The following is a 47,756-nucleotide window of genomic DNA, read 5'->3' on the forward strand; positions in this document are numbered from 1 at the left end:
ACCTTCGAAGCCTTTTTGCAGATTCTTGATTTTCAGGTTGGCCATGGGATGGGCCTCCACTTTGAAATTTTTATTGAAAGGCCGTTATTTCACGGCGCCGAAGGACAAACCGCGCACCAGCTGTTTCTGGCTGATCCAGCCAAAGATCAGGATCGGCGCGCAGGCCAGGGTCGAGACGGCAGACAATTTGGCCCAGAACAAGCCTTCGGGGCTGGAGTAAGAGGCGATCAGCGCGGTCAAGGGCGCGGCGTTGGATGAGGTCAGGTTCAACGACCAGAAGGCCTCGTTCCAGCACAGGATCAGCGACAGCAGCACCGTGGAGGCGAGGCCGCCCTTGGCGATCGGCAGCAGCACCCGGACCATTTCCTGCCACAGCGTGGCACCGTCCAGGCGCGCGGCCTCGAGGATGTCCTTGGGGATGTCCTTGAAGTAGGTGTAAACCATCCAGACCACGATCGGCAGGTTGATCAGGGTGTAGATGATGATCAGCGCGATGCGCGTGTCCAGCAGGCCAAAGCTCTTGGCCAGCAGGTAGATCGGCATCAGCACGCCCACCGGCGGCAGCATCTTGGTGGAGAGCATCCACAGCAACGTGCCCTTGGTGCGTTTGGTTTCATAGAACGCCATGGAGTAGGCCGCCGGCACCGAGATCAGCAGGCACAGGGCGGTGGCGCTGAATGAAATCAGCACCGAGTTCCACGCATAGCTGAAGTAGTTGCTGCGCTCGTTGATGTGCAGGTAGTTCTCCAGCGTCGGCGTGAAGATGAACTGCGGCGGCGTGGCGAACGCGTCGATTTCGGTCTTGAAGCTGGTCAGCACCATCCAGAAGATCGGGAAGAAGATCAGGATCGCAATGGCCCAGGCCAGGGTGCCGAGCAACAGGCTTTGCAGGCGGCGGGATTGTTGAAGCGTCATGGCGCGGCCCTCAAGGCTTGTCAGTCAGGTTTTTGCCGATCATCCGCACCAGGATGATCGCCGCGATATTGGCGATGACCACGGCAATCAAGCCGCCGGCCGAGGCCATGCCCACGTCGAACTGCACCAGCGCCTGGTTGTAGATCAGGTAGGCGAGGTTGGTCGACGCGTAGCCGGGGCCACCGTTGGTGGTGGTGAAGATTTCGGCGAACACCGAGAGCAGGAAGATCGTTTCGATCATCACCACCACGGCAATCGGGCGGGCCAGGTGGGGCAGGGTCAGGTGCCAGAAAATCGCGATGGCACCGGCACCGTCCAGGCGCGCGGCTTCCTTTTGTTCCTGGTCGAGGGACTGCATGGCGGTCATCAGCAGCAGGATCGCGAACGGCAGCCATTGCCACGACACAATGATGATGATCGACAGCAACGGATAGTGCGCCAGCCAGTCCACGGGCTCGGCGCCGAAGAACTTCCACACGGCCGCGAGAATCCCCGACACCGGGTGGAAAATCAGGTTCTTCCAGATCAGCGCACCGACGGTGGGCATGATGAAGAACGGCGAAATCAACAGTACCCGGACGATGCCACGCCCCAGGAACTCACTGGCCTCCAGCAGGGCACTGATCAACACGCCGAACACCACGCTGATCAGCAGCACACTGCCCACCAGCAACAAGGTATTGGTGGCGCCGGGCAGGAAGCCCGAGTCGGTGATGAAGTAGGTGAAGTTCTCCAGCCCCACGAATTGGTTCTCGCCGGGGTAGAGCAGGTTGTAGCGGATCAGCGAAAAGTACAGGGTCATGCCCAGCGGCACGATCATCCACAGCAGCAGCATGGCGACCGAAGGCGTGACGAGGAACCAGCCGGGGTTGGCCAGGCGGTTTTTGCGTGGTGTATTCATGATAATCAAGGCCATTGCGCAGCGAGGATCGGAGTGCGGTCAGTGTGGGAGGGGGCAAGCCCCTCCCACATTTGACTGTGGTGAGACCCGGGTTACTTGGGGTAACCCGCCCGCTTCATTTCACGCTCGGTGGTGGTCTGCGCGGCGGTCAGTGCAGCATCGACCGTTTGCTGGCCGGTCAGCGCCCCGGAGAAGAACTTGCCGACCTGGGTGCCAATTGCCTGGAACTCAGGAATGGTCACCAGCTGGATACCGATATACGGCACCGGCTTGAGGGTCGGTTTGGTCGGGTCGGCGACTTTCAGCGATTCCAGGGTCACCTTGGCGAACGGTGCAGCCTTCATGTACTCGTCGCTGTAGGTCGACTTGCGCGTACCTGGCGGGACGTTGGCTACGCCGTCGGTCTTGGCGACCAATGCGCCATATTCCTTGGAGGTGGCCCAACTGGTGAACACCTTGGCGGCGTCCTTGGCCTTGGAGCTGGTCGGGATCGCCAGGCTCCAGGAGTACAGCCACGACGTGCCTTTGTCGGTTTTTTCGTGCGGGGCAAAGGTGAAACCGACATGGTCAGCCACTTTGCTTTGGGTCTTGTCGGTGACGAACGAGCCAGCGACGCTGGCATCCACCCAGATCGCGCACTTGCCACTGTTGAACAGCGCCAGGTTCTCGTTGAAACCGTTGCTGGAAGCACCCGGCGGGCCGGATTTCTTCATGTTGTCGACGTAGAAGTTCAGCGCGTCCTTCCACTCGGGGCCGTTGAATTCAGGCTGCCATTTTTCATCGAACCAGCGTGCGCCGTAGCCGTTGGCCAGGGTGGTGATCAGCGCCATGTTCTCGCCCCAGCCGGCTTTGCCACGCAGGCACAGGCCGTATTGCTCTTTGCTCTTGTCGGTGAGTTTGGCCGCGAATTCGCCGATCTGGCTCCAGGTCGGGTGCTCGGGCATGCTCAGCCCGGCGTTCTTGAACAGGTCGGTGCGGTAATAGGTGATCGAGCTTTCAGCGTAGAACGGCAGGGCGTACAGCGAGCCTTTGACGGACAGACCGTCACGCACGGAAGGGAATACATCGTCGAGGTCGTAGGACGCCGGCAGGTCCTTCATCGGTTCCAGCCAACCCTTGGCGCCCCAGAGTGCAGCTTCGTACATGCCGATGGTCAACACATCGAACTGCCCGCCTTGGGTGGCGATGTCGGTGGTCAGGCGTTGGCGCAGCACGTTTTCTTCGAGCACCACCCAGTTCAGCTTGATCTCCGGATGCTCGGCCTCGAAGGTTTTCGAGAGCTTCTGCATGCGGATCATGTCGCTGTTGTTGACGGTGGCAATGGTCAGGGTTTGCGCGCCAAAGCTGACGGCGCTGAGGGTCATGCATGCAGTCATGCAAGAACAGGCAAGCAGGGTTTTTGCTGTGAACTTCATCGCGCACTCCATTTCCGCGCCCATGGGGCTACAGAAGGACAGTTATTGTTGTTGTGTCTTCCTACGAGCAGCCAGGAAGAGTGTGCGTTGATTACAGCCTTCAAACGGGGCCGTGACAAATCCTTGGGAACACTTGGACTGATACTTTTTTGCACTCGATGATTTTTCCCACGCTCTGCGTGGGAAAGATCACCAAAAGCGCATGCCGTGACGGTGTGAGCACCGTCGTCATGGCGTCAATCTGTATTCAGGAGACCACTTCGCCCAGTATTTCCATCCCTAGTGACTCGGGCGTGTCCGTCGCGGTGACGGGGCCCATGACTTCAATCTGATGGATTCGCAGAGACTGGCCATTATCTGTTTCGAAGTCTATCCAGAACTTTCCAGCGGCATCAGCTTTCGCATTTCTTACCCAATACGTACTCATTTGCGTGGTGACCATCTCGCTGGTGGAGTAATACGTGCCTCCAGAATGCGTGGCTTTTAGCGTGCTGCCAGGTAATCGGACACGACAATAGAGGATTACGGTCAGATTGCTGTGAGGGGGCAACGTCTCCGTGAACGCTCTGCTTGCCTTCTGGACAAACCAGGCTGTCCTTCCACTCACGTCGTCATCAATGATGGAACCTCCCCCTGTCCAGCCATATCTATCTCCGTCATGACCAAATGCGACGCGATGGTTGATGATGAATCTGTGTTCACGTGCTTGTTCTGTGGTTTGGCTCATTTTTCGATCCTCGATTTAAATGAACACCACTCTCCAGGAATGATGTGCTCGCTCATTTAAGGAGGGGAAAATCCATGGCGATACTGTCAGAAATACCAGTTCCGACCGCCGGGCTTCACACCAGTGCTCGGTTGCACCGTCAGGTTCAAGCCAGGTTCTGTTCGGTCAGCCGCTGTACCGCCAGGCGCCGGTAGTGGGAAGGGGTCATGCCTTTAAGCTGCTGAAAGCGCCGGTTGAAGTTGGAGATATTGTTGAAACCCGACTCGAAGCACACATCCGTCACGGCCTTGTCGCCATCGGCCAGCAGTTCACAGGATTTGCTGATCCGCAGCCGATTGACGAACTCGATAAACGTGCGGCCGGTGGCCTGCTTGAATACCCGGGAAAAATACGTTGGCTTCATGCCCAGGTGTTCCGCCACTTCTTCCAACGGCAACTCCCGCGCGTAGTGGGCGAAGATGTAATCCACCGCGCGGTTGGTGCGGTCGATGCTGTGTTCATCGGCCAGTTGTGGCGTGGTCACGCCGGACAGCAGTTGGTAGTCCTCACAGGTACTCAATACTTCCAGCAAGATAAAGAAGTGACCCAGGCGCGCCATGCCCTGGGCGTCTTCGATGCGTTGCATCAGGGTCATGGCCTGGGCGATGGTCTTTTTGCAGCGGAACTCGATGCCGTACTGCGCCCGTTCCAGCAGCGGTGCCAGGCTCTTGAGTTCAGCGAAAATATGGCTGCCGCCGTCAAACAGCTCATCGGTGAAATTCACCAGCATGTCGCGCTTGGGCACCACTTCGTCTTCCTCCACCTGGCTGATCCAGTTGTGGGGGAGGTTGGGGCCGGTGAGGAACAGGCTTTCCGGGTAGAAATTACCGATGTAGTCGCCGATAAACACCTTGCCCGAGCTGGCGACGATCAGGTGCAGCTCGTATTCCTTGTGGAAATGCCAGCGCACCAGCGGGCAGGGGAAGCCATGCTGGCGATAGATGATGGACAGACCGTTGTGATCGTCCATCAGCTCGTAGGAAGGGTCGGTGATGCGCGTTGCTCGGGTCATGCTGCCGTCGCTTTATTATTGGTTGCCCGCCGAATAATGCCCCCTTGTGCGCGGCGCTGCCAGCCTCGGTGTTTATACGCTGCGGTTTTTCGCCTCGATCCACTGGGACATGTACTGCGTACTTTTATGCGCATGGTGGCGCAGCATGCTGCCGGTGAAGTTGCTGCGGCGATGGGCGGCGAGGTGGCTGCGGCAGTGTTGCAGGCACTCCAGCAACGCGGGCCCGTGAATATTGCGGTCATAGCGACGCGCAATCAGTTGGCGCCCATCTTCCTGCGCCTGGGTCCAGCGTTCGCGATCCTGATAGAGCGCCACGGCCGCCGCGGCCAGGGTTTCGGCGCATTGCTCGATGGCGCCGGGCCATGGCCGCTCATCGCCCATGGCCTCCGCGCCGATGGGGGTGGTGATATTGGGGGTGCCGCACAGCATCCCATCCGCCAGCTTACCCTTGATGCCCGCACCGAAGCGCAGCGGCGCCAGGCAGATACGCGCCGCCGTCATCACTTGCAGCGCGTCTTCGGCCCAGTTCATCACATGGAAACCCTGGGCAGGGTTGTGCAGGGCGGTGGCCTTGGGCGGGGTATAGGCGCCATAGATATGCAGCTGGGCGCCCGGTAATTGCCGGCGAATCAACGGCCAGAGGCTGTTCTTCATCCACAGCACGGCGTCCCAGTTCGGCGCGTGGCGGAAGTTGCCGATGCTGAGGAAGTGCGCACGCTCCTCGAACGGTACGAAGGCGTCGGTTGGCGGCGTCATCATCAACGGGCACCAGTGGAGCAGGGCGGCCGGCACCTTGAACTGTTCGGTGAGCAGACGGATTTCCACGTCGGAGATCATCAAGCTGATGTCGCAGCGGTAAATCGCGGCGATTTCACGCTTGGCCAGGTCGGTGTCGGCCATCAGTTGGAATTCTTCCTCCAGGGCCGGGGCGAACAGCGCAGTGAAGTTGTCGCTGCCCGGATGGGCCTTGAGGTGCTCCTTGAGGCGCTGATGGCGGGCGTCGCGCAGGCTTTGCAGGTCGGAGGTTTCCAGGACGCGCAGGGCGTCGGGGCAGCACTTCTCCACGCGCCAGCCAAACTGTTCTTCCATCATGAAACGGTCGAAAAGCACGATGTCCGGGGCCAGGTCGCGAATAAAATCGTCGAAACTGCTGTTATTGAGCTCAATCGCGCATTCGGCGATGCCCAGCGCAAGCAGGTCGGCCTTGTGCTCGCCCAGCGCTGCGGGGCTGCTGAAGGTAATGTCCCAATCTTGCGTAAGAAAAGTTTCCAGGATCTGCATCATATGCCCGCCCGCGGCCGAGGAACGGGGCTCCGGCCAGACATAACCAATGACCAGGACTTTGGTGGCGGGCTGATTCATCAACAACGGGTTCCTTGGAGGGCAGGCGCAAAGCGCGCAATTAAACCACAACCGCGTGGCATGACAATTTGTGTCTGGCGGTAGGTAGCCACGGCACTTTGTGGTTAACTTCGGCCTCTCGAATGCGTTTAACCAAAACCCAGCATAAGGATTCTGTTCATGGCTCAAGTCACCCTTCGTGGTAACCCTGTCCAGGTTGAAGGCGAATTGCCGCAAGTCGGCTCTGAAGCTGCAGACTTCACCCTGACCGCCGGCGATCTGTCGGATGCAACCCTGGCTACCTTTGCCGGCAAGCGCAAAGTGCTGAATATCTTCCCAAGCGTCGACACCCCGACCTGCGCGACGTCGGTACGCAAGTTCAACGCCCAGGCCAACGAGCTGAACAACACTGTCGTGTTGTGCATTTCCTCGGACCTGCCGTTTGCCCAAGCGCGCTTCTGCGGTTCTGAAGGCCTGGAAAACGTGAAGAGCCTGTCGGATTTTCGCAGCGCCGCGTTCTCCCAGGACTATGGCGTGGACATCGTTGATGGCCCGCTGCGCAGCCTCACCGCCCGCGCCGTCGTGGTACTGGATGAAAACAACAAAGTGCTGCACAGCGAACTGGTTCCGGAAATCGGCCAAGAGCCGAACTACGAAGCTGCCCTGGCAGTTTTGAAGTAACTGTTGCGGCGCATTACTGTCATTTGGCAGTAGCGCGCTTGATACATGATTGCGGCCTGGCCTAGTCCAGGCCGTTTTCATTTGCGCTTCAGATGCTTAGGGAAATATCCGACAGACTAAGCCGCAGAAGTTAAAAGTTGTAAGCCCAAGGTAAATAGCCGGTAAAGGCGCTTTTCTTAACGCGCTCCAGTGCTTATCTTTCAGCCTCCCGAAGAAGAAGCTCTCGCGCCCAATGGTTGATCACTCCATGCAATCCTCCCCCCGCAACTCCCGCCGCTGGCTGTTCGGCCTGCTCGTGCTGCTGGTTATCGCCGGCCTGTGCTGGAAATTCTGGCCAAGCGGCGCTGCCCACAAAGACGCGCCGGCCGGGCACACCGGCAAAACCGGCATGGCGCGCCCGGGCTTCGGCGGGTCCACCGGCCCGGTGCCGGTGCGCGTGGCACCGGCGGTGCAGGGGGAGTTCCCGGTGTACTACAAGGCCCTGGGCACGGTCACCGCGCTCAATACCATCAATGTGCGCAGCCGGGTGGGCGGCGAGCTGGTCAAGATCGCCTTTGAAGAAGGGCAGATGGTCAAGGCCGGTGACCTGCTGGCCGAGATCGACCCGCGCAGCTACCAGAACGCCTTGCTCCAGGCCCAGGGCACGTTGATGCAGAACCAGGCCCAGCTGAAAAACGCCCAGGTCGACGTTGAGCGTTATCGTGGCCTCTACGCCCAGGACAGTATCGCCAAGCAGACCCTGGACACCGCCGAAGCGCTGGTCTTGCAATACCAGGGCACAGTCAAGACCAACCAGGGCGCGGTGGACGACGCCAAGCTCAACCTCGAGTTCACCAAGATCCGCGCGCCTATCAGCGGTCGCGTCGGCTTGCGCCAGGTCGACGTGGGCAACCTGGTCGCCGCCAACGACACCACCTTCCTCGCGGTGATCACCCAGACCCAGCCGATCAGCGTGGCCTTCACCCTGCCGGAAAACACCCTCGAAACCGTGCTCGCGCGTTATCGCGCCGGCAACAAGCTGCCCGTGGAAGCCTGGGACCGTGGCGACGCGAAACAGCAGGCCACCGGCGTGCTGCAAAGCCTGGATAACCAGATCGACGTCACCACCGGCACCCTGAAATTCAAGGCGCGTTTCGATAACAAGGACCAGGCGCTGTTCCCCAACCAGTTCGTCAACGTGCATTTGCTTGCCGACACCTTGCACAACGTGGTGCTGGCGCCGTCCGCCGCGATTCAGTTCGGCAACACCGGCACCTTTGTCTACAAGCTCGATGGCGACAAGAAGGTCAAGGTCCAGCCGCTGGTGGTGGGTGACACCGATGGCGAGAACACCGTGATCAAGGAAGGCCTGGTCGCCGGCGACCGCGTGGTATTGGAAGGCACTGACCGCCTGAAGGAAGGCAGCGAGATCGAAGTCGTCAACGACAGCAGCGAAGTCCCGACTACGCCAACTGAACACCTGCAGGGCAAGCCTGCGGCTAAAGGGGAGACCGGCGCCAACCCCGGCAAGGCGCAAAAGGTCGGTTCATGAACCTGTCGCGGCTGTTTATCCTTCGCCCGGTCGCCACCACGCTGAGCATGCTGGCCATTGTCCTGGCCGGCATCATCGCGTATCGCTTGCTGCCGGTATCGGCCTTGCCCCAGGTGGACTACCCGACGATTCGGGTCATGACCCTGTACCCCGGCGCCAGCCCCGATGTGATGACCAGCGCGGTCACCGCGCCGCTTGAACGCCAGTTCGGGCAAATGCCCGGCCTGACCCAGATGGCGTCCACCAGCTCCGGCGGCGCCTCGGTGCTCACCCTGCGTTTCAACCTCGACATCAATATGGATGTCGCCGAGCAACAGGTGCAGGCCGCGATCAACGCCGCCACCAACCTGCTGCCCAAGGATTTGCCGGCGCCGCCGGTGTACAACAAGGTCAACCCGGCGGATACCCCGGTGCTGACCCTGGCCATTACCTCCAAGACCATGCTGCTGCCCAAGCTCAACGACCTGGTCGACACGCGCATGGCGCAGAAGATCGCGCAGATCAGCGGCGTCGGTATGGTCAGCATCGCCGGTGGTCAGCGCCAGGCCGTGCGCATCAAGGTCAACCCCGAAGCCCTGGCGGCCAACGGCTTGAACCTGTCCGACGTGCGCACCCTGATCGCCGCGTCCAACGTCAACCAGCCCAAGGGCAACTTCGACGGCCCCACGCGGGTGTCGATGCTCGATGCCAACGACCAGTTGGTGTCGCCCCAGCAATACGCCGAGCTGATCCTGGCCTACAACAATGGCGCGCCTTTGCGCCTTAAAGATGTGGCACAGATCGTCGATGGCGCCGAAAACGAACGCCTTGCCGCCTGGGCCAATGAAAACCAGGCCGTGCTCCTTAATATCCAGCGCCAGCCGGGCGCCAACGTGATTGAGGTGGTCGACCGGATCAAGGCACTGCTGCCGAGCATCACCGACAACCTGCCGGCCGGTCTCGACGTGACGGTCCTCACCGACCGCACCCAGACCATCCGCGCCTCGGTCACCGATGTGCAGCATGAATTGCTGATCGCCATCGCCCTGGTGGTGATGGTGACGTTCCTGTTCCTGCGTCGGGTCAGCGCGACGATCATTCCGTCGATTGCCGTGCCGCTGTCGCTGGTGGGCACCTTTGGGGTGATGTACCTGGCCGGGTTCTCCATCAACAACCTGACGCTGATGGCCCTGACCATCGCCACCGGGTTTGTGGTGGACGATGCGATCGTGATGCTGGAGAACATCTCGCGCTATATCGAGGAAGGCGAGACGCCGCTGGCCGCAGCGCTCAAGGGCGCCAAGCAGATCGGCTTCACCCTCATTTCCCTGACGCTGTCGCTGATCGCGGTCTTGATCCCGCTGCTGTTCATGGCTGACGTGGTCGGGCGGCTGTTCCGCGAATTTGCCATCACCCTGGCGGTGGCGATCCTGATTTCCCTGGTGGTGTCCCTGACGCTCACGCCGATGATGTGCGCGCGTTTGCTCAAGCGCGAACCCAAGGAAGAAGAACAGAGCCGTTTCTACAAGGCCAGCGGCGCCTGGATCGACTGGCTGATCGAGGCCTACGGGCGCAAGTTGCAATGGGTGCTCAAGCACCAGTCGCTGACCCTGTTGGTGGCCATCGCCACCCTGGGCCTTACGGTGGTGCTGTACCTGGTGGTGCCCAAGGGCTTCTTCCCGGTGCAGGACACCGGGGTGATCCAGGGGATCTCCGAGGCGCCGCAGTCGATTTCATTCGCAGCCATGAGCCAGCGCCAGCAGGCGCTGGCGAAGATCATCCTGACCGACCCGGCGGTGGAAAGCCTGTCGTCCTATATCGGTGTGGATGGTGATAACGCCACCCTCAACAGCGGCCGTTTGCTGATCAACCTCAAGCCCCACGGCCAGCGCGACTTGAGCGCGGCCCAGGTGATCACCCGCCTGCAACCGCAAATCGACAAGCTGGTGGGCATCCGCCTGTTCATGCAGCCGGTGCAGGACCTGACCATCGAAGACCGTGTCAGCCGCACCCAGTACCAGTTCAGCATGTCCTCGCCGGATGCCGAGTTGTTGGCCCTGTGGAGCGGCAAGCTGGTGCACGCACTGAGCCAGATGCCGGAACTCACCGATGTCGCCAGCGACCTGCAGGACAAAGGCCTGCAGGTGTACCTGGTGATCGACCGCGATGCGGCCTCGCGCCTGGGCGTCAGTGTGTCGACCATCACCGATGCCCTGTATGACGCATTCGGCCAGCGGCAGATTTCCACCATCTACACCCAGGCCAGCCAGTACCGCGTGGTCTTGCAGGCCCAGTCGGGAGAAACCCTGGGCCCGGCGGCGCTGAACCAGATCCATGTGAAAACCACTGACGGCGGGCAGGTGCGCTTGTCCAGCCTGGCCCATGTGGAACAGCGCCAGGCGCAGTTGGCGATTGCGCATATCGGCCAGTTCCCGGCGGTGATGATGTCGTTCAACCTGGCCCCTGGCGTTGCGCTTGGCAAAGGCGTGGAGCTGATCAACCAGGCGCAGAAGGACATTGGCATGCCGGTGGGCGTGCAGACCCAGTTCCAGGGCGCGGCGCAGGCGTTCGAAGCATCGCTGTCGAGCACCTTGCTGCTGATCCTGGCGGCGGTGGTCACCATGTACATCGTGCTGGGTGTGCTCTACGAGAGCTACATCCACCCGATTACCATTCTGTCGACCTTGCCGTCGGCAGCGGTAGGGGCCTTGCTGGCCTTGCTGCTCAGTGGCAACGACCTGGGCATGATCGCGATCATCGGCATCATCCTGCTGATCGGTATCGTGAAAAAGAACGCGATCATGATGATCGACTTCGCCCTCGACGCCGAACGCAATCAGGGCCTGGACCCGCAGACTGCCATCTACCAGGCGGCGCTGTTGCGCTTCCGGCCGATCCTGATGACCACCCTGGCCGCGCTGTTCGGTGCAGTGCCGTTGATGCTGGCCACCGGCTCCGGCGCTGAATTGCGCCAGCCCCTGGGCCTGGTGATGGTCGGCGGCTTGCTGGTGAGCCAGGTGTTGACGCTGTTCACCACGCCGGTGATCTACCTGTACTTCGATCGCCTCGGCCGCCGCTGGCGCAAAGAGCCGCAAAGCCTGGAGCCGGTTGAGTCATGAACCTGTCCGGACCTTTCATCCGCCGGCCGGTAGCGACCATGCTGCTGAGCCTGGCGATCATGTTGCTGGGCGGTGTCAGCTTCAATCTGCTGCCAGTGTCGCCGCTGCCGCAGATCGACTTCCCGGTGATCGTGGTATCGGCCAGCTTGCCCGGCGCCAGCCCCGAGGTGATGGCGTCCACGGTGGCCACGCCGCTGGAGCGTTCCTTCGGCGCGATTGCCGGCATCACCACCATGAGCAGTTCGTCGAGCCAGGGCTCCACGCGGGTGATCCTGGCGTTCGACTCCGACCGTGATATCAACGGTGCCGCGCGGGAAGTGCAGGCAGCGATCAACGCTTCGCGCAACCTGCTGCCCAGCGGCATGCGCAGCATGCCCACTTACAAGAAGATCAACCCGTCCCAGGCGCCGATCATGGTGCTGTCGCTGACCTCGGACGTGTTGCAGAAGGGCCAGTTGTACGACCTTGCCTCGACTATCCTCTCCCAAAGCCTGTCCCAGGTACCGGGCGTGGGCGAGGTGCAGATCGGCGGCAGTTCCCTGCCGGCGGTGCGTATCGAGTTGGAGCCCAAGGCTCTCGACCAGTACGGCGTGGCCCTGGACGACGTGCGCAACACCATTGCCAATGCCAACCAGCGCCGGCCCAAAGGCTCGCTGGAAGACAGTGAGCGCAACTGGCAGATCCAGGCCAACGACCAGTTGGAAAAAGCCAAGGACTACGAACCGCTGCTGATTCGCTACCAGGATGGCGCGGCCCTGCGCCTGAAAGACGTGGCGAAGATCAGCGACGGCGTCGAAGACCGCTACAACAGTGGCTTCTTCAACAATGATTCGGCGGTGCTGCTGGTGATCAATCGCCAGTCCGGCGCCAACATCATCGAGACCGTGAGGCAGATCAAGGCACAATTGCCGGCGTTGCAGGCGGTGTTGCCATCCAGCGTCAAGCTCAGCCTGGCCATGGACCGCTCGCCGGTAATCACCGCCACTTTGCACGAAGCCGAGATGACGTTGTTGATCGCGGTGGGGCTGGTGATCCTGGTGGTGTACCTGTTCCTGGGTAACTTCCGTGCCTCGCTGATCCCCACATTGGCCGTGCCGGTGTCGTTGGTGGGCACCTTCGCGGTCATGTACCTGTACGGTTTCTCGCTGAACAACTTTTCGTTGATGGCGCTGATCCTGGCCACCGGCCTGGTGGTGGACGACGCCATCGTGGTGCTGGAGAACATTTCCCGGCATATCGACGAAGGCGTGCCGCCGATGAAGGCGGCTTACCTGGGGGCCGAGGAAGTCGGCTTTACCTTGCTCTCGATGAACGTGTCGCTGGTGGCGGTGTTCCTCTCCATCCTGTTCATGGGCGGGATCGTCACCAACCTGTTCCGTGAGTTTTCCATCACCTTGTCGGCGGCGATCATCGTGTCGCTGATCGTGTCGCTGACGTTGACGCCGATGCTCTGCGCTCGATGGCTCAAGCCCCACGTCAAAGGCCGGATGACCGGCCTGCAACGCTGGAGCCAGAAGATCAACGACCGCATGGTCGCCGGCTACGCCACCAGCCTGGATTGGGTGCTGCGCCACCGCCGCCTGACCTTGCTCAGCCTGTTGCTGACCATTGGTATGAATGTGGCGCTGTACGTAGTGGTACCGAAAACCTTTATGCCGCAACAGGACACCGGCCAATTGATCGGCTTTGTTCGCGGGGATGACGGCCTGTCGTTCAGCGTCATGCAGCCGAAGATGGAAATCTTCCGCAAGGCCGTGCTCAACGACCCGGCGGTGCTCAGCGTGGCCGGCTTTATCGGTGGCAACAACGGTACCAACAACGCGGTGATGCTGGTCCGCCTCAAGCCCATCAGTGAACGCAAGGTTTCCGCCCAGGCGGTGATCGAGCGCCTGCGCAAGGATGTACCGCTGGTGCCGGGCGGGCGCCTGTTCCTGATGGCTGACCAGGACCTGCAATTCGGCGGCAGTCGTGACCAGACCAGCGCGCAGTATTCCTACATCCTGCAAAGCGGTGACCTGGCCGCGCTCCGCCTGTGGTACCCGAAAGTCGTGGCTGCCTTGCGCGAGCTGCCGGAACTGACCGCCATCGACGCCCGCGAAGGCCGGGGCGCGGCCCAGGTCACGCTGATTGTCGACCGTGACCAGGCCAAGCGCCTGGGCATCGATATGGACATGGTCACTGCAGTACTCAACAACGCCTACAGCCAGCGGCAGATTTCCACCATCTACGACAGCCTCAACCAGTACCAGGTGGTGATGGAGGTCAACCCCAAATACGCCCAGGACCCCATCACCCTCAACCAGATGCAGGTGATCACTTCCGACGGCGCGCGGGTGCCGTTGTCGACCATTGCCCATTACGAGAACAGCCTGGAAGACGACCGTGTCAGCCATGAAGGCCAGTTCGCTTCGGAAAACATCGCGTTTGACATGGCGCCCGGGGTCACGGTGGAGCAGGGCACGGTCGCCATCGAGCGGGCGATTGCCAAGGTCGGCCTGCCGGAAGATGTGATCGCCAAGATGGCCGGCACCGCCGATGCCTTCGCGGCCACGCAGAAGGGCCAGCCGTTCATGATCCTCGGCGCGCTGGTGGCGGTGTACCTGGTGTTGGGCATTCTGTATGAGAGCTATATTCATCCGTTGACGATTCTTTCGACCCTGCCGTCGGCCGGTGTCGGCGCCATGCTCGCGATCTATTTGACGGGGGGCGAGTTCAGCCTGATCTCCTTGCTGGGGCTGTTCCTGCTGATCGGCGTGGTGAAGAAGAACGCGATCCTGATGATCGACCTGGCCCTGCAACTGGAACGCAACGCCGGCATGGCCCCGCTGGAATCGATTCGCAGCGCCTGCCTGTTGCGTCTGCGGCCGATCCTGATGACGACGCTGGCGGCGATCCTTGGCGCCTTGCCGTTGCTGCTCGGCGCCGGCGATGGCGCGGAAATGCGCCGTCCCCTGGGCCTGACCATCATTGGTGGCCTGATCTTCAGCCAGGTCCTGACCCTCTACACCACCCCGGTGGTTTACCTCTATCTCGACCGCGCGCGCCACCGCTTCAACGCCTGGCGCGGCGTGCGTACCGACGCTGCCCTGGACACTGCGCTATGACCGATTCAACCTTTGCCAAATTGGCCATGACCCGTGGTTCCCGTGTTGCGAGCCTGGTGCTTTGCGGCGCACTGCTCAGCGCCTGCGCCGTCGGGCCCGACTACCACCGCCCCGACGTCATCGAACCCGCGCAATTCAAGGAAGCCCAGGGCTGGCGCCAGGCCACCCCCAGCGACTCGCTGGCTCGTGGCGCCTGGTGGGAGTTGTACGGCGACCGCCAGCTCAATGACCTGGTGCTGCGCCTGAACAGCTCCAACCAGACCGTGGCCCAGGCCGAAGCGCGCTTTCGCCAGGCCCAGGCCCTGGTGCGCAGTTCGCGCGGGGCGTTTTACCCCACCGTCGACCTGAGCGCCGGGAAAACCCGCGCCAGCCAGGGTACCGGCAGCAGCAACGCGAGCCTCAGCAGTTCCAGCAGCGGGATCCGCGACACCCTCAATGCGCAGCTCGGCGTGAGTTGGGAGGCGGACATCTGGGGTAAGTTGCGCCGTGGCCTGGAGGCCAACGAGGCCAGCGCCGAAGCCAGCTCGGCGGACTTGGCCGCAATGCGCCTGAGCCAACAGTCGGAACTGGTGCAAAGCTACCTGCAACTGCGGGTCATGGACGAGCAGACCCGCTTGCTGCAAGCGACCCTGGAGACCTACCAGCGCTCCCTGCAAATGACCGAGAACCAATACCGTGCCGGTGTCTCCGGCAAGGACGCGGTGGCCCAGGCGCAAACCCAGCTCAAGACCACCCAGGCCAGCCTGATCGACCTGATCTGGCAGCGCGCCCAGCTGGAAAACGCCATCGCCGTGTTGATCGGTGAAGCGCCGGCCAACTTCAACCTGGCGGTGAGCAAGGACATCCCGGCACTGCCGCAGATTCCGGTGAGCCTGCCGTCGCAACTGCTCGAGCGTCGCCCCGACATCGCTTCGGCCGAACGTTCGGTGATCGCCGCCAACGCCAATATCGGCGTGGCGAAGGCCGCCTACTACCCGGACCTGAGCCTGAGCCTCGCCGGCGGCTATTCCAGCAGCACCTATGCGGACTGGATCAGCTTGCCGAACCGCTTCTGGTCGGTAGGGCCGAAACTCGCCATGACCCTGTTCGACGGCGGCCAGCGCTCGGCGGAAGTCGACCGCACCGTGGCGTCCTACGACGAAACCGTGGCCAAGTACCGCCAGACTGTGCTCGACGGCTTCCGTGAAGTGGAAAACTACATGGTGCAGCTCAAGGTGCTGGAAGACGAGGCGGTGGTCAGCAATGAAGCGCTGGACGCGGCGCGTGAATCGCTGCGCCTGACTCAGAACCAGTACAAGGCCGGGCTCATTGCCTATCTGGACGTGGTCACCGTACAAGCGACCGCCCTGAGTAATGAGCGCACCGTGCTGACCTTGCTGCAAACGCGGTTGGTGGCCAGCGTGCAACTGATCGCCGCACTGGGCGGTGGCTGGGATGGGCAGACGCCGATTGCCGAGAAGGATTGATTACACGTCAAATGGGGGCCTTGACCTGGCTGAGGGCCCTGAGCTTGCGCCGACGCTTGACCCGCAACATGCCGGTGTAGCGGCGGTGGTTTTTTGAGTTGAGGACCAGGACATAGATCAAGGCCGAGATGAGCGTGGATAGGTTGAGCAGTGTAGGTGGGTGACTGGCGAGATAACCGGTCGCCAATAGAATATTCACGATTGCCACGAGCATGAGTACTCGGGGCGCATAACGAAACCCTTGGCATAGCATTATTTGCCCAACGTTAAAAACTAGGCAAAGCGTCATGCCGGTCGCAAAAGCATATTCATTGGGCAAGTGATGGATTTCTGCGTAGTACGCCAGGCTAAGTGACATGTTGGCGGCGATATTGTTGAGACTAAGCAATAGAGCACCGCCGAACGACGGCAAGAATCGATAGGCGTAACGGCGCCATATTCGATACTCGCGCAGACGCTCGGTGTAATCAGTCATGGCTGTCGAACTCCTCATACAGGGCAATAATCATGTGGCTGATATTCCCTGACAGCGCGCTGCCAGTAACCGAGAGGGTCGCTCCGATTTGATCTTTGATTTGAGTGAGGATGTCCTGGCGTAATTGTAGATTGCTATACCGTTTGGGTAACTCCCCGGCCAGCTGTTTCAGCCGGACGATTTCGAATGGATGGCGGGGATTTTTAAGCCGCAGGATTTCGTCCGTTAACGTTGCCCGTTCCTGACGGCTCATGGACCGCAGGATGTCCGTCATGTGGCGCCCCGTCGAACGCCGTATGGCCAACACTGATTTGACCGCAGCGAAGCTGCTGGAGCCTGCTCCCACAAGTGAGATGCCGTCTAAGGCAAGCGTCGTTGCCTGATACCACCTTAACGTGTCGTAGTGATCATTCAGGGCTGGATTGATTAGCTCGTTTCGGGTCCTCCATAAACTGTTCAAACACTGTGCCCCACTGGCCGCTGTCCCGACAAAAGCGATGTAGGTCAATACGAGGCTCGCACCTAGGGTAAATGGCGCTGCCGCAATACCCGTTTTCGCCACGATGTAGCTAATCACAGCTCCGCCGCAGGAAATTGCCATCCCCGATGCCTCCTTCCATAGCTGTGATTCACGCGGGGAATTTGCCGCCAGTTCTGCATATTCGTCGGCAGTCTTAATAGGCCCGGCCGCCTCGCGCAAAATCACCCGTTTGGGCTTGATACTGCACAGCGGCACAAACTCTCGTAACACTGTTACCTGATAGTCGCTGCCGATATGCACCACTCCAGCACCAACGATGCCGGGGTCGGCGTCGATGGTTCGATAGAGTTCGGGCAGGTCCAACAGACTCATGAGTCGTTGACGGGTGGTGGAGTGTGCATCCGGCACACCGCTACGCAGGAAATCGCTTGGCATCCTTTCACCGGTGAGTCGATAGAGGTGAAAGAGCCTGGGGAATAGTTCCCGGTTTTTATGTCAGGCCGTTCGCTATGTTTTGTAGGATCATGCCTGCCAGTTATCTGATGCTTTTGAGTCGGTGAATTGACGTCAAATTGTCACTAATGGCCCTCTGGCAATTAATCAACTGTCCAAGAATTATTCTCGCTACAATCGCCCGCTTTGCCAATTGGCACGGGCGTTTCGGGTCCGTTGCCCACGAGAAGTCCCATGCTTATCGGTAGCTATTCCCCCTCGCTGGTCGCGATCTCGCTGTTTGTCGCGATCCTCGCTTCCTACACCGCCCTGGACCTCACCGGCCGCATTGCGACCGCCAAGGGGCGCGCTGTGTATTTATGGATAGCCGGCGGGGCCATGGCGATGGGGGTAGGCGTCTGGTCAATGCACTTTATCGGCATGCTGGCGTTGCGCCTGCCGTTTGCCTTGGGCTTTGATATCGGTATCACCGCGCTCTCGTTGTTGATCGCGGTACTCTCCAGCGGCTTCGCTTTATGGCTGGTCAGCCAACGCCGTTTACCAGCCTGGCAACTGGCGTTTGGCGCGCTGGTCATGGGCAGCGGTATTGCCAGCATGCACTACACCGGCATGGCCGCGATGCGCATGACACCGGGCATCGACTATGACCCCACGCTATTTGGCCTGTCGTTGCTGATCGCGGTGGTGGCGTCCGGAGTCGCGCTGTTGATTGCGTTCAACCTGCGCCGCAACACGCCTTACGTACGCCTGGCCCGTGGTGGTGCGGCGGTGGTGATGGGCTTTGCAATCGTCGGCATGCATTACACCGGCATGGCGGCCGCACGCTTTGCCGATGAAAGCTACTGCGCCGCCGTGCTGGACGGCTTGAGCGGCAAGGGCCTGGATAACCTGGTACTGGTCACGACACTGGCGGTCCTGGCGATTGCATTGCTCACTTCGTTGCTTGACGCTCGCCTGGAAGCGCGCACCGCTGTGCTCGCCGACTCGCTGACCCTGGCCAACCAGGAACTGACCCACCTGGCCCTGCACGACATGCTCACCGGGCTGCCCAACCGCACGTTGCTGGCGGATCGCATTCAACAGGCCATCGAGGCGGTAAAAGAGCAGGGTGGTTGCTTTGCCCTGATGTTCATCGACCTGGACGGCTTCAAGCCGGTCAACGATGCCTTTGGCCATCACCTGGGCGACCAGTTATTGCGTGAAGTCGGCCTGCGCCTGCGCGAGGACTTGCGCAGTCACGACACCCTGGCGCGTATTGGTGGTGATGAGTTTGTATTGCTGGTGCAGTTGACGCAGCCCGATGATGCACTCGGCCTTGCCGAGCGCCAGGTGGTGCTGATCAACCGTGCGTTCCAGGTGGCCGAGCATGAGCTGAAGATTTCCGCCAGCGTCGGCATCGCGATGTTCCCGGGCAACGGGAGCGACCCCCAGGAACTGTTGATGAACGCCGACGCCGCCATGTACCACGCCAAGGGCATGGGCAAGAACGGCTACAGCTTCTTTGATGTGTCGATGAACACCAATGCGCGCAAGCAATTGCAGTTGTTGCAGGACCTGCGCAATGCCCTTGAGCAGGAGCAATTTCGTCTCTATTACCAGCCCAAGTTTGATGCGCTCAGTGGCATCCCGGTAGGGGCCGAAGCGTTGGTGCGCTGGGAGCATCCGCAACAAGGCTTGTTGTTGCCGGCGACCTTTATCGAACTGGCGGAAAAAACCGGCTTGATCATTCCCATCGGTGAATGGGTGCTCAATGAAGCCTGTCGCCAAATGAGCGTGTGGTACGCCCAGGGTTATGAACACTGGCGCATCGCGGTGAATTTGTCGGCGTTGCAGTTCTGCCACGCCGGGCTGGTCAACAGCGTGGCCGGCGCACTTGCGCGGCACCGGTTGCCGGCCAACAGCCTGACCCTGGAGATTACCGAGACCACCGCGATGAGCGATGCGGATGCGAGCATGACGGTATTGCAGCAGCTGTCGGACATGGGGGTAGACCTGTCCATCGACGATTTCGGCACCGGCTATTCCAGCCTGATGTACCTCAAGCGCCTGCCGGCCAACGAGTTGAAGATCGACCGCGGTTTTGTGCGCGACCTGGAGCACGACAGCGACGACGCCGCCATCGTCTCGGCCATCGTGGCCCTCGGCCAGGCCCTGGGGCTGCGGATTGTCGCCGAAGGGGTAGAGACGGATGTGCAGCAGACCTTCCTCACGCGACTGGGCTGTAACGCCCTGCAGGGTTACCTGCTTGGCCACCCGCTGCCGGCTGACGGTTTCATGGCGGATATTCAACGTGTCGAAGACGCACTGATGCCTGACAAAAGCCGTGCGTGACGGTTAGTATTGGATCCAACTGTAAGCATCAGCATCACGTTGGATCAGGAGACCGCACGCATGGACAAAGTCGTCATCATCACCGGGGGCAGCCGTGGCATCGGCGCCGAGACGGCATTGCTGGCTGCCCGCGAGGGCTATCGCATCTGCATCAACTACCACTCCGATGAAAAAGCCGCCCACAGCGTGCTGGAACAGGTTCGTGCCCTCGGCGCCCAGGCGATTGCGGTGCGCGCTGATGTAAGCAGCGAAGATGAAGTGATCGCGCTGTTCCATCACGTCGACGCCGAACTGGGCCGCGTCACCGCATTGGTGAACAACGCCGGCACGGTGGCGCACAAGTCGCGGGTGGATGAGATGTCCGAGTTCCGCATCCTGAATATCCTCAAGACCAACGTGCTCGGCCCGATCCTGTGTGCCAAGCACGCGGTGCTGCGCATGTCGCCCAAGCATGGCGGGCAGGGCGGCAGTATCGTCAACGTGTCGTCGGTCGCATCGCGCCTGGGCTCGCCGGGTGAGTACGTCGACTATGCGGCGTCCAAGGGCGCGCTCGACACCTTCACCCTCGGCTTGTCCAAAGAAGTGGCGGGTGAGGGCATCCGCGTCAACGCGGTGCGCCCCGGCTACATCTTCACCGACTTCCATGCCCTGAGCGGCGACCCGGACCGGGTCAGCAAGCTGGAGTCCGGGATTCCCATGGCGCGTGGCGGTCGGCCGGATGAAGTGGCGGAAGCGATTATCTGGTTGTTGTCGGATAAGGCGTCGTATGCCACCGGCACGTTTTTGGATTTGGGCGGGGGCCGTTGAGGTCGCGTACCCTCAGGTCTGCAAATAACGCAGCGTGGAATATCCCGCGTAGGAGAACCTTTCGAGCAGGCCGGCTTCCGAATTGTCCTGGATTCTGTAGCCGTAATTGGAGAAACCATCGACTTTCCCATTGAGCCTGTCGCTGCCTTTCAAGGTGCTATCGTCCACGTTATCGATAAACCGCAGTACCTGGTCCAGATCATAAGCCGCGTCGGCCCTGGCCTCTGGGTCGGGGTTGGCTTCGGTCCAGTCACCGATTTGCTTTTTAAGGTTATCGCCGACCTGGTAGTGATCGTAGCCCTCCAGGAAATGACGCATCACCGCGCTTCCCTCGATGATCCTTTCTGCCGATCGATGATCGCCCGCGGGACGGCCCATGGGGCCCTGCCTCTCGCGTACGTCTTGGCGCTCATCGCTGCACATATAGTGGGATGGCACGAGGAGAGGGATTAGGTGGACAGGTGCATCGGCAGGAAGCGGGCAGGTCTTCATGGAAACTTCTCACAGTGTGTGTTGAGTCTTCTCTGTGGCTGCCCGTCTCAATACGTTCCCGCCTTCAATTCAAGATAACGTTAGAACGACCGCACAATCCGTCCCAACGTCTCCATCGCCTTCTCCGAGGCCTCGGTCCATGGGCTGCCGTAGTTCAGGCGAATACAGTTTCTGAAACGCCGAGTCGCCGAAAAGATCGGCCCCGGCGCAATGCTGATGCCTTGCGCCAGTGCCATCTGGAACAACTTCAACGAATCGGTTTGCTCGGGTAATTCCAGCCACAGGAAATACCCGCCGGCCGGCTGGCTGACTCGTGTCTGTGCCGGGAAGTAGCGGACGATGGCGGCCAGCATGGCGCTTTGCTGTTCCTCCAGGGCATACCGCAGTTTGCGTAAATGCCGGTCATAGCCGCCGTGTTGCAGGTAGTCGGCAATCGCCGCCTGGGCCGGCATCGAGGGGCACAGCGAGGTCATCAGCTTCAAACGCTCGACTTTCTGCGCATAGCGCCCGGCCGCCACCCAGCCGACGCGATAGCCGGGCGCCAGGCTCTTGGCGAAGGACCCGCAGTGCATCACCAGGCCTTCGGTGTCGAAGGCCTTGGCCGGCTTGGGGGCCTGCTGCCCGTAGTACAACTCTGCGTACACATCGTCCTCGATCAACGGCACCTGATGGCTGCGCAGCAGTTCCACCAGCGCCTGTTTTTTCGCTTCCGGCAGCGTCGCGCCCATGGGGTTCTGGAAGCTGGTCATGGTCCAGCAGGCCTTGATCGGGTAGCGCTCCAGGGTTTGCGCCAGGGCGTTGAGGTCGATGCCGTCGCGCGGGTGCACCGGGATTTCCACCGCCTTGAGCTTCAGGCGTTCCAGCACTTGCAGGCAGGCGTAAAACGCCGGGGCCTCGATGGCCACCAGGTCGCCCGGTTCGGTGACGGCTTGCAGGCACAGGTTCAACGCTTCCAGGGCGCCGTTGGTGATCAGCAACTCCTCCATGGGCAGCATCAGGCCGCCGACCATATAGCGCAGGGCAATCTGCCGGCGCAGTTGCGGGTTGCCCGGCGACATGTCGGTGACCACCATGCGCGGGTCCATCTCGCGGCTGGCACTGGCCAGGGAACGGGCCAGGCGTGGCAGCGGGAACAGCATGGGGCTGGGGAAGGCCGAGCCGAAAGGTACGGTGTTGGGGTCTTTGATCGAATCGAGCACCGAGAACACCAATTCGCTGACATCGACTTCGGTGGACTCATGCACTTGCTCGCTCACCACCGGCTCGGAAAACGGGCTGGGCGCATGGGCGTTGACGAAGTAGCCGGAACGCGGCCGTGCACGGATCAACCCGCGCCGCTCCAACAGGTAGTAGGCCTGGAACACTGTGGACGGGCTGACGCCATACGTCTGGCTGGCATAGCGCACCGAGGGGACCCGCTGGCCGGGGCCCAGGACGCCGGAGCGGATCAGTTCGGCGATGTCGTCGGCGAATTTTTCGTAGCGTTTCATGTTGGCCTTAAACAAGTGTTTTAGATGAGCGGCGCCACGAATCGGCTATCGGCAACGCTGTAAATGCTCGGTGCATCCACATCCGTCACCTTGAACCGTATGGTCTGCGAACTGCTCGCCGGTTTATCCGCCAGCAACGCCACCGACACCGGCATGTCGACGATTTCCCCCGGCGCCAGGCTGATCTCGGTCTTGCCCTGCAGTTGAAAACCCTCGGCATCCAGCAGCTCCACCCGGTAATCCTGGCGTTGCTGGGTCTTGTTGATGACCTTGAGGCTGTAGATGTTTTCGATCAGACCCTGGGCGTTCTCGCGGAACATGCCGCGGTCCTTGGTCACATCCAGCGACACCAGCGGCCGCTCCACCAGTGCCACCACCAACGCGGCAATCATCACCAGCAGCACGGCACTGTAGCCGATCAGGCGTGGCCTGAGCAGGTGAGCCTTGCCGCCTTGCAATTGATGCTCGGAGGTATAGCTCACCAGGCCACGGGCATAGCCCATCTTGTCCATGATCGAATCACAGGCGTCGATGCACGCCGCGCAGCCGATGCACTCCATTTGCAGGCCGTCGCGGATGTCGATGCCGGTGGGGCAGACCTGCACGCACAGCTGGCAGTCAATACAGTCGCCCAGGCCGACATCGGCCGGCTTGACCTCGCGTTTGCGCGGGCCACGGTTTTCGCCGCGCGCTGTATCGTAGGAAATGGTCAGGGTGTCTTTATCGAACATCACACTCTGGAACCGCGCATACGGGCACATGTGCATGCACACCGCTTCACGCAGCCAACCGGCGTTGATGTAGGTGGCGCCGGTAAAAAACAGCACCCAGAACAGGCTCACGCCGCCCATCTGCCAGGTCAGCAGTTCGGCGGCCAATGGACGAATCGGCGTGAAGTAGCCGACGAACGTCAGCCCTGTCAGCACACTGATGCCCAGCCACAAGGTGTGTTTGGCCGAGCGCCGCGCGAGTTTGTCCAGGCTCCAGGGGGCCGCTTGCAGCTTGATACGTTGGTTGCGCTCGCCCTCGGTGATCTTTTCGCACCACATGAACAGCCAGGTAAACGAACTTTGCGGGCAAGTGTATCCGCACCACACACGGCCGGCGAACACCGTGATCGCAAACAGGCCGAAGGCGCAGATGATCAGCAGCGCCGACAACAGGATGAAATCCTGGGGCCAGAAAGTCGCGCCAAAAATATGGAATTTGCTTTCGGCCAAGTCCCACAGCACGGCTTGCCGTCCGCCCCAGTTCAGCCACACGGTGCCGAAAAATGCCAGGAACAGAAAGCCCGCACCGGCCACGCGCAAGGTGCGGAACAGGCCGGTGAAACTGCGGGTATGGATCAGGTTGTCGCTGGATTTGGCCTTCACCTTCTTTGGGTGTATAGGCTCAAAGGTTTCCACGGTTGGGATTCGTTCGCTCATGGTCGTTCGCTCATCAGCCTCCATCAGGCCGATGAACTATGCGCGTGGGTCTGTTTGCATAACAGGCTCAGGTATGGCGATAAAAAGCGGATCAGATGAAGGTTGTCGATCTGCCTGCGTCAATGTGCTGCACCCCATGGCGTGTGGGGTACAGGCAGATCCGGCGGGTGCTGATACAGATCAATCAAATCAGCGAACCAGGTTCGTCGGCCTTTACATGTTGGCGCCCATCATGGGCACCCGCCACCGTCAGGGCGTCGGCCTCGGCTTCGGTGATATAGATTCGCTCGGCCGCCAGTTCCACGTAAGACATGGATTTATCGGTGTCGGTCACGATATTGACCCGGGTCGCCGGCACACTCTGTTCCTGGCCGTTCTCATCGAGCATGAAGTAGCACAACTGGTTTTCGATACGTATGGTCATGTCGATCTCCTTTTCATGGGCTATGTAGGGTTAGGGTTCAGCGATGTAGGCGGGTTCAAGGCAACTGACTGGCGGTCGCGGCTGTCCATCCTTTATCAACAAAGACAAAGGACAGTGTTCATGGACGCTTGGTGGCATGAAGTGTGGCAAACCCTGCAGGCCGAATTCGCCGATATCGGCGACGCCAGGCAGCTCACCCAGATGACTGTGCGCCTGGTGATTGCCGCGATCCTGGGCGGCATTCTAGGGTTCGAACGCGAGAGCAAGGGTAAGGCCGCCGGGGTGCGCACCCACATGCTGGTGGCCTTGGGAGCGGCGCTGTTTGTGATGGTGCCGCAGATGTCCGGCAATCAGGCGGATGCCATGAGCCGCGTGGTGCAGGGGGTGATTGCCGGGATCGGGTTCCTGGGGGCCGGCACCATCATCAAGGGCAAGGATGATGAAGAAGGGCATGTCAAAGGCCTGACCACGGCGGCCGGTTTGTGGATGACCGCTGCGATTGGGGTCTCGGCCGGGTTGGGTCGGGAATCGACAGCGGTGCTGAGTACCTTGCTTGCGTTGGCGGTGTTCAGTGTGATGCCAAAAATCGTCAAGCGGTTCGAGAAGGACTGACGATCACCGGTGGCATGGTCGTCGGCGGTTCTTCCACCGGCGGCGGCTCATTCTCAGGCGGTTCCTTTTCGGGAATCGGTGTCGGCTCGGTGGGTGGCAGCGTTGGTGTGTCGATATTCGGGTCCGGGGTTTCAGCCGGGATCGGGATATTCATCGGTGTGGCCTCCTTTGTGCTTTGCTCTACCGGTGGACATCCGCCGATGCGAATTGATTCCCCGCCCAATGGCGGCATATCCACCTGAACTTTTAACCTCGGCGCAAGCTCGGACCTATAGCGGCCCTGCTCAGGGGAGAGCGCTGCCGCATCAGAATTCGGATCAAGCAAAGAGCGTCCACAGGGCGTAAGGGGAAGATGCTCGATGACTGCTGAAACACTGGCTACAGAAGATTCCATATTGCCGCTGTCCCAGGCGCTGTTGCTGCCCAGGATCGCGATCGAAAGCACCTCACCCGTGATCGACGGCGGCGAATTTGCCGTCAAGGCCGTGGTTGGCCAGCGGGTCAATGTCACCAGTAAGGTATTCGCCGACGGCCACGACAAGCTCGCCGTCCTGATCCGCTGGCGCTCGATGCATGAAGAAAGCTGGCACAGCGTGATCATGAATGACGTGGGCAACAATGGATGGGAAGGCGCGTTTACCGTCACCGTGCAAGGCCCTCACGAATACTGCATCGAAGCCTGGATCGATACCTTCGCCAGCTTCTGCTACGAATTGCGCAAAAAGCATGAGGCCGGTGTGCCGGTCAGCCTGGAGTTGCAGGAAGGCCGCAGCCTGGTGCTGCAGGCCGCCGAACGCAGTGACAACGAATTGCGCGACCGCCTGATGTTGCTGCACCACGAGCTCTCCGGCCTGCTGGAAACCGAGCAGGTCGCGCTGTTTCTGCACGAAGACAGTGCACACTTGATGACCCAGGCCGACCACCGCGCCTACTTGAGCATCAGTACCGTCTATCCGCTGGATGTGGAGCGCGAAGCGGCGCAGTTTGCCAGCTGGTACGAGCTGTTTCCCCGCTCGATTACCGATGATCCGGCACGCCACGGTACGTTCAACGATGTGCACTCACGCCTGTCGATGATCCATGACATGGGATTCGACGTGCTGTACTTCCCGCCGATCCACCCGATCGGGCGCAGCCACCGCAAGGGCAAGAATAATTCCCTCACCGCCGGCCCCGATGATCCGGGCAGCCCGTATGCCATCGGCAGCGAGGAGGGCGGTCACGAGGCGATCCACCCGCAGTTGGGCAGCCGCGAGGACTTCCGGCGCCTGGTCAAGGCCGCCGCCGAGCATGGCCTGGAGATTGCGCTGGATTTCGCCATCCAGTGCTCCCAGGACCATCCATGGCTCAAGCAACATCCGGGCTGGTTCAACTGGCGCCCGGACGGCACGATCAAATACGCCGAGAACCCACCGAAGAAGTACCAGGACATTGTCAACGTCGACTTCTATGCGGCGGATGCGATCCCGGGCCTGTGGACCGAGCTGCGCGACATCGTGGTGGGCTGGGTGGAAGAGGGCGTGAAGACCTTTCGCGTCGACAACCCCCACACCAAGCCGCTGCCGTTCTGGCAGTGGCTGATCGCCGATGTGCGGGCAAGGCATCCCGAGGTGATCTTCCTCGCCGAGGCGTTCACCACCCCGGCGATGATGGCGCGCCTGGGCAAGGTCGGTTATTCCCAGAGCTATACCTATTTCACCTGGCGCAACACCAAGGCCGAGTTGGGTGAATACCTGGCGCAATTGAACGAGTCGCCGTGGCGCGAATGCTACCGGCCGAACTTCTTCGTCAATACGCCGGACATCAACCCAGGCTTCCTGCACGAGTCCGGGCGCCCAGGCTTCCTGATCCGCGCCGCGTTGGCCACCATGGGCTCTGGCCTGTGGGGCATGTATTCGGGTTTTGAACTTTGCGAAGCGGCGCCGGTGCCCGGCAAAGAGGAATACCTGGACTCGGAGAAATACGAGATCCGCCCTCGAGATTTCACCGCGCCTGGCAACATCATCGCCGAGATCGCCCAACTCAACCGGATCCGCCGTCAAAACCCGGCGTTGCAGACGCACCTGGGCCTGAAGCTCTACAACGCCTGGAACGACAACATCCTGTACTTCGGCAAACGCAGCGAGGATGGCAGCAACTTCATCCTGGTGGCGGTCAACCTCGACCCATTCAATGCCCAGGAAGCCCACTTCGAGTTGCCATTGTGGGAACTGGGCCTGCCGGACGATGCGCAAACCCAGGGCGAAGACCTGATGAACGGCCACCGCTGGACTTGGTACGGCAAGACCCAGTGGACGCGGCTGGAGCCGCAGATGCCGTTCGGGATCTGGCGCATCACTGTTTCCTAAGTCTTGCGCAGATCAACTGTGGGAGGGGGCTTGCCCCCGATAGCGATGTTTCAGCCATCGAGTATCCAACTGAACGACCGCTATCGGGGGCAAGCCCCCTCCCACATTGACCGAGTTCAGTTTGCAAGAATTTGAGTATTTCAGGAGTTTCCAATGGCGAAGAAACCCAAGGCTGCCACCTTCATCAAAGACCCGCTCTGGTACAAGGACGCGGTGATCTACCAGGTTCACGTCAAATCCTATTTCGACTCCAATAACGACGGTATCGGTGACTTTCCCGGCCTGATCGCCAAGCTCGATTACATCGCCGACCTGGGCGTCAACACCATCTGGCTGCTGCCGTTCTACCCCTCGCCACGCCGTGATGACGGCTATGACATCGCCGAATACCGTGGCGTGCACAGCGACTACGGGACCATGGCCGATGCCAGGCGCTTTATCGCCGAAGCCCACAAGCGCGGGCTGCGCGTGATCACCGAGCTGGTGATCAACCATACCTCCGACCAGCACCCCTGGTTCCAGCGCGCGCGCAAGGCCAAGCCGGGTTCGGCGGCGCGGGACTTTTACGTGTGGTCCGATGACGACCAGAAATACGACGGCACGCGGATTATTTTCCTCGACACCGAAAAGTCCAACTGGACCTGGGACCCGGTCGCCGGCCAGTACTTCTGGCACCGTTTCTATTCCCACCAGCCGGACCTCAACTTCGACAATCCGCAGGTGATGAAAGCCGTGCTGTCGGTAATGCGCTACTGGCTGGACATGGGCATCGACGGCCTGCGCCTGGACGCCATCCCGTACCTGATCGAACGCGATGGCACCAACAACGAAAACCTGCCGGAAACCCACGACGTTCTCAAACAGATTCGCGCCGAGATCGATGCCCATTACCCCGACCGCATGCTGTTGGCCGAAGCCAACCAGTGGCCGGAAGACACGCAGCTGTATTTTGGTGACCGCAAGGGCGATGACGGCGACGAATGCCACATGGCGTTCCACTTCCCGCTGATGCCGCGCATGTACATGGCGCTGGCCCAGGAAGATCGCTTCCCCATCACCGATATTCTGCGCCAGACCCCGGAAATTCCCGCCAACTGCCAATGGGCGATCTTCCTGCGCAACCACGATGAGCTGACGCTGGAAATGGTCACCGACAAAGAGCGCGACTACCTGTGGAACTACTACGCGGCTGACCGCCGCGCGCGCATCAACCTCGGCATTCGTCGGCGCCTGGCGCCGCTGATGGAGCGTGACCGCCGCCGTGTCGAGCTGCTCAACAGCCTGCTGCTGTCGATGCCCGGCACGCCGACCCTGTATTACGGCGATGAAATCGGCATGGGCGACAACATCTACCTCGGCGACCGTGATGGGGTGCGCACGCCGATGCAATGGTCCATCGACCGCAACGGCGGTTTCTCGCGTGCCGACCCGGCCAGCCTGGTGCTGCCACCGATCATGGACCCGCAATACGGCTACCTGTCGGTCAACGTCGAAACCCAGGCCCAGGACCCGCACTCGCTGCTGAACTGGACGCGCCGCATGTTGGCTGTGCGCAAGCAGTCCAAGGCGTTTGGGCGTGGCAGCCTGAAGATGCTCTCGCCGAGCAACCGCCGCATCCTGGCGTATACCCGTGAGTTCACCGGCGAAGACGGGCGCACCGAAATCATCCTGTGCGTGGCCAACGTCTCGCGCAGTGCCCAGGCTGCCGAACTGGACCTGTCGGCCTTTGCCGGGATGGTCCCGGTCGAGATGCTCGGCGGCAATGCGTTCCCGCCCATCGGCCAGCTGAATTTCCTGCTGACCCTGGCGCCGTATGGCTTCTATTGGTTCGTGCTGGCGGCGGAAAACCAGATGCCCAGCTGGCATGTGGAACCGGCGCAAAGCATGCCGGACTTCACCACCCTGGTCCTGAAAAAACGCATGGAAGAGCTGCTCGACGAGCCGTGCCGCACCACCCTTCAACACACCTCGCTGCCGGCGTGGCTGCCGAAGCGCCGCTGGTTCGCCGGTAAGGACACGGCGATCGACAGCGTGCACATCGCCTATGGCGTGCGGTTTGGCGACGCCGAGCATCCGGTGCTGCTCAGCGAAATTGACGTGAGCAGCGGCGGCCAGGTCAGTCGCTATCAGCTACCGTTCGGCTTCCTCGGCGAAGACCAGTTCACCAGCGCCTTGCCACAGCAGTTGGCCCTGGCCCGCGTCCGGCGTGTACGTCAGGTGGGGTTGGTGACGGATGCCTTCAGCCTGGAGCACTTTGTCCGCGCGGTGATCCAAGGCTTGCAGGCCGGCACGGTATTGAATACCAGCGAAGGCGATCTGCGCTTTGAGGCCACGCCTCACCTGGCCAAGCTGCAACTGACCGACGAGTCCCAGGTGCGCTATTTGTCGGCCGAGCAGTCCAACAGCTCGGTGGTGGTCGGCGAGAGCCTGGTGCTCAAGCTGATCCGCAAGGTCAGTGCAGGGGTGCACCCGGAACTGGAGATGAGCGCCTACCTGACGGCCGCGGGTTACCCGAATATCTCGCCGCTGATGGGCTCGATGATTCGCCATGATGGTGCAGGCCAGGACAACCTGTTGATGATTGCCCAAGGCTATTTGAGCAACCAGGGCGATGCATGGGCCTGGACCCAGAACAACCTGGAGCGCGCCATTCGCGACGAGCTGGCCGAAGCCATCTCTGAACAGGAACAGCATTACAACGCACTGGGCGAGCTGGCGGACTTCGCCGGGCTGCTCGGCCGGCGCCTGGGTGAGATGCACGGGGTGCTGGGGGCCAAAACCACCCACAACGACTTCAAGCCCGAGCTCACCACCGCCAAGGACACCCAAGCCTGGGCCAAGGACGTCGGGGCGCAGATTCAGCGCGCCCTGCAATTGCTCAAGCTGCATCAAAGCCAATTGAACCCTGCCGATCAGGCGCTGGTCAGTGAATTGCTGGCCCAGGAAAAAGCCATCGCCACTTATGTACAAAGTCTGGCGAAGGCCACGCTGGGCGGCCTGCGCATTCGGGTCCACGGTGACTTGCACCTGGGCCAGGTGCTGGTGGTGAAGGGCGATGCCTACTTGATCGACTTTGAAGGCGAACCGGCGCGGCCGTTGCATGAACGACGCGGCAAGCACAGCCCGTATAAAGATGTGAGTGGCGTGCTGCGTTCCTTTGATTACGCGGCGGCCATGGCCTTGAACGTACAAGGAGTGGATCACTCGCCCGAAGCGGACCAGGCGCGCAGACGCGTGACGGATCGCTACCTGAAAGAGGCCCGCCAGGCATTTATCCAGGCTTATCAGGCCGCTGCGTCTACACTGGCGCATGACTGGCAGGATGCCAAGGGCCAGGACGCCGCGCTGACGTTGTTCAGCCTGGAGAAGGCCGCGTATGAAGTGGCGTATGAAGCGGAAAACCGTCCGACCTGGTTGCCGGTGCCTCTACAGGGCTTGCACGGGTTGTTGAGCGGGATTAAACCTAAATCGAACACTGCACGCGGTGGGGAGACGTCATGAGCTTTACGAATAAAGAACCGCTGCAACCGAAGTTGACAGCCATGCCGGCGTCCAAGGACGTCGAAGCGCTGGTGCGCGCCGAGCACCACGACCCGTTTTCCATTCTCGGGCCACACGATGACGAGCAGGGCGGGCAATTTATCCGCGCGTTCCTGCCGGAAGCCTTGAGCGTCCAGGTGCTGAGCCGCGATGGCGGCGAACAGATCGGCAGCCTGGATGCGACCCAAGTGCCGGGTCTGTTCGTCGGGCAGTTCAACACCCGCCAGGCGTACGAGCTGAAAATCCAGTGGGCCGGCGGTGAGCAGATCACCGAAGACCCTTACAGCTTCCAGCAATTGTTGCTGGGTGAGATGGACCTGTATCTGTTTGCCGAAGGCAACCACCGCGACCTCAGCAGTTGCCTGGGGGCCCAGGTGACCAGTGTCGATGGCGTAGACGGCGTGCGTTTTGCCGTTTGGGCGCCGAATGCGCGGCGGGTCTCTGTTGTGGGGGACTTCAATATCTGGGACGGCCGCCGCCACCCGATGCGTCTGCGGCATCCGTCGGGCGTGTGGGAAATCTTCATTCCGCGCCTGCAACCTGGCGTCGCCTACAAGTACGAAATTCTCGGCGCCAATGGCATTCTGCCTCTCAAGGCCGACCCCATGGCACTGGCGACCCAGCTGCCACCCGACACCGCCTCGAAAGTCGCCGCGCCGTTGCAGGTGGACTGGCAGGACCATGAGTGGATGCAATCGCGGGTCGAGCGGCAGAAGACCACGGCGCCTTTGTCGATCTACGAGCTGCATGTCGGCTCCTGGCAGTGCGAGCTGGACGAGGCGGGCGAAGTGGCGCGCCAATACAACTGGCGCGAGCTGGCGGAGCGGTTGGTGCCGTATGTGCAGCAACTGGGCTTCACCCACGTTGAACTGATGCCGATCATGGAACACCCGTTCGGCGGTTCGTGGGGTTACCAGGCGCTGTCGCAATTCGCCCCGACTGCGCGCTTTGGCTCGCCGGAGGATTTCGCCTATTTCATCAACGCGCTCCATCAGGCCAACATCGGCGTGATCCTCGACTGGGTGCCGGCGCATTTCCCCACCGATACCCACGGCCTGGCGCAATTCGACGGCACTGCGTTGTACGAATATGCCAACCCGCTGGAAGGCTTCCACCAGGATTGGGACACGCTGATCTACAACCTGGGCCGCACTGAGGTCCATGGCTTCATGCTGGCCTCGGCGCTGCATTGGCTCAAACACTTCCACATTGACGGCCTGCGCGTGGATGCCGTGGCGTCGATGCTGTACCGCGACTACTCACGCAAGGCCGGCGAATGGGTGCCGAACCGCCATGGCGGTCGCGAGAACCTGGAAGCCATCGACTTCCTGCGCCACTTGAATGACGTGGTGGCGCTGGAAGCCCCCGGCGCGCTGGTGATCGCCGAAGAGTCCACCGCCTGGCCCGGCGTCAGCCAGCCCACCCAACAGGGCGGCCTGGGCTTCAACTACAAATGGAACATGGGCTGGATGCACGATTCGCTGCATTACATCCAGCAAGACCCGGTCTACCGCGCCCATCACCATAACGAGCTGAGCTTCGGCCTCGTGTATGCGTGGTCCGAGCGTTTCATCCTGCCGATTTCCCACGATGAAGTGGTGCACGGCAAGCACTCGCTGATCGACAAGATGCCCGGCGACCGCTGGCAGAAATTCGCCAACCTGCGCGCCTACCTGGCGTTCATGTGGATGCATCCGGGTAAGAAACTGCTGTTCATGGGCTGTGAATTCGGCCAATGGCGCGAGTGGAATCACGACCAGCAGTTGGACTGGTACTTGCTGCAGTACGCCGAGCACAAAGGCGTGCAAAAGCTGGTCGGCGACTTGAACCGCCTGTACCGCGAGGAGCCGGCCCTGCACGAGCAGGACGACGCGCCCCAGGGCTTCCAATGGCTGATTGGCGATGACGCGATCAACAGCGTCTACGCCTGGCTACGCTGGAGCAAGGATGGCAAGCCGGTGCTGGTGGTGGCCAACTTTACCCCGGTGCCCCGTGAGGCCTACAAAGTTGGCGTACCGTTCGGTGGGCGTTGGAGCGAGGTGATCAACAGCGACGCAGACACCTACGCGGGTTCCAATTACGGCAATGGCGGTGGCGTGTTCACCGAGGATGAGCCACGCCACGGGCAACCGGTGTCGCTGTCGTTGAATCTGCCGCCGCTGGGGGTGCTGATTTTGCGGCCCGAAGCGGGTTAAAGGCTCTACCCTGCTGGATTCAGTTGTCCACGCTAGTGGCAGGGTGCCACAATGGCGCCTTTGTCATGGCAGTCGAATCAGGCGAACTTCATGAATGGCCTTGAGCGTGAGCAGGACCAGGATTGCTTTATAGAGGCGCAGGTGCGAACCGACCGTTTGCACCAGTTGTTTCGCCAGTCATTTACGGCCATTTTCGGCAGCTACATGGCGGCGGCCATGCTCTGCTGGCTGTGCTGGGAGCGCTTCGACCACACGTTCATGCTGGTGTGGCTGCTGCTGCTGGGCGCGTCGTCGCTGCTGCGGGTGAAGATGTTCCTGGACTGGTTCCGCTGCCCCAACAGCGAACGTACGCCGGACCGCTGGGAGCGCCGTTACTGGATCACGCTGGTGCTGTCCGCGACCATTTGGGGCGCAGGGGCATTCGCGCTGATGCCCACGGATGATCGGTTATCCCAGGCGCTGGTCATGCTGTTCACCGTGGGGATGTCGGTCAGCGCCGTTTCGTGTTATTCGGCCTATCGCTACATGACCCTGGTGTCCATCGGCCTGGTGCTGCTGCCGTGCACCCTGTGGCTGCTGTTCCAGCCGACATCCATGCAGGTGGGCATCGCTATCGCGGTCCTGGTGTTTTCCACGTTTGTGGTCAGTGCCACGCGCAAGTTGTCCGATGCTTTGGAAAAAGCCTTTCGCCTTACCCGGCAAATGGAACGTGCCCACAACATCTCGACCCGTGCCGCACAGACCGATGAGCTGACCGGCCTGATGAACCGCCGGGCGTTTTTCGAACATGCCCAATTGCTGCACGCGCAATGCCGTCACAACCAGCAGCCGCTGTGTGCGCTGATGATGGACATGGACCACTTCAAGCAAATCAATGACACCTACGGGCATCAGGCCGGCGATCAGGTATTGCGCCAGATTGGCGGGGTGATCAGTGCGTCGTTCCGCAAGGCCGATGTCTATGGTCGCTTGGGCGGCGAAGAGTTTGCCGTGTTGTTGCCCAATACCTCGTTGGAAACCGCTCGGGATATTGCCGAGGGTCTGATCAAGACTATATCCGGCTTGGCCGCCGAGCCGGTCAAGGGGCTTTCAGCCAGCCTTGGGCTGGCGTTTACCCAGGCCGTGGATGAGGACTTGCACGGCCTGATGAACAGCGCGGACAAAGCGCTCTACCGGGCCAAGGCGCTGGGCCGCAACCAGGTGGCCGTGGCGCAGGAGTAGGGCGCTGCTCAATCCTTGAGCATGGCCTTGATCAATACCCGCGAAACCTGCTCGGCAGAGTAAGGCTTGGGCAGGAACTCGAAACCCTCATAGCCGCTGTCTGCCAGCTCTTCGCTGTAGCCCGAGGTCAACACCACGGGCAGGTCCGGCCGGCGCTGGCGCAGCAGCTTGGCCATGGCGACACCGGTGATGCCGGGCATGACCACGTCCGAGAAAATCACATCGAAGGCCATCCCATCATGGCCCACGAGGATCAGGGCTTGTTCGGCATCGGTCGCCCAGGTGGCCTGGTAACCCAGGTCTTGAAGAATCTGGCTGGCAAACCGCCCGACTTCCAGGTTGTCCTCCACGATCAGCACTCGGCACTGCGTGGTGTCGTGGGACGAGGCCGGCGTTTCCTGAGGGCTGTTTTGCAGCAATGCCTCGGCTTCGACCTGGGGCAGATACAAGGTGAACACGCTGCCTTCACCGGGCGTGCTGGCCACATCGATATTGCCCCCCGACTGCTTCACAAACCCGAAGACTTGCGACAGGCCCAGGCCGGTGCCTTTACCCACCGCCTTGGTCGTAAAGAACGGTTCGAAAATGCGTTCGACGGTCTCGGCGGGAATACCGGGGCCGGTATCGGCGAGCGCAATGGCGATATACGCTTTGTGTGACCCGGCGTCGCCACGGATGTGCGGTAACGGCTGTTCGCCGGTGACCCGCAGGGTCAGGGTGCCCTGGCCCTCCATCGCGTCCCGTGCATTGAGGGCGATGTTGATCAGTGCGGTCTCGAACTGGCTGGCATCGATACGCGCGAAACAGGCTCGCTGCGGCATCTCGACATGCACACGAATACGCGCACCGGTCACGCTCTCGAGCATCTCGCCGATGTTCTGCACCCGCTGGCCCACGTCGAAGACTTCCGGGTTAAGCGGCTGGCGACGAGCAAAGGCGAGCAACTGGCTGGTCAGCTTGCTGGCCCGCTCTACCGTATCTGCCACGGCGCCCATGTAGCGCTGGCGGCGGTCTTCCGACAGGCCTGGCTGACGCAAAAAGTCCACTGACGAGCGAATGATCGTCAGCAGGTTGTTGAAGTCATGGGCCACACCACCGGTCAATTGGCCGATGGCCTCGAGTTTCTGCGACTGGCGCAGTGCGGCTTCGGCCTGAACCAGCGCCAGGGTGCGCTCTTCGACGCGTTGTTCCAGGGTGGTGTTCAGCTCGGCATACGCCGCCAGGCCTTCACGTACGTCGGCATCGGCGCGCACGCGTTCGATATGAGCCCAGGAACGCTCGGTGACTTCCCGCAGCAAGGCCAGGTCGTACGGTGACCAGGGGCGCGCGGTTTTGTCGTGGACGGCCATCAGGGCGGTCAGGCGCCCGTTCTTGATCAGCGGCATGCAGATCGTGGCGGTCACCCCCAGGGCCTGGAAGCTGGCGGACTCTTCGGGCGGCAGTTCGCGCAGATTGTCCTGGATCACCAGCGGCTCGCCGGCCCGCAGGCATTTGACGGCCTTCTCGCCGAACGCCGCCAGGCTGTAGCGGCCAATGATGCTGGGTGAACCGGGGGCGGTCCAATTGTCGCGAATGGTAAAGCCGTCTTCATCGGCGTCCATGTCGGCGTAGGCGCAATTGCTCACCTGCAGGTGTTCGGCCAGCAGTTGGGTGGTGCTGGTCATGATGGCTTCGGCATCGGCGGCGTTGACCACTGCGTTGCCGATGGTGTCCAGTACCGCCAGGCGTCGGGCGAGGAACACCGTCGCGGTGGTTTCAGTGACGGTGTCGAGCATACCGACCACCTTGCCTTTGGGGTCGCGAATCGGGCTGTAGCAGAAGGTGAAGTACGCCTGTTCCCGCGCCTGGCCGCGTTCAATCACCAGGGGGAAGTTTTCGATATAGGTGGCGTGCCCTTGGAACGCCGCGTCGGCGATGGGGCTGACCTCGTCCCACACCTCGCTCCATATCTCGCTGAAGGGACGTCCGAGGGGATAGGGCTTATTGCCCAGGATCGGAATAAACGCGTCGTTGTAGAGGGTGATCAACTGCGGCCCCCAGACAATAGCCTGGGGAAAGCTTGAGGCAAAGCACAGCGCGACCGTGGTCTTCAAAACGTCCGGCCACTGCTCCAGCGGGCCGAGAGGTGTATCGGCCCAGTGATGCTGGCGCACCCGCTCGGCCATTTCGCTGCTGCTTTGCAGCCAATTCATCATTGAGGGAGCACCTTGTTTTCCAGAGTCACAGCGGGCATTCCAGTGTGTGGCGCAGAGCTACAGACCCGGTTGAACGCTGCCAGTTCAGCGTAATTATCGGTTAGATGGCAATTTGATGCTTCATTTGTTTGAGCCGGTAGAATTCAGTGCAATTGGGCGGTGGCCCTATCCCTATTGCGTGCCGAATAAACCGGTCCAGTAAATGCCCGCATCGCTCTTCGGGTCCATGGCATAAGCTGCGCCCAATTCGCGAAATTGCGGGTTCATCAGGTTGGCGCAATGACCTGGACTGGCGAGCCAGCCGTCGACCACCTTGCGTGGGGTGTCCAGGCCGGCGGCGATGTTTTCGCCGATGTTCTTCGCGATATACCCGGCCAGTTCGGCGCGGTCGCCAGGCGTGCGGCCGTCGTGGTCCAGATGGTCGAAGAAATTGCCGTTGGCCATGTTGCGTGTGTGGCTGTTGGCGGCCCCGGCCAGCTCCTCGTTCCACGACAATGGCGTGGTCGCGGTAAACGCCTGCGTGCCGCATTGGCGCGGTTGTGTGCGGGCGGCATTGATTAGGTCCAGCAGTTTCCTGCCTTCGGTTTGCCAATCGCCCAGGCCGCTGGACAGCAACGGGCGGGCCAGCACGATGCGCCAGTCCTGGCCGTTGTTGCTCACGCCGATGTCGACGAATTGCGGGTCCAGCACCACCCGACAGAAACTCTCGCGCACGGCTTTCATGGCCGCCTGGGCGTCCTTGGGACCGGACAGGCTGATGGCCTGCACGTTGACCATCGGGTATGCCGCCCGGGCCAGCGCCTGCTGCAGATCGCCGACGTTATTGGCTGGCAGCACCAGCCGGGTGTCGCTGGACAACGGTGGCAGTTCCTGGGAACCCTGGTCGCCGCAGCGCTGCAGCTGGCTGCGGTACTCATTGATCTGTTGCACCAACTGACTTTCTTCATTCGCCATCGCGCTGGCGCAGAACACCGTACTGGCGGCCAGCGTCGTAAGACCCATCATCAATGACAGAACGCGCATGGACGTTACCCTTGAGCTTGAAAGTGCCCATGATGCGCGATGTAACCCCGTCTGGCGCAACGCCTTTTTTGTTTTTTTGCCTCAACGGGTATTCTGCGGGGTATTCACGGCGCGGATGCGGCCCGTTGCCATCGCGGTGGCCAGCAGAATCAAGCCCACGGCGACGGAGAACGTCGCATGCAGGCCGCTGGCCACGGATTGCGCGGTGGCGTGGGTGCCATCCGGGGTTACCCAGGCGAACACAGCCCCGAGGGCCGAGGTACCGAAGATCAGCCCGATAGTGCGTGACAGGTTGAGCAAGCCTGCGACCGAGCCTCGGCGCGCACTGTCTACATCGCACATCACCGCAGTGTTGTTGGCGGCCTGGAACAGGCTATAGCCCGCCGTCAGAATCACCAGCCCCCCAAGGTAGGCGATCAATCCCGAGGCCAACGACAATAACAAGGCGCCGCAAAGCAGGATGCCCAACCCGGCGAACGTCATGGCGTGCCAGCCCTGGTGGTCGGTGAGGCGACCCGCCGGTACACCGCTGAGCGCCGCGACACAAGGCCCGACGGCCATGGCCAGGCCCATCCATTGCGGGTCAAGCCCCAGCCCCTGGGACAGGTAGAACGGGCCGACCACAAAGGTCGCCATGATCACCGCCGCCACCAAGGCACTCATCGCCAGACCCGTGCGCAATGGTGCTTCCTTCAAGGGCAACCAGAAGCTGGAAGGTAACCCCACGTGGCGCCGACCAACCGGCAAATAGCGCCACGCGAGGCCAGCGGTGAGTAACCCCAGGGGCATGCCCACCAGAAACAGTGCGCGCCAGCCCCACACACTGAGCAAGAAACCTCCCGCGCTGGGCCCCATGGCGGTGCCGACGGCTGACATCGTGCCCAGCAGGCCCATCACCCGGCCAGTGCGCTCCTTGGGCACCGTGTCGCCGACCATCCCCAGCGCCATTGCCATCATGCTCGCCGCGCCCAAGCCCTGCAGGAGGCGTGCGGCAATCAGCCAGCCCAGCGAGGGCGCGCCCGCACACAACCCACTGCCCAGCGCAAACAACAGCAGCCCGCCGAGCAACAGCCGGCGACGGCCCAGGCGATCACCCATTCGGCCAGCCATGACAAGCACTGCCGTGATCGCCATCAGGTAAGCGAGCACCACCCACTGCACTGCATGAAACGACGCATCGAACGCCTGTACCAGGCTGGGCAGGCCGACATTGGCGATGCTGGTGCCGAGGGAGGCGAGCAACATGGACAGGGACAGGCTGGCAAGGCCGCCGCGTGAAGAGGTGTGCATGGATAATTCCTTGGGTGAAGGCAACTGTCACAAATCTACGACGTCGCCTAACATGGCGGAAGACGCAGGGTTTGCAGTTAATACCTGCGTCAAACGCCTGATAAGGAGCGCCGATGCCCGATCTCAATTTGCTGATCACCCTGGATGTCTTGCTGGCCGAAGGCAGTGTCGCCCGCGCGGCGAAACGCTTGCAGTTGAGCCCCTCGGCCATGAGCCGTGCGCTGGCGCGCCTGCGTGAAACCACCGGCGATCCGCTATTGGTGCGCGCGGGGCGCGGGCTGGTGCCGACGCCGCGCGCGCTGGCGTTGCGTGAGCAGGTCAGCCGCCTGGTGCAGGATGCCCACGCGGTGCTGCGCCCGGCCCAATCCCTGGACCTGGCCCAGGTGGCGCGCACCTTCACCTTGCGCACCAGCGAAGAATTCGTGGAGAACTTCGGCCCCGCGTTGCTGGCGCGCATCGCACGCGAGGCGCCCGGCGTACGCCTGCGTTTCGTGAGCAGAACCGACAAGGACAGCACGCTGCTGCGCGAGGGCAGCGTCGACCTGGAGACCGGCGTGGTGGATCCCACCGCCAGCCCCGAAGTGCTGACCCAGGCGCTGTTCCGCGACCGCCTGGTGGGCGTGGTACGCAGCGGCCATCCGCTCAGCCAGGGCGAGGTGAGTGTCCAGCGTTTCGCCGAAGGTCGGCATGTCTACGTGTCCCGCCGTGGGCGGGCGCGCGGCCAGGTCGACGATGCCTTGCAGGCGTTGGGCCTCACCCGGCAGATCAGCACCATCGTCGCCGGGTTCGCCACGGCCATTGCCCTGGCCCGCGACACCGACCTGATCGCCAGCGTGCCCGAACGCTATACCGCCCACCAGCGCGAAGGCCTGCATAGCTTCGCGTTGCCGCTGAGACTGCCACCCTTCACCGTGGCGATGCTCTGGCATCCGCGTCTGGATGCCGACCTGGCTCACCGCTGGTTGCGCGGATGCTTGCGTGAGGTGTGCGGGCAATGAGCGGCCTGCAACAGGTACAATCGCCGCTGTCTTGACGCGAAACCCCAGGAATCTGCATGTTCAGCCTTACCCGCTACACCACACCGTGCCCCGAGCCCATCAATGCGCAGATCCTGCAGATGGTGGTGGATAACCTCACCGACATCAGCAGCGTCGCGCTGCCGCCGAGCAACGTGCTCTACAACATCTACCAATACGCCATCGGCTTTGAGGTGCACCTGTACCTGGAGGCAGTGGGCGGGTCGAAGGGGATTGCCGTTGAACTGAGCGTGGCGATGGTTGAGGAACAGGTGATTGGCTTTTGCCTGTACCTGCCGGTGAAAGATGATCCTGAAGCCTGTGGCATCGCCTTTATGGCGGTGCAGGCGGGTTTCCGACGCCAGGGCGTGGCGCGCGGGATGATAGCGGACGTGCTGGCGCGCTATCCCCATGCCGAGTTGGCGTGTGCCGTGGAGAAGGTGCCGGCCTTTGAGGCCATGGGCTTTCAAATGCGTGGTGCGCGGGGCACCCAGGTGCTGATGAATACGCGCGACTACGGCACCGACGGCTTGATGGGGGTGTTGGACGTGGCGCCGATCTACAGCTCGCTGGAGGTACGGCAGATCCATACCTACCTGCTGCAAAAACACGGCAAGCGGGCGATGGTGGATGCCGAGAAACAGCGCGATCGGCACCTGGATCACCTGGCGCGCAAGGTCCAGTTGTTTGTGGCAGGGCGTTAGCCTGCGTGCCTGCACTTGTGCCGAGTTGGCTTGTTGTGGCGAGCGGGCTTGCCCCGCGTTGGGCTGCGTAGCGGCCCCAAAAAAACGGGAGCGCTGCGCACTCCAACGCGGGGCAAGCCCGCTCGCCACAGAAGCTTCTTCAGTCTTCAGTCTTCAGCGCCGTGCGCGGTTGACCATCGCCAGGATGGTTGCCAATAGTTCCTCTTGCGCCTCTTCACGGCTGATTTCGCCACTGGCCGCAGCATGGGACAACGCTTCCGCCGCCCCCAGCATAGCCCGTAATCCTGCCTGTGATACCTGGCCAAAGGGCGCCAGCGCGGCGCGGCATTTGTCGAGAAAGATCGCCTCGTATTTACGCTTGAGCGCTTCCAGCTCCGGCGAGCTGCTCAGTGCCGCAATCACCCCCGGAATTTCCCGGCCCTGCAATAACACACAATCGACATAACACGAGGCAATCACCCCGGCGCGTTCTTCCAAGGTCGCGCTGCTGGCGTCGAGGGCCTCGGCAAACACCTGGGTCTGGCGCCCGTCGAAGTCTTCATACAGCGCGGCGAGCAGCCCGGCGCGGGTGACGAAATGGTCGTAGACCACCGGCTTGGTGACGCCTGCCAGTTCCGCCAGGCGGCCCAGGGTCAGGGCTTCGGTGCCTTCCTCGCGCACCAGCTGCCAGGCCGCCTCCAATAATTGGCGCAGACGATCTTCACGGGACAGGCGACGGCGTGGGGCAGGGGATTCGGGGCTTGACATGCTTATATACCAAAAGTAACTTATCGGCAGTAACTTACTAAAAGTAGCTTAAACCGAAAGGGAGTCAAAGTCATGCACGCACTCATCGTCGTTGCCCATCACGACCCACTGTCCCTTACTCACGCCGTGGCCGCGCAGGTGGCTGCCGGGCTGACTGCCGCGGGCCACAGCTTCGAAATCGCCGACCTCGCCGCCGAAGGCTTCGACCCGCGCTACACCGCCGCCGACCACCTCGTACACCGCTCCCGCGCCACGCCCCCCGCCGACGTGCTGGCGGAACAGGCGCGGCTGGACCGCGCCGATGCGCTGGTGCTGGCGTTCCCGATCTACTGGTGGTCGCTGCCAGCATTGCTCAAGGGCTGGGTCGACCGTGTGTTCGTCAACGGCTGGGCAATCGATTACGGCCCGGACATGCCCGTGGTGAAAAAACTGCGGCACTTGCAGGTGCACCTGTTGGCCCTGGGTGGTGCCGATCAAAGCGCGTTTGACCGACACGGCTACGCCAAGGCGATGCGCACGCAGATCGACTACGGGATCTTTGATTACTGCGGGGCGAAGGTGGTGACGTCGGCGTTGTTGCTGGAGTCGGAAGATGGCGCGGCGACCGCGCATCTGCAAACGGCCAAGGCGGTGGGGCAGCGACTGTTCGAGGCCGAGACGGTTGCCGGTTGATTCAACCTTCGCGAAACAGGTCGTGGGCGTCCAGCAGGCGGTAGGCAATTTCCGGGTTTTTCTCCAGGCCCCGACGAATCGCCGCCGGGATCGATTGCCGGGTCTTGCGGCACATGCCTGGCAGTTCGTCGATGACGATCTGGATGCCGCGCATGCTCTTGACCTCGGTGTGCCCCGGCGCGACATGCACGCGAATGCCCAATAGCTCATGCATCCGCTGTTGCATGCGCTCCAGGTCCTGCAGGCTTTGCAGGTTTTCAAGGCGCTCGATCAGGCGTTTTTCTTCCTGGCGCGTCAGGCTGAGGATACGCAGGTCGGCGCCGGGGGCGTCCAGCAGTTGTTCACGCTCGCAGACACAGGCGCCGGGTGGGCAGGGTTGGCGAATTGTCATGATCCTTACCTCCCCATTCCGACGCCGGTGAGTCAGTAGCTCAACGCAACCCCAAGGCTGCCCAGGGCCTTCCAGTACCCAGGATAGGTCTTGGCCACGCAGTCCGGGTCCTGAATGCGGATCCCCGAGACTTTCAGCCCCGCCAGCGCAAAGCACATGGCGATGCGGTGGTCGGCGTGGGTGTCGACCAGGGCGTTGCACGACGTGCCGGCCAGCGCAGGGTCGGCCGCGACCAGCAGATCATCGCCTTCAATGGTGGCGAGGCCCGGACGGATCTCATTGAGGCCGTCATGCAGCGCCTGTACGCGATCACATTCCTTGACTCGCAGGTTGGCCAGCTCAGTGAAACGCACCGGGGTGTTGTTGAAGGCGGCCAGCACCGCCAGGGTCGGGATTGCGTCCTGCATCTGCGAACCCACCACGATGGCCTGCATATTCGGGAACTGGGCGATCACGGCCTGGGCCTTGGCGTCCGGCTGGGTGAAGGCCTGCGCGGCCACGCCGATGTCGATGCGGCCACCGGTCAACACTTCGGCAGCCCACAAGTAGGTGGCAGCGGAGGCGTCGGGTTCGATCAGGTAATCATGGGCGGTATAGCCGGTGGGGGCCACACGCCAGGTGGTGTCGTCGACCACATCGACCTGGGCGCCGAAGGCCCGCATGCAGTCCAGGGTCAGGTCCACGTAGCCACGGGCGCCGATGTCCTTGCCGGTCAGGGCCACTTCAATCGGCGCTTCGCCGCATGCGGCCAGCATCAACAGGGCCGAGACATACTGGCTGGACAAGCCGCCGTCGATCTCGAAACGCTTGGCCTGGACCTTGCCCACGCCGTGCACCGTCACCGGTGGGCAACCGGTCGGGCTGTCGACCTGGATACCGTTTTGGCCGAGGGTGGCCAGCAGCGGGCCGATCGGGCGTTTTTGCATATAGTCGTCGCCGTCCAGTACCACGGTGCCTTGCACGGTAGCCACGGCGGCCGTCAGGAAGCGCATCGCAGTGCCGGCATTGCCAAGGAACAGCGGCTGCGCGGGCAGTTGCAGCTTGCCGGTGCCGGTGACCACGAAGGTGGTGTCGTCCGGCTCGTCAATGGTCACGCCCATCTGGCGCAGGGCCACCGACATATGCCGGGTGTCATCGCTCTTCAAGGCGCCGCTCAGGCGGCTGGTGCCCTTGGCCAGGGCGGCCAGCAGCAGGGCACGGTTGGTAATGGATTTGGAGCCGGGGGGCGCGACCTTGCCATTCAGGGGGAAGTTGGGCGGTGTAACGGTCACGGTTTTCTGCGAACTCAAGGTACAAGGCTCCTGATCAAGGCAAGGTGGTACGGAGTGGCCGACGGGCGGACCCGAATAATCGGCCAAAGGTGCGGTGCTTGTCGAGGTTTAGCGCTTGCTCAACCAGTAATCATGTAACGCTCGCGCCGCTGGCTCGATCTCGCTGACCCGCTGTTGATGTGCCTGTACATCCAGGTCCGCCGGCAGTTCGAAATTGTCCTGCTCGGCGCACCAGGAGATTTTTTCCAACCGTGCGGCCTGTTCGGCCGGCAGTTCCGGCCAGTTGCCGATAGCGGCGCCACGGATATAGCCAAAGCACCACTCTTCGGCGAGGGTCACGTCCTGGCCCTGATGTTCGGTTTCATCGAAACGCGCCTTGAAGCCCTCGGCGTCAGTCGCCAGTTGCGCGGCCAGCAGGTTGATATGACGCACGCACAGGTCCAGGAACTGCTGGGCCTCTTCGGCGCTTTCCCACTCCGGGTTCTGCCCACCCCAGATCGCCGGGAACCACTCTGCAATATCGACCTGCGCGGGGCTGGACACCAACGCGGTGAAGTAACCGTCGAGTTCGGCCAGGTTCAGCACCGAATGGTCGTCGCCGTATTTCAACAGGGTCTCTTCGATGAATTCGAAATCGGTGGGGGCGAGGGGTTGGGCGTGCATGGGCATATCCTTTAAACGTCGAACGCCGCTGATGGGGCGGCTCAAAGCGCGAAGGATGGCGTGTGCCGGGGCTTTTATCCAGTGTCTTTTCCATCCCCATTGCCAGTCCCGCTTTTGGCCGATGCGCCGTGGTGCACCCTTGTTATAGTTCGGGCCTTATCACTCGCCAGCCAGGGATCACTGCCATGTCCGAATACCAAGCTTTCGTCGTCGAACTCACCGGCAACGTTGCCCATGTGCAGATCAACCGCCCGGAAAAGATCAACGCCATGAACGCCGCGTTCTGGACCGAGATCATCGACATCTTCCAGTGGATTGAAGACACCGATGCCGTACGCGCGGTGGTGCTCAGCGGTGCCGGCAAGCATTTTTCCTCCGGCATCGACCTGGTGATGCTGGCCTCGGTGGCCAATGACTTCGGCAAGGATGTAGGCCGCAATGCACGCCTGCTGCGCCGCAAGATCCTCGAGCTGCAAGCTTCGTTCAACGCCGTCGACAACTGCCGCAAGCCGGTACTGGCGGCGATCCAGGGTTACTGCATCGGTGGCGCCATCGACCTGATCAGCGCCTGCGACATGCGCTACGCCGCTGAAGACGCGCAATTCTCGATCAAGGAAATCGACATTGGCATGGCCGCCGACGTCGGCACCCTGCAACGTCTGCCACGCATCATCGGCGACGGCATGCTGCGTGAGCTGGCCTACACCGGTCGCCAGTTCGGCGCCGAGGAGGCGCGCAGCATCGGCCTGGTCAATCGCGTGTATGCCGATCAGGAAAGCCTGTTGGCCGGCGTGATGGACATCGCCCGTGAAATCGCCGCCAAGTCGCCGATTGCGGTCACCGGCACCAAAGCCATGATCAGCTACATGCGTGACCACACGGTCAATGACGGTCTGGAATACGTTGCCACCTGGAACTCGGCTATGTTGCAATCCAACGACCTGCGCGTGGCCATCGCGGCCCATATGAGTAAGCAGAAACCCGAATTCGTGGATTGACTGACATGACCCCAGGCTGGATTACCACAACGCTGCTGGACAACGACGCCCCCGGCGGCTGGGCCGTTGCCCGCAGCCGCGACGGCTTTTTGCATGACGCCAATGGCCCGCTGTTCCCCCGGGAATGGCTCAAGCGCCAGGACCTTTCGGTGTTTGCCGAACACGGCATCGGCCACCTCGACGGTGAGCCGGTGTACCTGCTGGAGCTCGATTCGGCGGGCGAAGTGCAAGGTTGCAGCTGGCAGGGCCTGCGCGGCTTCATGCTGCAAGGTGATCACACCCTGTACAAAGTGCTGGGCTACGCCGCGCAGATCGGCACCTGGGCGCGCGAGCATCGGTTCTGCGGCAGTTGCGGCCAGGCCATGGTCCAGGTGCCACGGGAGCGGGCGATGTATTGCCAGGCCTGCGACCTGCGCAGCTACCCACGGATTTCGCCGAGCATGATCGTGCTGGTGACCCGTGGCGACGAGATCCTGCTGGCGCGCTCGCCGCGTTTTGTCCCCGGGGTCTACAGCACCTTGGCGGGCTTTGCCGAGCCGGGTGAGTCGGCCGAAGACTGCCTGATCCGCGAGGTGCGCGAAGAAGTGCAGGTGGAGGTCAGGAACATCCAGTACATGGGCAGCCAGTGCTGGCCGTTCCCCCATTCGATGATGCTGGGCTTCCATGCCGAGTACGCCGGTGGCGACATCGTGCCCCAGGCCGACGAGATCGAAGACGCGCAATGGTTCAGCATCCACGACCTGCCGCCGTTGCCGGCATCACGCTCGATTGCGCGCTACCTGATCGACCTCTACCTGGCCCGCCGCCTAGGCCACGCTGAACCAGTGCTGCCAGGCTAGGCGCACGGTCAGGCCGAGGACCACGGTGATAAACACCGGGCGAATGAATTTGGCGCCGCCGCTGATCGCGCTGCGGGCGCCAAAGAACGCGCCACACATCACCGAAATGCCCATCGCCAGGCCGACGATCCAGTCCACCGAGCCGTTGAAGATAAACACCGACAGCGCCGCCGCGTTGCTGACGAAGTTCATGCTGCGCGCCACGCCGCTGGCCTTCACCAGGTCGATGGGGTGCAGCAGCATCGTGCTCACGGTCCAGAACGCACCGGTACCGGGGCCGGCCACGCCGTCATAGAAGCCCAGGCCAAAACCCTGGGTGCCTTGCCATTTCTTCTTGATCGGCGCGTCGGCGTCCAGCGGCGCCTTGGGCGTGCCACCGAACAGCAAATACACGCCGCAACCGAATACGATCACCGGGAGCATCTTGTTCAGGGTTTCGGCGGGCAGGTAGTGGGCAACCACCGCACCGGCCAATGCACCGATCAACGTGCCGACGATCGCATGCACCCACTGGCGCGGGTGGAACAGCTTGCGACGATAGAAGGTGAAACTGGCCGTGGCCGAGCCGAAGGTGGAGCTGAGTTTGTTGGTGCCCAGTACCAGGTGGGGCGGCATCCCGGCGGTGAGCAGCGCCGGGGTGGTAAGCAGGCCGCCGCCGCCGGCGATGGCATCGATAAACCCGGCGATAAAGGCCACGACGGCGAGAATGGCGAGGGTGGTGAGGTCTACGCTGAGTTCGAAAGGCATTGGGCAGGGCTTAATAGTTGGCAGTGCGCAGCAAGGCGCTGTGCGAAGGGTTGCCATCTTACCTGCCTGATGTACGCAGAACCAAATATGGGAGGTGGCTTGCTTCCGTGGCGGGCTTCGGGTCGACCGTTTTTTTGGAGTTTTAGCGAGTACATATCCGTTGCTGCGGTAACGGCTGCCTATGGTTCCGCTCTTACAGCGGCTCACTTTTGGAGGGACCCAAAAGTAAGCAAAAGGTCCTCGCCCCAACACTCGGCACCTCGCTTAGGCTCGGTGTGCCCTCACTCCGGCTTTGGAGCGTGGGCCGCCGCGATGGGCCATCCATGGCCCAACGCGGCTAACCCGGCGTCCTGCCGGGTTACCCACGCTCCAAAGCCTGCGTTCGGCCAGCGTGTTTGACGGGGCGATTCCAGATCAAAAACAAAGCGAGGCGGCCTTAAAGCCGACCTGATCTTTGAAGCGTACGCGGTGTGGCTTCTACTTCCTTAACCGCTGACGAAGTCAGCAATCTTTTGATCTGCTCTGGCTCTGGCTCTGGCTCTGGCTTTTGATCTTGATCTCAGGCGCCCCGTTAACCACGCTGGCCGGAATTCGATAGTGATTTGGGGGGTAAACCGGCAGGGATGCCGGTTTAGCCGCCCCGCGCCATGGATGGCGCGTGGCGGCGGCCCCCC

At 61.7% G+C, this 47,756-nt stretch carries 39 protein-coding genes (1 of these 39 only partly in view); 17 read left to right on the forward strand and 22 right to left on the reverse strand.

Going from position 1 to position 47,756, the window contains the following annotated elements:
* From AB1462_RS20810 to AB1462_RS20840, 7 genes are all read right to left on the reverse strand, one after another.
* A protein-coding gene (locus AB1462_RS20810) for an ABC transporter ATP-binding protein (RefSeq protein WP_259193782.1) crosses the window boundary here: on the reverse strand, positions 1 to 45 show its 5' end (the start). Its footprint begins 1,059 nt before the window's first position; 45 of the gene's 1,104 nt are visible here — the first part of the coding sequence; its start codon is at positions 43 to 45; its stop codon lies beyond the left edge, outside the window.
* A 39-nt stretch (positions 46 to 84) separates the two neighbouring features.
* Complete coding sequence (locus AB1462_RS20815; protein ID WP_032886872.1) at positions 85 to 915, reverse strand: carbohydrate ABC transporter permease; 831 nt, start codon at positions 913 to 915, stop codon at positions 85 to 87.
* Between the two features lie 10 nt (positions 916 to 925).
* Positions 926 to 1,816, reverse strand: a complete 891-nt coding sequence (locus AB1462_RS20820; protein WP_090410023.1) for a carbohydrate ABC transporter permease — start codon at positions 1,814 to 1,816, stop codon at positions 926 to 928.
* Positions 1,817 to 1,908: 92 nt separating this feature from the next.
* Complete coding sequence (locus AB1462_RS20825; RefSeq protein WP_090405111.1) at positions 1,909 to 3,231, reverse strand: sugar ABC transporter substrate-binding protein; 1,323 nt, start codon at positions 3,229 to 3,231, stop codon at positions 1,909 to 1,911.
* A gap of 247 nt (positions 3,232 to 3,478) precedes the next feature.
* On the reverse strand, positions 3,479 to 3,958 hold the full coding sequence (locus AB1462_RS20830) for a hypothetical protein (RefSeq protein WP_367247824.1): 480 nt from the start codon (positions 3,956 to 3,958) through the stop codon (positions 3,479 to 3,481).
* 145 nt (positions 3,959 to 4,103) lie between these two features.
* Positions 4,104 to 5,009: an AraC family transcriptional regulator gene (locus tag AB1462_RS20835; RefSeq protein ID WP_090405105.1), complete on the reverse strand. Its 906-nt coding sequence runs from the start codon at positions 5,007 to 5,009 to the stop codon at positions 4,104 to 4,106.
* Between the two features lie 72 nt (positions 5,010 to 5,081).
* On the reverse strand, positions 5,082 to 6,371 hold the full coding sequence (locus tag AB1462_RS20840; protein ID WP_367247825.1) for a glycosyltransferase: 1,290 nt from the start codon (positions 6,369 to 6,371) through the stop codon (positions 5,082 to 5,084).
* A gap of 159 nt (positions 6,372 to 6,530) precedes the next feature.
* Between AB1462_RS20840 and tpx the strand changes: the two genes are divergently transcribed.
* The 5 genes from tpx to AB1462_RS20865 all read left to right on the forward strand — a co-directional run bounded on the left by tpx (position 6,531) and on the right by AB1462_RS20865 (position 16,230).
* Positions 6,531 to 7,031: a thiol peroxidase gene (tpx, locus tag AB1462_RS20845; RefSeq protein WP_090405097.1), complete on the forward strand. Its 501-nt coding sequence runs from the start codon at positions 6,531 to 6,533 to the stop codon at positions 7,029 to 7,031.
* A gap of 232 nt (positions 7,032 to 7,263) precedes the next feature.
* Entirely contained in the window at positions 7,264 to 8,562 is a 1,299-nt protein-coding gene (locus tag AB1462_RS20850; protein WP_367247826.1) for an MdtA/MuxA family multidrug efflux RND transporter periplasmic adaptor subunit, read from the forward strand.
* Entirely contained in the window at positions 8,559 to 11,660 is a 3,102-nt protein-coding gene (locus tag AB1462_RS20855; protein WP_367247827.1) for an MdtB/MuxB family multidrug efflux RND transporter permease subunit, read from the forward strand. The genes AB1462_RS20850 and AB1462_RS20855 overlap by 4 nt, the downstream gene beginning before the upstream one ends.
* Positions 11,657 to 14,764 (forward strand): efflux RND transporter permease subunit, encoded by a 3,108-nt coding sequence (locus tag AB1462_RS20860; protein ID WP_090405085.1) that lies wholly within the window; start codon positions 11,657 to 11,659, stop codon positions 14,762 to 14,764. The genes AB1462_RS20855 and AB1462_RS20860 overlap by 4 nt, the downstream gene beginning before the upstream one ends.
* Positions 14,761 to 16,230, forward strand: coding sequence for an efflux transporter outer membrane subunit (locus tag AB1462_RS20865; protein WP_367247828.1), 1,470 nt, complete (start codon positions 14,761 to 14,763; stop codon positions 16,228 to 16,230). Before AB1462_RS20860 ends, AB1462_RS20865 begins: the two co-directional genes overlap by 4 nt.
* 7 nt (positions 16,231 to 16,237) lie before the next feature.
* Here AB1462_RS20865 and AB1462_RS20870 read toward each other — a convergent pair whose 3' ends face one another.
* The gene (locus tag AB1462_RS20870; RefSeq protein WP_090405080.1) at positions 16,238 to 16,705 is read right to left on the reverse strand and encodes a hypothetical protein; all 468 of its coding nucleotides are present in this window, start codon (positions 16,703 to 16,705) and stop codon (positions 16,238 to 16,240) included.
* Positions 16,698 to 17,621, reverse strand: a complete 924-nt coding sequence (locus AB1462_RS20875; protein ID WP_090405077.1) for an NAD synthetase — start codon at positions 17,619 to 17,621, stop codon at positions 16,698 to 16,700. Before AB1462_RS20875 ends, AB1462_RS20870 begins: the two co-directional genes overlap by 8 nt.
* A 252-nt stretch (positions 17,622 to 17,873) precedes the next feature.
* On the opposite strand from AB1462_RS20875, the gene AB1462_RS20880 reads away from it, so the two are divergent.
* Together AB1462_RS20880 and AB1462_RS20885 are read left to right on the forward strand one after the other, a co-directional pair.
* The gene (locus AB1462_RS20880; RefSeq protein ID WP_367247829.1) at positions 17,874 to 19,970 is read left to right on the forward strand and encodes a putative bifunctional diguanylate cyclase/phosphodiesterase; all 2,097 of its coding nucleotides are present in this window, start codon (positions 17,874 to 17,876) and stop codon (positions 19,968 to 19,970) included.
* 60 nt (positions 19,971 to 20,030) lie between these two features.
* Positions 20,031 to 20,777 (forward strand): SDR family oxidoreductase, encoded by a 747-nt coding sequence (locus tag AB1462_RS20885; protein WP_090405071.1) that lies wholly within the window; start codon positions 20,031 to 20,033, stop codon positions 20,775 to 20,777.
* A 12-nt stretch (positions 20,778 to 20,789) separates the two neighbouring features.
* Here AB1462_RS20885 and AB1462_RS20890 read toward each other — a convergent pair whose 3' ends face one another.
* The 4 genes from AB1462_RS20890 to AB1462_RS20905 form a co-directional block, all read right to left on the reverse strand.
* Positions 20,790 to 21,095 (reverse strand): hypothetical protein, encoded by a 306-nt coding sequence (locus AB1462_RS20890; RefSeq protein ID WP_367247830.1) that lies wholly within the window; start codon positions 21,093 to 21,095, stop codon positions 20,790 to 20,792.
* 254 nt (positions 21,096 to 21,349) lie between these two features.
* Positions 21,350 to 22,759: a GntR family transcriptional regulator MpaR gene (gene mapR / locus AB1462_RS20895; protein ID WP_259193773.1), complete on the reverse strand. Its 1,410-nt coding sequence runs from the start codon at positions 22,757 to 22,759 to the stop codon at positions 21,350 to 21,352.
* A 20-nt stretch (positions 22,760 to 22,779) separates the two neighbouring features.
* A complete protein-coding gene (gene ccoG, locus AB1462_RS20900) occupies positions 22,780 to 24,186 on the reverse strand; it encodes a cytochrome c oxidase accessory protein CcoG (RefSeq protein ID WP_090405063.1) in 1,407 nt (468 codons plus the stop codon).
* A 184-nt stretch (positions 24,187 to 24,370) separates the two neighbouring features.
* A complete protein-coding gene (locus tag AB1462_RS20905) occupies positions 24,371 to 24,610 on the reverse strand; it encodes a DUF3203 family protein (protein WP_090405060.1) in 240 nt (79 codons plus the stop codon).
* A 120-nt stretch (positions 24,611 to 24,730) separates the two neighbouring features.
* Between AB1462_RS20905 and AB1462_RS20910 the strand changes: the two genes are divergently transcribed.
* Positions 24,731 to 25,222, forward strand: coding sequence for an MgtC/SapB family protein (locus AB1462_RS20910; RefSeq protein ID WP_090405057.1), 492 nt, complete (start codon positions 24,731 to 24,733; stop codon positions 25,220 to 25,222).
* On the opposite strand, the gene AB1462_RS20915 is transcribed toward AB1462_RS20910, so the two are convergent.
* The gene (locus AB1462_RS20915) at positions 25,200 to 25,376 is read right to left on the reverse strand and encodes a hypothetical protein (protein ID WP_259193771.1); all 177 of its coding nucleotides are present in this window, start codon (positions 25,374 to 25,376) and stop codon (positions 25,200 to 25,202) included. The two genes, AB1462_RS20910 and AB1462_RS20915, sit on opposite strands and share 23 nt — an antisense overlap.
* A gap of 205 nt (positions 25,377 to 25,581) precedes the next feature.
* On the opposite strand from AB1462_RS20915, the gene AB1462_RS20920 reads away from it, so the two are divergent.
* The 4 genes from AB1462_RS20920 (at position 25,582) to AB1462_RS20935 (ending at position 34,526) form a co-directional block, all read left to right on the forward strand.
* Complete coding sequence (locus tag AB1462_RS20920; RefSeq protein ID WP_367247832.1) at positions 25,582 to 27,570, forward strand: alpha-1,4-glucan--maltose-1-phosphate maltosyltransferase; 1,989 nt, start codon at positions 25,582 to 25,584, stop codon at positions 27,568 to 27,570.
* Between the two features lie 153 nt (positions 27,571 to 27,723).
* Positions 27,724 to 31,071, forward strand: coding sequence for a maltose alpha-D-glucosyltransferase (gene treS / locus AB1462_RS20925; RefSeq protein WP_090405048.1), 3,348 nt, complete (start codon positions 27,724 to 27,726; stop codon positions 31,069 to 31,071).
* The gene (glgB, locus tag AB1462_RS20930; protein ID WP_367247833.1) at positions 31,068 to 33,305 is read left to right on the forward strand and encodes a 1,4-alpha-glucan branching protein GlgB; all 2,238 of its coding nucleotides are present in this window, start codon (positions 31,068 to 31,070) and stop codon (positions 33,303 to 33,305) included. The genes treS and glgB overlap by 4 nt, the downstream gene beginning before the upstream one ends.
* A 51-nt stretch (positions 33,306 to 33,356) precedes the next feature.
* A complete protein-coding gene (locus tag AB1462_RS20935) occupies positions 33,357 to 34,526 on the forward strand; it encodes a GGDEF domain-containing protein (protein WP_367247834.1) in 1,170 nt (389 codons plus the stop codon).
* An 8-nt stretch (positions 34,527 to 34,534) separates the two neighbouring features.
* On the opposite strand, the gene AB1462_RS20940 is transcribed toward AB1462_RS20935, so the two are convergent.
* The 3 genes from AB1462_RS20940 to AB1462_RS20950 form a co-directional block, all read right to left on the reverse strand.
* Entirely contained in the window at positions 34,535 to 36,721 is a 2,187-nt protein-coding gene (locus tag AB1462_RS20940) for a GAF domain-containing protein (RefSeq protein ID WP_367247836.1), read from the reverse strand.
* Between the two features lie 171 nt (positions 36,722 to 36,892).
* Positions 36,893 to 37,744 (reverse strand): CAP domain-containing protein, encoded by an 852-nt coding sequence (locus tag AB1462_RS20945; protein WP_090405035.1) that lies wholly within the window; start codon positions 37,742 to 37,744, stop codon positions 36,893 to 36,895.
* An 81-nt stretch (positions 37,745 to 37,825) separates the two neighbouring features.
* Positions 37,826 to 39,034 (reverse strand): MFS transporter, encoded by a 1,209-nt coding sequence (locus AB1462_RS20950; RefSeq protein ID WP_367247837.1) that lies wholly within the window; start codon positions 39,032 to 39,034, stop codon positions 37,826 to 37,828.
* Between the two features lie 113 nt (positions 39,035 to 39,147).
* Between AB1462_RS20950 and AB1462_RS20955 the strand changes: the two genes are divergently transcribed.
* Positions 39,148 to 40,032: a LysR family transcriptional regulator gene (locus AB1462_RS20955; protein WP_367247838.1), complete on the forward strand. Its 885-nt coding sequence runs from the start codon at positions 39,148 to 39,150 to the stop codon at positions 40,030 to 40,032.
* Between the two features lie 56 nt (positions 40,033 to 40,088).
* Positions 40,089 to 40,754, forward strand: a complete 666-nt coding sequence (locus AB1462_RS20960; RefSeq protein ID WP_367247839.1) for a GNAT family N-acetyltransferase — start codon at positions 40,089 to 40,091, stop codon at positions 40,752 to 40,754.
* Positions 40,755 to 40,907: 153 nt separating this feature from the next.
* On the opposite strand, the gene AB1462_RS20965 is transcribed toward AB1462_RS20960, so the two are convergent.
* Entirely contained in the window at positions 40,908 to 41,501 is a 594-nt protein-coding gene (locus tag AB1462_RS20965) for a TetR/AcrR family transcriptional regulator (protein ID WP_367247840.1), read from the reverse strand.
* Positions 41,502 to 41,573: 72 nt separating this feature from the next.
* On the opposite strand from AB1462_RS20965, the gene AB1462_RS20970 reads away from it, so the two are divergent.
* Positions 41,574 to 42,173, forward strand: coding sequence for an NAD(P)H-dependent oxidoreductase (locus AB1462_RS20970; protein ID WP_090405023.1), 600 nt, complete (start codon positions 41,574 to 41,576; stop codon positions 42,171 to 42,173).
* A 1-nt stretch (position 42,174) separates the two neighbouring features.
* Here AB1462_RS20970 and AB1462_RS20975 read toward each other — a convergent pair whose 3' ends face one another.
* From AB1462_RS20975 to AB1462_RS20985, 3 genes are all read right to left on the reverse strand, one after another.
* Positions 42,175 to 42,564: a hypothetical protein gene (locus AB1462_RS20975; RefSeq protein WP_090405020.1), complete on the reverse strand. Its 390-nt coding sequence runs from the start codon at positions 42,562 to 42,564 to the stop codon at positions 42,175 to 42,177.
* Positions 42,565 to 42,596: 32 nt separating this feature from the next.
* Positions 42,597 to 43,853, reverse strand: a complete 1,257-nt coding sequence (gene aroA / locus AB1462_RS20980; RefSeq protein WP_367247841.1) for a 3-phosphoshikimate 1-carboxyvinyltransferase — start codon at positions 43,851 to 43,853, stop codon at positions 42,597 to 42,599.
* 90 nt (positions 43,854 to 43,943) lie between these two features.
* Positions 43,944 to 44,498, reverse strand: coding sequence for a UPF0149 family protein (locus AB1462_RS20985; RefSeq protein ID WP_090405014.1), 555 nt, complete (start codon positions 44,496 to 44,498; stop codon positions 43,944 to 43,946).
* Positions 44,499 to 44,683: 185 nt separating this feature from the next.
* On the opposite strand from AB1462_RS20985, the gene AB1462_RS20990 reads away from it, so the two are divergent.
* Both AB1462_RS20990 and nudC read left to right on the forward strand, forming a co-directional pair.
* The gene (locus AB1462_RS20990; protein ID WP_367247842.1) at positions 44,684 to 45,496 is read left to right on the forward strand and encodes a crotonase/enoyl-CoA hydratase family protein; all 813 of its coding nucleotides are present in this window, start codon (positions 44,684 to 44,686) and stop codon (positions 45,494 to 45,496) included.
* 5 nt (positions 45,497 to 45,501) lie between these two features.
* Entirely contained in the window at positions 45,502 to 46,335 is an 834-nt protein-coding gene (nudC, locus tag AB1462_RS20995) for an NAD(+) diphosphatase (RefSeq protein WP_259193758.1), read from the forward strand.
* Here nudC and AB1462_RS21000 read toward each other — a convergent pair.
* Positions 46,303 to 47,082, reverse strand: coding sequence for a TSUP family transporter (locus AB1462_RS21000; protein WP_090405005.1), 780 nt, complete (start codon positions 47,080 to 47,082; stop codon positions 46,303 to 46,305). The two genes, nudC and AB1462_RS21000, sit on opposite strands and share 33 nt — an antisense overlap.
* Between the last annotated feature and the right edge of the window lie 674 nt (positions 47,083 to 47,756).

This window comes from Pseudomonas sp. SB113 (assembly GCF_040754745.1).
Lineage (GTDB): Bacteria > Pseudomonadota > Gammaproteobacteria > Pseudomonadales > Pseudomonadaceae > Aquipseudomonas > Aquipseudomonas grimontii.

What these genes read in the sequence shown, in the direction of transcription:
- AB1462_RS21000 (WP_090405005.1), bottom strand. Translation starts at nt 47,082, where the DNA reads ATGCCTTTCGAACTCAGCGTAGACCTCACCACCCTCGCCATTCTCGCC.
- AB1462_RS20815 (WP_032886872.1), bottom strand. Translation starts at nt 915, where the DNA reads ATGACGCTTCAACAATCCCGCCGCCTGCAAAGCCTGTTGCTCGGCACC.
- AB1462_RS20970 (WP_090405023.1), top strand. Translation starts at nt 41,574, where the DNA reads ATGCACGCACTCATCGTCGTTGCCCATCACGACCCACTGTCCCTTACT.
- AB1462_RS20990 (WP_367247842.1), top strand. Translation starts at nt 44,684, where the DNA reads ATGTCCGAATACCAAGCTTTCGTCGTCGAACTCACCGGCAACGTTGCC.
- AB1462_RS20950 (WP_367247837.1), bottom strand. Translation starts at nt 39,034, where the DNA reads ATGCACACCTCTTCACGCGGCGGCCTTGCCAGCCTGTCCCTGTCCATG.
- AB1462_RS20830 (WP_367247824.1), bottom strand. Translation starts at nt 3,958, where the DNA reads ATGAGCCAAACCACAGAACAAGCACGTGAACACAGATTCATCATCAAC.
- AB1462_RS20840 (WP_367247825.1), bottom strand. Translation starts at nt 6,371, where the DNA reads ATGAATCAGCCCGCCACCAAAGTCCTGGTCATTGGTTATGTCTGGCCG.
- AB1462_RS20915 (WP_259193771.1), bottom strand. Translation starts at nt 25,376, where the DNA reads ATGAATATCCCGATCCCGGCTGAAACCCCGGACCCGAATATCGACACA.
- AB1462_RS20945 (WP_090405035.1), bottom strand. Translation starts at nt 37,744, where the DNA reads ATGCGCGTTCTGTCATTGATGATGGGTCTTACGACGCTGGCCGCCAGT.
- AB1462_RS20850 (WP_367247826.1), top strand. Translation starts at nt 7,264, where the DNA reads ATGGTTGATCACTCCATGCAATCCTCCCCCCGCAACTCCCGCCGCTGG.
- AB1462_RS20910 (WP_090405057.1), top strand. Translation starts at nt 24,731, where the DNA reads ATGGACGCTTGGTGGCATGAAGTGTGGCAAACCCTGCAGGCCGAATTC.
- glgB (WP_367247833.1), top strand. Translation starts at nt 31,068, where the DNA reads ATGAGCTTTACGAATAAAGAACCGCTGCAACCGAAGTTGACAGCCATG.
- tpx (WP_090405097.1), top strand. Translation starts at nt 6,531, where the DNA reads ATGGCTCAAGTCACCCTTCGTGGTAACCCTGTCCAGGTTGAAGGCGAA.
- AB1462_RS20975 (WP_090405020.1), bottom strand. Translation starts at nt 42,564, where the DNA reads ATGACAATTCGCCAACCCTGCCCACCCGGCGCCTGTGTCTGCGAGCGT.
- AB1462_RS20870 (WP_090405080.1), bottom strand. Translation starts at nt 16,705, where the DNA reads ATGACTGATTACACCGAGCGTCTGCGCGAGTATCGAATATGGCGCCGT.
- ccoG (WP_090405063.1), bottom strand. Translation starts at nt 24,186, where the DNA reads ATGAGCGAACGAATCCCAACCGTGGAAACCTTTGAGCCTATACACCCA.
- AB1462_RS20835 (WP_090405105.1), bottom strand. Translation starts at nt 5,009, where the DNA reads ATGACCCGAGCAACGCGCATCACCGACCCTTCCTACGAGCTGATGGAC.
- AB1462_RS20880 (WP_367247829.1), top strand. Translation starts at nt 17,874, where the DNA reads ATGCTTATCGGTAGCTATTCCCCCTCGCTGGTCGCGATCTCGCTGTTT.
- AB1462_RS20940 (WP_367247836.1), bottom strand. Translation starts at nt 36,721, where the DNA reads ATGATGAATTGGCTGCAAAGCAGCAGCGAAATGGCCGAGCGGGTGCGC.
- mapR (WP_259193773.1), bottom strand. Translation starts at nt 22,759, where the DNA reads ATGAAACGCTACGAAAAATTCGCCGACGACATCGCCGAACTGATCCGC.
- AB1462_RS20920 (WP_367247832.1), top strand. Translation starts at nt 25,582, where the DNA reads ATGACTGCTGAAACACTGGCTACAGAAGATTCCATATTGCCGCTGTCC.
- AB1462_RS20960 (WP_367247839.1), top strand. Translation starts at nt 40,089, where the DNA reads ATGTTCAGCCTTACCCGCTACACCACACCGTGCCCCGAGCCCATCAAT.
- nudC (WP_259193758.1), top strand. Translation starts at nt 45,502, where the DNA reads ATGACCCCAGGCTGGATTACCACAACGCTGCTGGACAACGACGCCCCC.
- AB1462_RS20865 (WP_367247828.1), top strand. Translation starts at nt 14,761, where the DNA reads ATGACCGATTCAACCTTTGCCAAATTGGCCATGACCCGTGGTTCCCGT.
- treS (WP_090405048.1), top strand. Translation starts at nt 27,724, where the DNA reads ATGGCGAAGAAACCCAAGGCTGCCACCTTCATCAAAGACCCGCTCTGG.
- AB1462_RS20860 (WP_090405085.1), top strand. Translation starts at nt 11,657, where the DNA reads ATGAACCTGTCCGGACCTTTCATCCGCCGGCCGGTAGCGACCATGCTG.
- AB1462_RS20825 (WP_090405111.1), bottom strand. Translation starts at nt 3,231, where the DNA reads ATGAAGTTCACAGCAAAAACCCTGCTTGCCTGTTCTTGCATGACTGCA.
- AB1462_RS20935 (WP_367247834.1), top strand. Translation starts at nt 33,357, where the DNA reads ATGGCGCCTTTGTCATGGCAGTCGAATCAGGCGAACTTCATGAATGGC.
- AB1462_RS20985 (WP_090405014.1), bottom strand. Translation starts at nt 44,498, where the DNA reads ATGCACGCCCAACCCCTCGCCCCCACCGATTTCGAATTCATCGAAGAG.
- AB1462_RS20885 (WP_090405071.1), top strand. Translation starts at nt 20,031, where the DNA reads ATGGACAAAGTCGTCATCATCACCGGGGGCAGCCGTGGCATCGGCGCC.
- AB1462_RS20905 (WP_090405060.1), bottom strand. Translation starts at nt 24,610, where the DNA reads ATGACCATACGTATCGAAAACCAGTTGTGCTACTTCATGCTCGATGAG.
- AB1462_RS20965 (WP_367247840.1), bottom strand. Translation starts at nt 41,501, where the DNA reads ATGTCAAGCCCCGAATCCCCTGCCCCACGCCGTCGCCTGTCCCGTGAA.
- AB1462_RS20855 (WP_367247827.1), top strand. Translation starts at nt 8,559, where the DNA reads ATGAACCTGTCGCGGCTGTTTATCCTTCGCCCGGTCGCCACCACGCTG.
- AB1462_RS20890 (WP_367247830.1), bottom strand. Translation starts at nt 21,095, where the DNA reads ATGCGTCATTTCCTGGAGGGCTACGATCACTACCAGGTCGGCGATAAC.
- AB1462_RS20875 (WP_090405077.1), bottom strand. Translation starts at nt 17,621, where the DNA reads ATGCCAAGCGATTTCCTGCGTAGCGGTGTGCCGGATGCACACTCCACC.
- AB1462_RS20955 (WP_367247838.1), top strand. Translation starts at nt 39,148, where the DNA reads ATGCCCGATCTCAATTTGCTGATCACCCTGGATGTCTTGCTGGCCGAA.
- AB1462_RS20820 (WP_090410023.1), bottom strand. Translation starts at nt 1,816, where the DNA reads ATGAATACACCACGCAAAAACCGCCTGGCCAACCCCGGCTGGTTCCTC.